Genomic DNA, 41,368 nt, shown 5'->3' with positions numbered 1-41,368 from the left:
GTGGCCGCGAAGCGCACCCTAGGTCTGTAAGATATCCACAAAACTGAAAAAGGATGTAAGGGATTTTGTCGAAAAATATTTTTTGGACACCCCTGAGGGGCCGAAAAGCCTTGATAAATCAACATTTCTAGAGGGAGGAAGAGTGAATGAGAGCAGACGGACGACATAACCGTGAGCTGCGCCCTGTACATATACAGCCGCATTATGTGAAACATGCCGAAGGGTCCGTGTTGATTGAAATCGGCGACACGAAAGTGATTTGCACGGCGACGGTGGAAGAAAAAGTGCCGCCGTTTATGCGCGGCGGCGGAAAAGGATGGATCACCGCCGAATATGGGATGTTGCCGCGGGCGACAGAGCAGCGGAATGCGAGGGAGGCAAGCAAAGGGAAAGTGTCGGGGAGGACGATGGAAATTCAACGCCTGATCGGCCGCGCGCTCCGCTCGGTCGTTGAATTGGAGCGGCTTGGCGAACGAACGGTTTGGATCGATTGCGACGTCATTCAGGCGGACGGCGGAACGCGCACCGCCTCGATCACCGGCGGCTACGTGGCGCTCGTGCTGGCGCTTTCCAAGTTCGTTGACGAAGGGAAGCTCGAGGCGCTTCCAATCCGCGATTTTCTTGCCGCTACGTCCGTTGGCATCGATCCGGAGCATGGCGTTGTGCTCGATTTGAATTACGATGAAGACGCGCGGGCAAAAGTCGATATGAACGTCGTCATGACCGGATCCGGCCAGTTTGTTGAAATTCAAGGGACCGGGGAAGAAGCGACTTTTTCTCGCGCCGAGCTCGATGAATTGCTTGAGGCGGCGCACATCGGCATTGAACAGCTGATCGCCGTGCAGCGCCGCGTTTTGGGCGATTGGGCGGCTCGCATCGGGACGAAGCAAGAAGCGAAGCAGGAGGAGGGGACAGAGTGAACAAGATTGTGATCGCGACGAAAAATGCCGGAAAAGTGCGCGAATTTGCCGCTTTGTTTGCGAAGCGGGGCATCGACGTCAAATCGCTGCTTGATTTTCCGGACGTTCCGGACGTCGAGGAGACGGGAAGCACGTTTGCCGAAAACGCCCGGTTAAAAGCGGAAGCCATATCTCACCGTTTCGGCTGCCCGGTGATCGCCGATGATTCGGGGCTGGTGGTCGATGCGCTCGGCGGCCGGCCGGGCGTCTATTCAGCCCGCTATGCCGGTGAAGACAAAAACGATGCGCGCAACATCGCGAAGCTGCTTCACGAGTTGGAAGGCGTGCCGATGGAACAGCGCACCGCCCGGTTTCATTGCGCACTGGCGGTCGCCATCCCCGGGCGGCCGACGGCCGTTGTGGAGGCGGCGTGCGAAGGGTACATCGCCGAAGCGCCGCGGGGAGAAGGCGGTTTTGGCTATGACCCCGTCTTTTATCTTCCGGAAAAGGGGAAGACGATGGCGGAACTCACCCCGGAAGAGAAAAATGAGATCAGCCACCGGGCGAAGGCGCTGGCCAAGCTTGACGAGCAATGGGATGACATCATGGGAGGGGAGGGACGGATGGAATGAAAGCGGTCGTTGTAAGCGACAGCCACGGGCTCAGCGGCGAACTCTCCGCCATTGTCGAGCGCCATCGCCATGAAGCCGATCTGTTTATTCATTGCGGCGATTCCGAGCTGTCGGCTCAAGCGGCCGAACTTGCTCCATTTGTCGTCGTGCGCGGCAACTGCGATTTCGCGGCGTTTCCGAATGAGCGGACCGAGGAGGCGGAAGGCCTTCGCTTTCTCATCACGCACGGCCATTTGTACGGCGTCAAAACGTCGCTGCTGCGCCTCTACTACCGGGCGAAAGAAACGAGCGCCCATGTCGTTTGTTTCGGCCATTCCCACCTGGCTGGGGCCGAGCAAATCGAGGGGGTGCTGTTCATCAATCCCGGCAGCATCGCCTTGCCGCGCGGGAGAAAAGAAAGAACGTACGCGGTGCTGACCGCTGCAAACGGCCGGGCGACAGTGGAATTTTACGACACAGCAGGGAAGCCGGTCCCAGGCTTGCAACAAACGTTTTCCATCTAGGCGGACAAAGCGTCCGTCTTTTTCGTTTTCCGGACGTTTTCAAGAGGCCGGCGGGTTTCTCGAGCCGGAGGCGTTGCGTTGCTTTTGCGAATGGGGAAACATAGCTTCTTCCCTCTTCACTGCTAGGCGAAGAAAAAATTTTTTTAAACGGCAAATCCTTGATTCTATCAAATTGTAAGCGTATACAAGCAGTTCGACGAATCGAAATTTTCAAAAAAAGTTATTGACGGCGCGGTCGTTTCGGATTATTATAATTTTCAAACAAAAGAAACGATTCAAACGCATCGCCGAGCCGTTTAAAGCAACCGTTGACTGATCAAGGAAGAGGGGAACCGAAGTGGGCGAACAATGGATCTTTTTAAACGGAGAATTTGTGACAAAAGAAAACGCCAAAATTTCCGTGTATGACCATGGATTTTTGTATGGGGACGGCGTATTTGAAGGCATTCGCGTCTACAGCGGCAACGTCTTCCGTCTTGAGGAGCACATAGATCGGCTGTACAATTCGGCCAAGTCAATTTTGCTCGACATTCCATATACGAAGGACGAAATGATCGGCCATGTGCTTGAAACCGTCCGCCGCAACGGCTATCAGGATGCATACATTCGCTTAGTCGTTTCGCGCGGGGTTGGCGATTTGGGCCTTGATCCGTACAAATGCAAAACGCCGCAAATCGTCATTATCGTGGAGCCGCTCGCGCTCTTTCCAAAACATTTATATGAAACCGGCATCGAAGTGGTGACAGTAGCGACGCGCCGCAACCGCTCTGATGTGCTGAGTCCGAAGGTCAAATCGCTCAACTATTTGAACAATGTTCTCGTGAAGATCGAAGCGCATTTGGCCAACGTGAGCGAGGCGCTGATCTTAAACGACCAAGGATATGTGGCCGAAGGTTCCGGCGACAACGTCTTCATCATTAAAAACGGCGTCATTTACACGCCTCCAGGGTATGTCGGGGCGCTGGAAGGCATCACGCGTCAGGCGATTATGGAAATTGCCGTTGATCTCGGCTATACGGTGAAAGAGGAGCCGTTCACCCGCCATGACGTGTATGTGGCAGATGAAGTGTTTTTAACCGGGACGGCAGCCGAAGTCATTTCCGTCATTAAAGTCGATGGCCGGACGATCGGCGACGGGACGCCGGGTCCGCATACGAAGCGGCTGCTTGAAGAATTCCGCCGCCGCGTAGTCGTCGAAGGAGTAAAGGTGTATCCGACGAACGCCAATGTCAGTTGAGCAAGAATGACAACCATATAGCGAGAAAGCGTTGACGAGGATAAGTAGTCAGCGGGGCCAACATCCACAGAGAGCCGGGGGAGCTGCGAACCGGTGATGTTGCCGCTTGATGAACTCACCTCCGAGCGCCGGCTTGAACGCAGATTCGCCAGTAGGGCCGGACGGGTGGGGATGTGCGCTTCACCCGTTACAAAAAACGAGCAGCCGGCTTCGGCTGGCTGCTCCTGAGGCGGCCGTCATGGCCGTGAAGAAGGGTGGTACCGCGGAAAGGAACCTTTTCGCCCCTTTGGCTGGAAATGCCAGTCATGGTGGGTGAAAAGGTTTTTTATATGAATCACAACCAACGGGGAGGATCGACGATGGCAAAGATGAACGTGGAGGAGCAGACGAAGACGAAGATGAGCGGGTCGATGATGTTGATCGAAGCGCTGAAGGCGGAGCAAGTCGAAGTCATTTTCGGCTATCCGGGCGGCGCGGTGCTTCCGCTTTACGATGAGCTGTATAAAGCCGGTGTGTTTCACGTCTTGACGCGGCACGAGCAGGGAGCCATTCATGCGGCGGAAGGGTACGCGCGCATTTCGGGAAAACCGGGGGTCGTCATCGCGACATCGGGGCCGGGAGCGACCAACATCGTCACCGGACTGACCGACGCCATGATGGATTCGTTGCCGCTCGTCGTGTTCACTGGGCAAGTAGCGACGAGCGTCATCGGCTCGGACGCCTTTCAGGAAGCCGATGTCGTCGGGATTACGATGCCGATTACGAAACACAACTACCAAGTGCGCGACATCAGTGAGCTGCCGAAAATCATCAAAGAGGCGTTCCACATCGCAACGACTGGACGACCGGGACCGGTGTTGATCGATATTCCGAAAGACATCACAACGGCCGAAGGGGAATTCGATTACGATGAAGAAGTTTGCTTGCCTGGGTATCAGCCGACGACACAGCCGAACCATTGGCAAATCCGCCGTCTTGTCGAGGCGGTCAGCCAGTCGAAGCGGCCGGTCATTTTAGCCGGCGCCGGCGTCTTGCACGCCGACGCGGCAAACGAATTGCGGCAGTACGCCGAGCAGCAAAACATTCCGGTCGTTCATACGCTTCTTGGCCTTGGCGGCTTCCCAGCAGACCATCCGCTTTTCTTGGGGATGGCGGGCATGCACGGGACGTACACGGCGAACATGGCGCTCTATGAGTGCGATTTGCTTATCAACATCGGCGCCCGTTTTGCCGACCGGGTCACTGGCAACTTGAAATACTTCGCGCCAAAGGCGACTGTCGCTCATATCGACATCGACCCGGCGGAAATCGGCAAAAACGTGCCGACCAAAATTCCGATTGTCAGCGACGCCAAAGCGGCGCTGCAGGAACTGATCGCCCAGCAAGGCAAACCGGCTGACAACGCGGCGTGGCTCGAACAGCTCAATGAGTGGAAGCGGCGCTTCCCGCTCCATTACGAGCCGGAAGCCGGGACGATCAAGCCGCAAAAGCTTATCGAAATGATTTACGAATTGACAAATGGCGAAGCGATCGTCACAACGGACGTCGGCCAGCACCAAATGTGGGCGGCGCAATATTACAAGTTCAATCGACCGAACCGGTGGGTGACGTCCGGGGGGCTCGGCACGATGGGCTTTGGGCTTCCGGCAGCGATCGGCGCCCAGCTGGCGGATCGGAGCGCGACCGTCGTTTCCATCGTCGGCGACGGCGGTTTCCAAATGACGCTTCAAGAGCTGTCGGTCATTCAAGAGCTGGGGTTGCCAATTAAAATCGTCATCGTCAACAACCAGGCGCTCGGCATGGTGCGGCAATGGCAGGAGCTGTTTTACGAAAAACGGTACTCCCATTCGCTCATCCCGAATCATCCGGATTTTGTAAAACTCGCTGAAGCATACGGCATACCGGGGCTGCGGGCGAAGACGGAGGCGGAAGCAGCTGAAGTGTTAAAACAAGCGTTTGCGATGGACGGCCCGGTGCTGTTGGATTTCCACGTCCGCGCCGACGAGAACGTGTATCCGATGGTGTCGCCTGGCAAAGGGCTTCATGAAATGGTGGGGGTGAAAGCGTGCGAAGAATGATCACGATGACGGTCAACAACCGCCCGGGCGTGTTAAACCGCATCACCGGGCTGTTTACGAAGCGGCATTACAATATCGAAAGCATCACCGTCGGGCATACGGAAATCGATGGAGTCTCGCGGATGACATTTGTCGTCAATGTCGACGACGAACGGACCGCGGAACAAATTATCAAACTGCTAAACAAGCAGATCGATGTATTGAAAGTCAATGACATCACGGATCAGGCGATCGTCGCCCGTGAGCTGGCGCTTGTGAAAGTGTCGGCTGCTCCGGCGATCCGCCAAGAAATCTACACGCTCATTGAGCCGTTCCGCGCCTCGATCGTCGACGTCAGCAAAGACAGCCTCGTCATTCAAGTCACCGGCGAGCCGGAAAAAGTCGAGGCGTTGATTGAGCTATTGCGCCCCTATGGCATCAAAGAAGTGGCGCGCACCGGTACGACCGCGTTCACCCGCGGGGCGCAAAAAGCGGCAGCCAACCAGAAAACGGCGTTTATCATTTAACGGCCGCTGTCTCCGTTGCAACGATCGTTGTCAAAACATTGTCGATACGAATAACCGCGCCTGTGCGCAATGAGGGCGCATGGCGGCCCATTTACACTACACGACAAAGGAGAGGGTAATCATGGCAAAAGTCTACTATAACGGGGATGCAAACGAACAATATTTGCAAGGGAAAACGGTCGCGATCATCGGCTACGGCTCACAAGGCCACGCCCATGCACAAAACTTGCGCGACAGCGGCGTCCGCGTCATTGTCGGGTTGCGCAAAGGGAAATCGTGGGAGCAGGCGGAACAGGACGGCTTTGAAGTATACTCGGTGCGCGAAGCGGCAAAACAAGCGGATATTGTGATGGTGTTGCTGCCGGATGAGAAACAGCCGGCTGTCTACAAGGAAGAGATTGAACCGGGGCTTGAACCGGGCAACGCGCTTGTGTTTGCGCACGGGTTTAACATTCATTTCAGCCAAATCGTCCCGCCGGAGCATGTCGATGTCTTCTTGGTGGCGCCGAAAGGACCAGGCCATCTCGTGCGTCGCACATATGCGGAAGGAGCCGGGGTGCCGGCGCTCATCGCCGTTTATCAAGATGTAACCGGACACGCGAAAGAAACGGCGCTCGCCTATGCGAAAGCGATTGGTGCTGCTCGAGCTGGGGTGTTGGAGACAACGTTCAAAGAAGAGACGGAAACCGACTTGTTCGGTGAACAAGCGGTGCTGTGCGGCGGGCTGACGGCGCTCATCAAGGCCGGGTTTGAAACGCTCGTTGAAGCCGGGTATCAGCCGGAAGTCGCCTATTTCGAGTGTTTGCATGAAATGAAGCTCATCGTTGATCTTCTTTATGAAGGCGGCTTGTCGTGGATGCGCTACTCGATTTCCGATACGGCGCAATGGGGCGACTTTATCACCGGTCCGCGCATCATTAACGACGCCGTGAAAGCGGAAATGAAAAAGGTGCTCGATGACATCCAAACCGGCAAATTCGCGAAAAGCTGGATTTTGGAAAACCAAGCAAACCGTCCGGAGTTCAACGCCATCAACCGGCGCGAGAACGAGCATTTAATCGAAGTCGTCGGACGCGAACTGCGGAGCATGATGCCGTTTGTGAAAGCAAAACAAAAAGAAGCGGTGGTGCCAGGTGCGAAACATTAAGTTTTTTGATACTACATTGCGCGATGGGGAACAGTCGGCCGGCGTCAATTTGAACTTGCAAGAAAAGTTGGAAATTGCCCGTCAGCTTGAACGGCTGCGGGTTGACATCATCGAGGCGGGCTTCCCCGCCTCGTCAAAAGGCGATTTTGAGGCGGTCAAACAAATTGCCGAAACGGTGAGAACATGCTCGGTCACCGGGCTGTCGCGCTCGGTCCGAAGCGACATTGATGCGGCGTGGGAGGCGTTAAAAGGCGGCGCGGAGCCGAGGCTCCACCTATTCATCGCCACCTCGCCGATCCATATGGTGCATAAATTGCGGATGACGCCGGAACAAGTGATTGAAGCGGCGGTTGAGGCAGTGAAATACGCGAAGCGCTTTTTCCCGATCGTCCAATGGTCGGCGGAAGATGCGTGCCGGAGCGAGCTGCCGTTTTTGGCGAAAATCGTCGCCGAAGTGATCAAAGCCGGCGCCTCGGTCATCAACATCCCGGATACGGTCGGCTATATTACGCCGAAAGAATACGGGGAAATTTTCCTCTATTTGCAAAACAATGTTCAGAATATTGAAAATGTTTCGCTCTCCGCTCATTGTCATGATGACTTGGGCATGGCGGTGGTGAACTCGTTGTCGGCCATTGAGCATGGGGCGACGCAGGTCGAGTGCACGATCAACGGCATCGGCGAGCGGGCCGGCAACGCGGCGCTTGAGGAGATCGCCGTCGCCCTTCACATTCGCAAAGATTATTATCAAGTGGAAACGCGCCTCAATTTGCAAGAAATTAAGCGCACAAGCAATCTTGTCAGCAAGCTGACCGGGGTCGTCGTTCCACCCAACAAAGCGGTCGTCGGCAAAAACGCGTTTGCGCATGAATCCGGCATCCATCAAGACGGCGTCTTAAAAGAAAAAACGACGTACGAAATCATTTCACCGGAGCTCGTCGGCGTGCCGTCGAATTCGATGGTGCTCGGCAAACATTCCGGCCGCCATGCGCTTCGCAACCGGGTTGAGGAGCTCGGCTACACGTTGTCCGATGAAGAGATCAATCAGCTGTTTGTCCGTTTTAAAGAACTGGCGGACAAAAAGAAGGATATTACCGACGACGATTTAATCGCGTTGATTTTCGAAGAGAAGTTCGACCACTTCAAAGATTTTTATCAATTGTCTTCCATTCAAGTGCAATACGGGACGAATCAAATTCCGACAGCGGTCGTGGTACTGAAAGACGGGAAGGGGAATGAAATCCAAGAAGCGGCGACCGGCTCCGGCAGCGTCGAGGCGCTGTACAATACGCTCGAGCGCTGCTTCCAAACGGAAGTGACACTGCTTGACTACCGGATTGAGTCGGTCGGCGGCGGCCGCGATGCGCTAGCGCAAGTGTTTGTGAAAGTGCGCGTGCGCGATGTTGAAACGAGCGGGCGCGGAACGGCGCAAGACGTGCTTGAGGCGTCGGCGAAAGCGTACATCAACGCCATGAACCGCGTGTTTATGATCGAAGCGATGCGTGCTGAAAACGAAAAGGTGGCAACATCATAAAACGGAGGGATTCAAACATGGGAAACTATCGGATTGCCGTCTTGCCGGGCGATGGCATCGGCAAGGAAGTGACGTCCGGAGCGGTCGAGGTTTTGAAAGCGGTCGGCATCCGGTTTGGCCACGAGTTTGCGTTTGAGTATGGATTGATTGGCGGAGTCGCGATCGATGAAGCCGGGACGCCGCTCCCAGAAGAGACGCTTCGCCTTTGCCAACAGAGCGATGCGGTGCTGCTCGGGGCGGTCGGCGGTCCGAAGTGGGACGACAACCCTCCGCATTTGCGCCCGGAAAAAGGATTGCTTGCCATTCGCAAGCAGCTCGACTTATATGCCAACTTGCGGCCGGTTGTTTGCTATGACAGTTTGGTTTCCGCTTCGCCGTTAAAACCGGATCTCGTGAAAGGCGTCGATTTTGTCATCGTCCGCGAGCTGACCGGCGGCATTTACTTCGGCCAGCCGAGCGGCCGCGTCGTGGAAAACGGGGAAGAAAGAGCGGTTGACACTCTCTTATATAAAAAGGAAGAAATCGAACGGATCGTGCGCATGGCGTTTATGCTTGCGCGCGGGAGGAAGAAAAAAGTGACGTCGGTCGACAAGGCGAACGTCCTGTCGTCAAGCCGATTATGGCGAGAAGTGGCCGAAGAGGTGGCGAAGGAATTTCCGGACGTCACGCTTGAGCATATGCTTGTTGACAATGCCGCGATGCAGCTCATCCGCGCGCCGAAGCAGTTTGATGTCATTGTGACAGAAAACATGTTTGGCGATATTTGAGCGACGAGGCCTCGATGCTGTCCGGTTCGCTCGGGATGCTGCCGTCAGCCAGCTTATCCGCTTCCGGGCCGAGTTTGTATGAGCCGGTTCACGGCTCGGCGCCTGATATTGCCGGTATGAACAAAGCCAATCCGATTGCCGCGATTTTGTCGGCCGCGATGATGCTTCGCCTGTCGTTCGGGCTCACCGCGGAAGCGGAGGCGGTAGAGCACGCGGTGTGGCAGGCGCTCGATCAAGGTTTGCGCACCGCCGACTTGGCGCCAAGCGGCGGCCGCATCGTATCCACGAACGAAATGGTCGAAGAAATCAAAGCGGCGGTGCTGGATTATACGACCATTGCTCAAATTAGGACCGTTTATACCTAAGACGTGCGAGGTGAAAACCAATGAAGCCGAAAACGATCATCGATAAAATTTGGGAAAACCACGTCGTCTACCGTGAGGAGGGCAAACCGGATTTATTGTACATCGATTTGCACTTAGTGCATGAAGTGACCTCGCCGCAAGCCTTTGAAGGATTGCGGCAAAAAGGGCGGAAGGTGCGGCGGCCGGATTTGACCTTTGCGACGATGGACCATAACGTGCCGACCGTTAACCGATTTGTGATTACCGACGAAGTGGCGCGCAACCAAATCGCTGCGCTTGAGCGCAACTGCCGCGAGTTCGGCATCCCACTGGCAGATTTGCATAGCGAAGAGCAAGGAATCGTGCACGTCATCGGTCCGGAGCTCGGCTTGACCCAACCGGGGAAAACGATCGTTTGCGGCGACAGCCATACGTCGACGCACGGGGCGTTTGGCGCGTTGGCGTTTGGCATCGGCACAAGCGAGGTCGAGCACGTGCTGGCGACGCAAACGCTTTGGCAGCATAAGCCGAAAACGCTGCAAATCTGCATCAACGGCCGCCTCGGCAAAGGGGTGACCGCCAAAGATGTCATCTTGGCCATGATCGGCCGCTATGGCGTTGGCGTCGGCACCGGCTATATTATTGAATTTACCGGTGAGGCGATCCGCCGCATGTCGATGGAAGAACGGATGACGATTTGCAACATGTCGATTGAAGCGGGGGCGAGAGCCGGGCTCATCAGCCCGGATGAAACGACATTCGCCTATTTGCGCGGCCGCAAATATGCGCCAAAAGGCGAAGCGTTTGAGCAAGCGGTCGAACGGTGGCGGGCGCTTGCAAGCGATGAGGGGGCGGAATACGACAAGACGATTGAAATCGACGCGTCGACGATCGCCCCGATGGTGACATGGGGTACAACCCCGGCGATGAGCACATCGGTCGATGGTGTCGTGCCGCATCCCGAGCAGTTTGAAAACAAAACAGAGCAAAACGCGGTGCGCCGGGCGCTTGAGTACATGGGGCTCAAGCCGGGCACGCTGATTGCGGATATTCCGGTGCAGCACGTCTTCATCGGTTCGTGCACCAACTCACGCCTCAGCGATTTGCGCGCGGCGGCGAGCATCGTGAAAGGGAAAAAAGTGGCTCCGGGTGTACGGGCGCTCGTCGTGCCTGGATCGCAGCAAGTGAAAAAACAAGCCGAGGCGGAAGGGTTGGCGCAAATTTTCATCGATGCCGGTTTTGAATGGCGTGATGCTGGATGCAGCGCCTGTTTGGGCATGAACCCGGACATCATTCCGGAAGGCGAGCACTGTGCGTCAACGTCGAACCGCAACTTTGAAGGGCGGCAAGGAAAAGGGGCGCGCACGCATCTCGTCAGCCCGGTGATGGCCGCGGCGGCTGCGATTTACGGACATTTTGTCGATGTGCGCCAGCTTGAAGCTGAGCTGGTCCGATGACGGGTGCTCCTTGATATGGCCGCCCCCGTTTTGGGGCTATCTTCTCAAAAGCGGCATAGAAACGAACGATACACGGGACGGAAGGGGAGAGACGGGATGAAGCCGTTTACGATTCACCGCGGGAAAACCGCCGGCATCGACCGGGCGAATATTGATACCGATCAAATCATTCCAAAGCAGTTTTTGAAACGGATTGAACGCACCGGCTTTGGCCAGTTTCTCTTTTACGATTGGCGGTATTTGAGCGACGGCACGCCAAATCCGGAGTTTGAGCTCAACCGCCCGGAAAACGAAGGGGCGACGATTTTAGTCGCCGATGAAAACTTCGGCTGCGGCTCATCGCGCGAACATGCGCCGTGGGCGCTCCAAGATTACGGATTTCGCGTCATCATTGCCCCATCGTTTGCCGATATTTTTTACAACAACTGCTTAAAAAACGGGCTGTTGCCGATCCGGCTGGATAAAGAGGATGTCCGCTACTTGCTGCGCCAAAGCGAGCGCGCAGACTATGAACTGACGGTTTCGCTTGAAGAACAGCGGGTATTTGACGATGAAGGATTTTCGCGTCCGTTTGACATCGACCCGTATCGAAAACAGCTGTTGCTAAAAGGATGGGACGAAATTGATTTGACGTTTGTGTACGAAGCGCATATCGCCGCCTACGAACGACGGCATTGTCCACGGCCGTAAGCGCCATGTGTTTCGGGAGGCAAGGAGAGATGGGCTGCTCTGCCAATCGGCGGGCGCAGCCTTTTTCGCGTTTGACGGCGCCTGCGTCCAGAGGCCGGCTGCTTTTTGGCAAACAAGCGGTTTGTGTTACCCAGCAAGGCGCGGGTTGTTTCGCTAGGGAAAACTTGTTACACTGATGGTAAATGCAAATGGGAGCGGGCGAAGATGACCGGGAAAAAAGGAAAAATCATCATGTTTCCGCAAACGAAAGAACGACTGATGGAAGAAGCGTTTGCGGCGCTTGAAGCGAAACGCTACAAAGAAGCGCTCCGCTTTTTGCGCGCTGCTGAACAGCTTGGCGACCACAGTTTTCCTGTTCGCCTTGGGCTGGCTGTCTGTTGCTATGAGCTTGGAGACTACGATGAGGCGGAGTGGCGCCTCGCCGCCTTACTTGACGAACAGCCGAACAACAGCGATCTGTTGCAAATGTATCTCGCTGTGCTGCTGCAAACGAATCGATACAGCAAGGCGGAAACGGTGATCCGCGCCGCCTTGCGCCATCCGTCGCTATCCGCTTCGTTGCGCGAACAGCTTCATCAGCTGCTCCGGTTTAGTGAAAAAATGAATGCCCGCACGCTTCCGCCCGCGGAGTGGAAGCGGGTGAGACGGCTGCTTGAGTCCGGGGACATTGCTGAGCAGCTGCAACTGATTAAACAACTGGAAAAAGAAGACATCGAGCCGGTGCTGCCGTTGCTCAAGCAATATTTACGCGCACCGGAAAAAAGCCCGATGGCGAAAACGATGCTCCTTCGCCTGTTGACAGGGAAGCAAGTCAACGAAACGGTGACGGTTGAGAAATTTGGCCGTTGCATGGAGGTCGTCCCGTCAGCGTTGGACGAACAGACGGAAACGGAATTTGCTTCATCGCTGCTGGGTCGGCTTGAACAGCAGCTCGCGGCGGAAAGCCCGAGTTTGTATGAAACGGCGGCGGACATTTGGCTTCGCTATGCATATGTGTTGTACCCGTTTCCGCCAGAGCCGGCGGATGCAGCGGCCTGGCTTGCTGCTCTCCATTGGATGGCGAGCCGGTTTTTAGGCTTGGATGCTGACGCGACCGCCTTGGCCGACCGCTACGGTGTGGAGGCGGCGGAGATGGAAACGCTTTGCCAAAATCTATACGAAATAGAGGAACTTTCCTCCCTCTAATGGCTAGTTCTCTGTTGAAACATGGCTGTTGTATGTTATAATATAGTGGCTGTGCTATGTATCTGTTTTCGCATACTTGTCTACATAATTGGGCATCATAAAAAGATATGGACAAGCGGAGTGCGCTATGGTCCGAGCAATGATTTCAGGTGGAGGGAACAAGGATGTCAGTCAAATGGGAAAAACTTGGAGGGAACGAAGGCGTATTGACCGTTGAGGTCGACGCCGAGCAAGTGAACAAAGGCTTGGATGCCGCATTTAAAAAAGTGGTGAAAAATATTGCGCTGCCGGGCTTCCGCAAAGGGAAAGTGCCGCGTGTCCTGTTTGAAAAACGGTTTGGCGTTGAGGCGCTCTATCAAGACGCGCTCGATATTTTGCTGCCAGAGGCGTATGCCAAAGCCGTCGAAGAGGCAGGCATCGAACCGGTGTCAATGCCGGAGATTGACATTGAGCAAATGGAAAAAGGCAAAAGCTTAATTTTCAAAGCGAAAGTGACCGTAAAGCCGGAAGTGAAGCTCGGTCAATACAAAGGGCTTGAAGTGGAAAAAATGGATACAACCGTGACGGACGAAGATGTCGAAAACGAATTGAAACGTTTGCAAGAAAATTACGCCGAACTTGTCGTGAAAGAAGACGGGACGGTGGAAAACGGCGATACGGTCGTCATCGATTTCGAAGGGGTTGTCGACGGCGAGCCGTTTGAAGGCGGCAAGGCGGAAAACTATTCGCTCGAAATCGGTTCAGGCACCTTTATCCCGGGGTTTGAAGAACAGCTTGTCGGTATGAAAGCCGGCGAAGAAAAAGAAATTCAAGTGACGTTCCCGGAAGAATACCACGCTGAGCAGCTGGCCGGCAAACCGGCGACGTTCAAAGTGAAAGTGCATGAAGTGAAAGCGAAGCAATTGCCGGCTTTGGATGACGAGTTTGCGAAAGACGTCGATGAAGAAGTTGAAACGCTTGACGAACTGAAAGCGAAAATCCGCGCCCGTCTGGAAGAAGCGAAAAAGAATGAAGCGGAAACGGCGTTGCGCAATGCGGTCGTCGAAAAAGCGGCTGCCAATGCGGAAATCGATATTCCGGCTGTCATGGTGCAAAACGAGACGGACCGGATGCTTCGCGAATTTGATCAACGACTGCAAATGCAAGGGCTGAACTTGCAGCTGTACTATCAATTCTCAGGTCAGGATGAAGCGGCGCTGCGTGAGCAAATGAAAGAAGACGCCGAAAAACGGGTGCGTGCGGCCTTGACGCTCGAAGCGATCGCCAAAGCAGAAAACATCGAGGTAACCGATGAAGAGGTGGAGGAAGAACTCCAAAAAATGGCGGAAGCCTACAACTTGAGCGTGGACAAGTTAAAAGAGCTGCTCGGCAGCTTGGATGGCGTCAAAGAAGATTTAAAATGGCGGAAAACGATCGATTTTCTTGTGGAGCACAGCACGGTTGCGGCATAATAATAAAGGTAGAAGGAACAAGGCGCGAGACGTTCGTGCCTTGTTCTTTATCTCAGTCATTGGCGCCTGGAGGTGATTTTTCAAACTTTTCTAATACATCACGGGTTTTTCATTCGCTTTTTTTGACGCATGTATGGTAAAATAGCGAATACATAAGTTTTTTGCAACATGGGATGGCGAGACATGATACATAACGCAGGTGCGATTTTGTTAGCAAGGGGTGAATGACATGTTTAAATTTAATGATGAAAAAGGGCAGCTAAAGTGTTCGTTTTGCGGCAAAACGCAAGACCAAGTGCGCAAGCTCGTCGCCGGCCCGGGCGTTTACATTTGTGATGAATGCATTGAATTGTGCACGGAGATCGTCGAGGAAGAGCTTGGAAACGAGGAAGAATTTGAATTTAAAGACGTGCCGAAGCCGATGGAGATCAGGGAAATTTTAGATGAATACGTCATCGGCCAAGATGACGCGAAAAAATCGCTCGCCGTTGCGGTTTACAACCATTATAAACGGATCAATTCCGGCAGCAAAATCGATGATATCGAGCTGTCGAAAAGCAACATTTTGATGATCGGGCCGACTGGGAGCGGGAAAACGCTGCTGGCGCAAACATTGGCGCGCATTTTAAACGTGCCGTTTGCCATCGCCGATGCGACATCGCTCACGGAGGCAGGCTATGTCGGCGAGGACGTCGAAAACATTTTGTTAAAGCTCATCCAAGCGGCGGATTATGATGTGGAACGGGCAGAAAAAGGCATTATTTATATCGATGAAATCGATAAAATCGCCCGTAAATCGGAAAACCCTTCCATCACCCGCGATGTTTCCGGTGAAGGGGTGCAACAGGCGCTGCTCAAAATTTTGGAGGGAACGATCGCCAGCGTTCCACCGCAGGGCGGTCGCAAACATCCGCATCAGGAGTTCATCCAAATCGACACAACGAACATTTTGTTCATTTGCGGCGGGGCGTTTGATGGCATCGAGCCGATCATTAAGCGCCGCCTCGGCAAAAAAGTGATCGGATTCGGTGCGGAAATGAACCAAGCCGATGTTGATGAGAAAAACTTGCTGTCGAAAGTGCTGCCGGAAGACTTGCTCAAGTTTGGGCTTATTCCGGAGTTCATCGGCCGTCTGCCGGTCATTACGACGCTTGAGCCGCTTGACGAACAGGCGTTGATCGATATTTTGACGAAGCCGAAAAACGCGATCGTGAAACAATACCAAAAAATGCTGGAGCTTGACGGCGTTGAACTCGAGTTTGAAGAAGCGGCGCTCCGGGAAATCGCGAAAAGAGCGATTGAGCGGAAAACGGGCGCGCGCGGCCTTCGCTCGATCATCGAAGGCATTATGCTCGATGTGATGTTTGAGCTGCCGTCGCGCGAAGATGTGCAAAAGTGCATCATCACGCTCGACACGGTGCGCGGCACAAAGCCGCCGACGCTGATCCGTCATGACGGCACCGTCATCGAGCTGGAACGGAAAACATCTGCCTGATGGGAAAACCGCCTTTTTTCGGCGGTTTCTTTTTTTGCCGCCCATGCCCTTGGCGCCGGTCGGCGCTTTTTTTGTTTATTCCCGCTCGTTCGCGGAGATACTATCATACTACATACCATCTAAAGGCAGGAGGATATCGGGGCATGGATTGGACGAACATCGTACTGGTCATCCAGCTGTTTTTCGGGGTCATCATCGGCCTTTATTTTTGGAATTTGCTAAGAGGGCAACGTGTGCAAAAAGTTTCGATTGATAAAGAGTCGCGCAAAGAGATGGAACAGCTCCGCAAGCTGCGTTCGATTTCGCTCAACGAGCCGCTGGCGGAAAAAGTGCGGCCGAAAAGTTTTGACGATATCGTCGGTCAGGAAGACGGCATCAAGGCGTTAAAAGCTGCTTTATGCGGCCCCAACCCGCAGCATGTCATCATTTACGGCCCCCCTGGCGTCGGCAAGACGGCAGCTGCTCGGCTCGTGCTTGAGGAAGCGAAAAAAAATCCGCTCTCCCCGTTTAAGAAAAATGCGGTGTTCGTGGAGCTTGACGCGACGACGGCGCGTTTTGACGAGCGCGGCATTGCCGATCCGCTCATCGGCTCGGTGCACGACCTGATTTACCAAGGGGCCGGGGCGATGGGGCAAGCCGGCATTCCCCAGCCGAAGCAAGGGGCGGTGACGAACGCCCACGGCGGCGTTTTATTCATCGACGAAATCGGCGAGCTTCATCCGATCCAAATGAACAAGCTGCTGAAAGTGCTTGAGGACCGGAAAGTATTTTTTGAAAGCGCCTATTACAGCAAAGAAAATCTGCAAATCCCAAGCCATATTCACGATATTTTCCAAAATGGACTGCCGGCTGATTTCCGTCTTGTCGGGGCGACGACGCGCACGCCGAACGAAATTCCTCCGGCCATTCGCTCTCGTTGCCTGGAAGTATTTTTCCGTGAATTGGACCAAGATGAGATCGCCCTCATCGCCAAAAAGGCGGCGGAAAAAATCCGCCTGAACGTGTCAGAAAGCGGCATTCGCCTGCTTGCCGCCTATGCGCGCAATGGGCGGGAGGCGGTGAACATGATGCAAATCGCCGCCGGTCTTGCCATTACGGAAAACCGCGACAAAATTTTGGATAAAGACATTGAATGGGTCATTCATTCAAGCCAAATGGCCCCACGCTATGAAAAGAAAATTGCGTCCGCCCCGGCGGTCGGCGTCGTCAATGGCCTTGCCGTGTACGGCCCGAACACCGGCGCGCTTCTTGAAATTGAAGTGACCGCCTTGCCGGCGAAAGGAAAAGGGACGATCAACGTCACGGGCATTATTGAGGAAGAGAGCATCGGCAGCGCCGAAAAATCGGTGCGCCGCAAAAGCATGGCGCGCGGTTCAGCAGAAAACGTCATCACCGTGCTGCGGGCGATGGGCGTGCCGGCCGACCGTTACGACATTCATGTCAACTTCCCGGGCGGGGTGCCGGTTGACGGCCCTTCAGCCGGGGTGGCGATTGCAGTCGGCATTTATTCCGCCATTTACCAGCTTCCAGTCGATCATACGGTCGCGATGACCGGAGAAATCAGCATCCGTGGCTGCGTGAAACCGGTCGGCGGCGTGTTCGCCAAAATCAAAGCGGCCAAACAAGCCGGGGCGAAAAAAGTCATCATCCCGATTGAGAATATGCAATCGTTGCTAGGCGAAGTCAGCGGCATTCAAATCATCGCCGTCCGCCGCCTCGAGGAAGTGCTCGTCCATGTGTTCGGCGAAGAGGCGCTCCGCCGCGGCTCCGCGCTGCTGCCAGCGGCTATGGACCGCTCGGAGAAAAAGCTCGTCTAGCCAAAGGAAACGGCGGCAAGGCGAACGATTGGCAACGAAAGCGGGCGATCCGCTCGCAACCGAGTCGGGCGGTTCGCCCGGCCTCTCTTTTATGTACGGCTTCGGCGCAAGCGGATCGTCGCTGAAGTCGGTTTTTCTTTGCATGCAGATGGAGCGCCGCGCGCTTTTTCGTTCGTCAAATTTTACAAACCCGGCTACCGTACTATACAATAAACGAATAGAAGCGAGAGATGGAGGTGTTCGGCGTGAACGGAAAGAAAAAGGAGACGGTCGTTCCGCTTTTGCCGCTGCGTGGGCTGCTCGTGTTTCCGACGATGGTGCTCCATTTGGATGTCGGGCGCGAGAAATCGGTCAAAGCGCTCGAACAAGCCATGGTTGAGGATCATATGATTTTGCTGACGTCGCAAAAAGACGTTGCCATCGACGAACCGGACATGGATGACTTATATAAAATGGGAACGATCGCGCGCGTCAAGCAACTTCTAAAACTCCCGAACGGCACGTTCCGCGTGCTTGTCGAAGGCGTCGCTCGGGCGCTCATTACGGAAGTGATCAGCGAGGAGCCGTACTTTCTCGTCAAAGTCGAAAAGTTTGCTGATCGGGCGGCGAAAGATTTAGAAGATGAGGCGCTCAAGCGGACGATGCTTGAATATTTCGAGCAGTACATAAACTTGTCCAAGCGGCTGTCGGTCGACATTTACGCCTCGATCGTCGACATCGATGAGCCGGGGCGAATGGCGGACATCATCGCCTCGCACTTGCCACTTAAGCTTGAGGAAAAACAGCGTATTTTAGAAACGATCGACGTGAAAGAGCGCCTCAATAAAATCATCCAAATTTTGCACAACGAAAAAGAAGTGCTCCAGCTTGAGAAAAAGATCAGCGCCCGCGTCAAGCAGTCGATGGAGCGGACGCAAAAAGAGTATTATTTGCGCGAGCAAATGAAGGCGATTCAAAAAGAGCTTGGCGAAAAAGAAGGAAAAACGGGCGAAGTCGAGGAGCTGAAAGAAAAAATCGAGGCGGCCGGCATGCCGGAGCATGTGAAACAAACGGCATTGAAGGAGCTTGACCGCTATGAAAAAATTCCGGCGACCTCAGCGGAAAGCACAGTCATTCGCAACTACCTCGATTGGCTCATCGCCTTGCCGTGGTCGAAAGAAACAGAAGACATCCACGACATTAAGCAGGCGGAAGCGATTTTAAACGAGGAGCATTACGGACTCGATAAAGTGAAAGAACGGGTGCTTGAATTTTTATCTGTCAAGCAGCTGACGAAATCGTTAAAAGGTCCGATTCTTTGCCTCGCCGGACCGCCGGGGGTCGGCAAAACGTCGCTCGCCCGCTCGATCGCCAAAGCGCTCGGCCGCCGCTTCGTCCGCGTTTCGCTCGGCGGCGTCCGCGACGAATCGGAAATTCGCGGCCATCGCCGCACGTATGTCGGCGCCATGCCGGGACGCATTATCCAAGGGATGAAAAAAGCAGGCACGATCAACCCCGTCTTCTTGCTTGATGAAATCGACAAAATGTCGAGCGATTTCCGTGGCGATCCATCGGCGGCCATGCTGGAGGTGCTTGACCCGGAGCAAAATCATACGTTCAGCGACCATTACATTGAAGAGCCGTACGATTTGTCGAAGGTAATGTTTATTGCGACTGCCAACTATTTGGCGGCGATTCCGCAGCCGCTCTTGGACCGGATGGAAGTGATCCACATACCAGGCTACACAGAAGTGGAGAAGCTGCATATCGCCAAGCGGCATTTGCTGCCGAAACAAATCACTGAGCACGGGCTGAAAAAGGCGGCGTTGCAAATTCGCGATGACGCGATGCTCGATATCATCCGCCATTATACGCGCGAAGCCGGGGTGCGGGAGCTTGAGCGGCAGCTCGCCGCTATCTGCCGAAAAGCGGCCCGCCTCATCGTTTCCGGCGAGAAAAAGCGGGTGGTGATCACAGAAAACAATCTTGAGGAATTTTTAGGGAAGCGAAAATACCGCTACGGCCGAGCGGAGGCGGAAGACCAAGTCGGCGTGGCGACCGGGCTGGCGTATACGGCGTTTGGCGGCGATACGCTCGCCATCGAAGTGTCGCTCGCGAAAGGAAACGGCAAACTTGTGTTGACCGGAAAACTCGGCGATGTGATGAAAGAATCGGCGCAGGCGGCGTTCAGTTATGTTCGATCGCGCGCTGAGGAACTCGGCATCGATCCGAAATTCCATGAAATGTACGATATCCATATCCATGTCCCGGAGGGTGCGGTGCCAAAAGACGGGCCGTCTGCAGGCATTACGATCGCCACCGCACTCATTTCCGCGCTGACGGGCAAGCCGGTGAGCCGCTTTGTTGGCATGACCGGCGAAATTACGCTGCGCGGCAGGGTGCTTGCGATCGGAGGCTTGAAAGAGAAAACGTTAAGTGCCCACCGCGCCGGGCTGAAAACGGTCATTTTGCCAAAAGACAATGAAAAAGATTTAGCGGACATTCCGGAAACGGTGAAGCGCGACTTGCGCTTTGTGCTCGTCTCCCATCTCGATGAGGTGCTGCCGCACGCGCTGGTGGGGTGGAAGCGATGAATGTGAAGAAAGCAGAGCTTGTGACCAGTGCCGTCAAGCCGGAACAATATCCGGACGGCGGACGGCCAGAGGTGGCGCTCGCCGGCCGTTCGAACGTCGGCAAATCATCATTCATCAACAAAATGATCAACCGGAAAAACTTGGCGCGCACCTCCTCAAAGCCAGGGAAAACGCAAACGTTGAATTTTTATTTGATTAACGACTCGTTTTACTTTGTGGACGTGCCAGGTTATGGTTTCGCCCGCGTGTCGAAGCAGGAGCGGCAAAAATGGGGGAACATGATGGAGACGTACTTTACGACGCGCGAGGTGCTTAAGGCGGCGGTCCTGCTCGTTGATTTGCGCCATCCGCCGACGAAAGACGATGTGATGATGTACGAGTTTTTGAAACATTACGAGATCCCGGTGATCGTCATCGCGACGAAAGCGGATAAAGTGCCGCGCGGCAAGCATCAAAAACACGCGAAAATCGCGCGCGAGACGCTGCGGATGGCTGACGGCGACCCGCTCATTTTGTTTTCCGCCGAGACCGGACAAGGGAAAGACGAAGCATGGGCGGCGCTTTTGCCGTTTGTGTCCTCATGATGAAAACACCAGCGATTCCGCTGGTGTTTTCACTTCCAAGGCTATTTTCGCCTAGTCCATAATAGATAGACGCCGATGGCGATGAGTCCGAGCGGCCAAAACTTCCAGACAGAGGAAAGTCCGGCTTGGACGAGGTGAAAGAACGGCTGGCCGCGCCCGGAAAACGTCAGCACGACAGCGAGAAGCAAGAAAAGTACGCCAAAGCCGGCCCCGCCTTTTTGTTTGCGGCTGCTGGCGAAAAAAGCGAACGCAATGAGGAAAAAAAACATGTTCACGCCGCGGGGCCAGGCCGAAAATGCACTCGCAAGGAGCAACTCAACGCCAAATCCGAGTAAAAGAAAGCCGGGGAAAAGGTAAGCATATTCACGCGCTGAATGCGCCTGGCCAAGCAAAGCCGCGCCGCAAATGGCAAGCAAGGCCGGCCACCCTTGGAAGAAATGGAAAAGGGGGGATTCCAACTGTCCGGCGAGAAAATACAGCCCGAGGCCGATGAACAAGATGCCGGCGAATACCGTTCGGGTTTTCATGATCGTCGCGTCCTCCGTTTCCCTTTTGGACATGTTTATGATAGAATGATCACTGTCTACAGTTTAGCATAGCTTTGGAGGCATGTTCACAATTTTTTTAAATCGAAACGATGGACAGTTGTGATATAATGATGGAAGGGATTCGGTCAATAAGGGGGATGGCATCGTGCAAATCGTAGTCGTTGGCGTCGACTATAAAACCGCCCCTGTAGAAATCCGCGAAAAGCTCGCGTTTGCAGAAGCGGAACTCGGTGCGGCGATGAAACAGCTCGCCGAGCAAAAAAGCGTACTCGAAAATGTGATCGTCTCGACGTGCAACCGGACGGAAGTTTATGCAGTGGTTGATCAACTGCATACCGGACGTTACTATATGAAAGCATTTTTAGCCGAATGGTTTGGCGTCAAAGTGGAAGCGATTGCTCCGTATTTGCGTGTGCTTGAAGGAGAAGCGGCCATAAAGCATTTGTTCCGCGTGGCGGCCGGCCTTGATTCGATGGTGCTTGGGGAAACGCAAATTTTAGGGCAAGTGAAAGACAGCTATTTGCTCGCTCAAGAGGTCGGGACGAGCGGCACGATTTTCAATCATCTGTTCAAGCAGGCGGTGACCTTTGCGAAGCGCGCCCACTCGGAAACGGGCATCGGCGCGCACGCTGTATCGGTCAGCTATGCGGCGGTTGAGCTGGCGAAGAAAATTTTCGGCCGCCTTGCCGGCAAGCACGTCTTGATTATCGGGGCCGGCAAAATGGGGACGCTGGCGGCGCAAAACTTGTACGGCAGTGGCGTCGGGAAGGTGACGGTTGTCAATCGGACGCTTGAAAAAGCGAAACAGCTTGCTAAGCAGTTTGCCGGCGAAGCGAAGCCGCTCGGCGAATTGTCATGCGCTTTGCTGGAAGCAGATATCGTCATCAGCTCGACGGGAGCCAAAGGCTATATTTTGACGAAGGAAATGGTGGCGCCGCTTGAGAAAATGCGCAAAGGCCGCCCGCTCTTTATGGTTGACATCGCGGTGCCGCGCGATTTGGATCCGGCGTTGGCTGATTTGGAAACGGTGTTTTTGTACGACATTGACGATTTGCAAGATGTGGTGGCGGCCAACTTGGCGGAACGGCAAAAGGCAGCGGCTCGCATTGAAACGATGATCGAAGCGGAACTTATGGCGTTTAGCCAATGGCTGCAGACGCTCGGCGTCGTGCCAGTCATTGCCGCATTGCGCGAAAAGGCGCTGGCCATTCAAGCAGAAACGATGAAAAGTTTGGAGCGGAAACTGCCGCATTTGTCGGAGCGCGACTGGAAAGTGTTGAATAAGCATACGAAAAGCATTATTAACCAGCTGCTCCGCGATCCGATTTTGCAGGCGAAGGAACTCGCCGCCGGCCCGAATGCCGAGGAGGCGCTTTTGCTGTTTATGAAAATTTTCAATATCGAAGATGCGGTGAAAGCCGAGCGGCATATAGAGCAGGCGAAATCCGTGCAATGCGATGAACAAGACGCGGAAGCGGTCCGTGCCGCCCGCCCATCATGGCAGCTGTAAGGTGGGATGGATGGTGGCGCTGTTGTATGAGTTGTCCATTTTGCTTTACATCGCTTCGATCCTATTCTATTTCATCGATTTTTTGCAACAAAACCGGAAGGCGAACGACATCGCCTTTTGGTTGCTTTCTATTGTGTGGCTTTTGCAGACAGTGACGTTTGTTTCTCGCATCATGGAGACGAAGCGCTTTCCGATTTTAACGATGTCGGAAGGGCTTTATTTTTACGCTTGGCTGCTCATTACGCTGTCGCTCGTCATCAATCGGCTGCTGCGCGTCGATTTCATCGTCTTTTTTACGAACGTGCTTGCTTTTTTTATTTTGGCCATTCATACGTTTGCACCGTCTTCGCAGTCGCCGGCTGTTGCGGAGCGGCTCGTCTCGGAGCTGCTGATCATCCACATCACCCTTTCGCTCGGAGCGTATGCGGCGTTTACGCTGTCGTTTCTGTTTTCGGTGCTTTACATGTTGCAGTACAGTTTGCTGAAAAAGAAAAAGTGGGGGGCGCGCCTTTGGCGCATGGCGGATTTGTCGCGGCTTGATTGTTTGTCGTATGTTTTAAACGCGCTCGGCTTGCCTATGTTGTTATTAGGGCTCATTCTTGGCGTGATTTGGGCGTATATTCAAATCGGCCATTTCCATTGGTATGATGCGAAAGTGCTTGGGTCGTTTGTCGTTCTTCTCGTCTATGGCGTCTATTTTTACAAGCGAGCCGTCCGGCAGATGCAAGGGAAGGCGATCGCGCTATGGAATATCGGTTCGTTTTTATTTTTGCTTGTCAACTTTTTCTTGTTTGGTAGTTTGTCAAAATTTCATTTCTGGTATTCGTAATCGAGGTGGAACGAGATGCGGAACATTGTCGTTGGCTCGCGGCGCAGCAAGCTTGCCTTGACCCAGACGAAGTGGGTGATCAACGAATTGAAACAGCTTGGGGCGCCGTTTACGTTTGAAGTGAAAGAAATCGTCACGAAAGGAGATCGGGTGCTTGATGTTACGCTCTCGAAAGTCGGGGGCAAAGGGTTGTTTGTGAAAGAGATTGAGCATGAATTGCTCGCCGGCGGCATCGATATGGCGGTCCATAGCATGAAAGATATGCCGGCTGTGCTGCCCGAAGGTTTAGTGATCGGTGCGGTTCCGCGCCGCGAAGATGCACGCGATGTGCTTGTCAGCAAAGGAAACCGGATGCTCTCCGACTTGCCGCCTGGGTCGGTCATTGGCACGAGCAGCTTGCGCCGTTCGGCGCAGCTGCTTGCCTATCGCCCGGATTTGACGATCAAATGGATTCGCGGCAATATTGACACAAGGTTGGCGAAGCTCGAAAGCGAAGAGTACGATGCGATCGTGTTAGCGGCGGCGGGTCTTGCGCGCATGGGTTGGGGCGATGACGTCATCAGCGACTATCTTCCTTTTGATGTCTGTGTTCCGGCGGTCGGCCAAGGGGCGCTGGCGGTCGAATGCCGGGAGGATGATGACGAATTGCGCCAATGGCTCAGCCGGTTAAACGACGAGCAAACCGAGCGGGCTGTTCGGGCGGAGCGCGCCTTTTTGCAGCAAATGGAAGGAGGCTGTCAAGTGCCGATTGCCGGCTACGCGGAAGTGAAGGAGGGGACGGTGCGTCTTACCGCGCTTGTCGCCTCCCCGGATGGCAAAGAAATGTATAAAGAAATCGTTACTGGCGCCGATCCGGAAGCGGTCGGCCGACAGGCGGCTGCTGTCTTGATCGAACAAGGGGCGAAAGCGCTCATCGAGCGGGTGAAACAGGAGTTGAGCCAATCATGACACACAGCGCGCTCGCCGGCAAAACGGTGCTCGTGACGCGCGGCAAAGAGCAGGCGGCATCGTTTTCTGCCAAGCTGCGCGCTGTCGGCGCCGTGCCGGTCGAGATCCCGCTCATTGCCATCCGACCGGCGGCGCCGGAAGAAATCGCTTCTATGGTTGAGCGACTTGGCGAATACCGTTGGCTCGTTTTCACAAGCGCGAACGCCGTCCGCTTCTTTTTTCCGCACGTTTCGTTGCCGCGGCCGCTGCCGGAGATGGCTGTCGTCGGTCGGAAAACAGCGGCGGCGCTCGCCGAGCATGGTCTTTCCCCGGCGCTTGTGCCGGATGATTACACCGCTGAACGGCTGGCTGACTTGCTCATGCCGCGCGTCAAACAAGGCGACCGGGTGCTGTTTGTCAAAGGCAATTTGGCGCGCCCGACCTTGCCTGAGGCGTTGCGAAACGCCGGCGCCGCGGTCGACGAGCTCACGGTGTATGAGACCGAGCCTGATGAAAACGGCCGGGAGCGGTTGTTGTCGCTGCTGCGCCGGCGGGAGCTTGATGCGGTCACCTTGATGAGCCCGTCGGCGGTTGACAGCCTTGTCCGCCTTCTCGACAAAGAAGTGGATGCCCTTCTTTCCGGTGTTGCGGTCGCCTGCATCGGACCGGTGACGAAAGAAGCGGCCGAGCGGGCGGGCATTCCGGTCCATATTTGTCCGACGGATTACACCACGGATGGTATAATCAAAGCGATGGAACAATATTTTTCCATGGAGGGACGATGAATGGCACTGTCATTTGACCGCCATCGCCGTTTGCGGCAAACGGCTGCGATTCGGGCGATGGTGCGTGAGACGCATCTTCGCGTCGAGGATCTCATTTATCCGCTGTTTGTGGTCGAGGGAAGCGGCATTAAGCGGGAAGTGCCGTCGATGCCAGGGGTTTACCATTTATCGCTTGACCGTTTATCTGAGGAAGTGGACGACATCGCCAAGCTTGGCATTCCCGCCGTCATGGTGTTTGGTGTGCCGAATGAAAAAGATGAAGTCGGTTCGCAGGCGTATTGCGAAACAGGGATTGTTCAGCGGGCGATCCGCCAAATCAAAGCTGAACACAAAGATCTAGTCGTCATTGCGGATACGTGTTTATGTGAATATACGAGCCACGGCCATTGCGGCGTCGTCGAAAACGAGCGCGTGCTGAACGACCCGTCGCTCGAGCTCCTCACCAAAACGGCGGTGAGCCAAGCGCAAGCCGGCGCCGACATCATCGCGCCGTCGAACATGATGGACGGCTTTGTCGCCGCCATTCGCCGTGGGCTTGATGAAGCAGGGTTTGAGTATGTGCCGATCATGTCGTATGCAATCAAATACGCTTCGGCATTTTACGGCCCGTTCCGTGATGCCGCCGACAGCGCGCCGCAGTTTGGCGACCGGAAGACGTACCAAATGGATCCGGCCAACCGCCTTGAGGCGTTTCGCGAGGCGGAGTCGGATGTCAAAGAAGGCGCTGATTTCTTGATGGTGAAGCCAGCGCTTGCCTACATGGATATTATCCGCGACGTCAAAAACCGTTTTCCGCTTCCGCTTGTCGCCTATAACGTGAGCGGCGAGTATGCGATGGTCAAAGCGGCGGCGCAAAACGGCTGGATCGATGAGAAGTCGGTCGTCATGGAAATGTTGACAGGGATGAAACGGGCGGGCGCAGATTTGATCATTACGTATTTTGCCAAAGATGTCGCCCGCTGGCTGGCTGAATAGAGAGGAGGGCGGAAGCATGCGAAGCTACGAACGGTCAAAAACCGCTTACGAAGAAGCGGTGAAATTGATGCCGGGCGGGGTGAACAGCCCGGTGCGCGCCTTCAAGTCGGTCGGGATGACGCCGATTTTCATGGCGCGCGGCCAAGGAGCGAAAATTTACGATATTGACGGCAATGAGTACATTGATTACGTACTGTCATGGGGTCCGCTCATTTTAGGGCATGCCAACCCGCAGGTCGTGGAAGCGTTGAAGCGCGTGGCGGAACAAGGCACAAGCTTTGGCGCTCCGACATTGCTTGAAAATGAGCTCGCCAAGCTCGTGATTGAGCGGGTGCCGTCGGTGGAAATCGTGCGGATGGTCAACTCCGGTACGGAGGCGACGATGAGCGCCCTCCGCTTAGCGCGCGGCTACACGAAGCGCAACAAAATTATCAAATTTGAAGGCAGCTACCACGGCCACGGCGATTCGCTGCTCATTAAAGCCGGATCCGGCGTGGCGACGCTCGGCCTGCCGGACAGCCCGGGCGTGCCGGAATCGGTCGCCCAGCATACCATCACGGTGCCGTACAACGATTTCGACAGCGTCCGCTATGCGTTTGAGCGGTTTGGCGAAGACATCGCCGCGGTGATCGTCGAACCGGTCGCCGGCAATATGGGCGTCGTTCCACCAGTGCCTGGCTTTTTGGAAGGGCTGCGCGAGGTGACGAAACAATACGGAGCCTTATTGATTTTCGACGAGGTCATGACCGGGTTCCGCGTCGATTACCACTGCGCCCAAGGGTATTATGGCATTGAGCCGGATTTGACGTGCCTTGGCAAAGTGATCGGCGGCGGCTTGCCGGTTGGGGCGTACGGGGGCAAAGCCGAGATCATGGAGCTTGTCGCGCCGAGCGGGCCGGTGTACCAAGCCGGCACGCTCTCCGGCAATCCGCTCGCCATGACGGCCGGGTACGAGACGCTCCGCCAGCTGACGCCGGAAACGTACGAAGAGCTTGGCCGCAAAGCGGCGCGCCTTGCGGATGGGCTTCATCAGGCAGCAGAGAAATACGATATCCCGCATACGATCAACCGCGCTGGGTCGATGATCGGCTTTTTCTTCACGAACGAGCCGGTGGTCAACTACGAGACAGCGAAAACGTCCGACTTGGAGCTGTTTGCCGCCTATTATCGGGAAATGGCGAATGAAGGCATTTTCCTGCCGCCGTCGCAATTTGAAGGGCTGTTTTTGTCGACGGCGCACAGTGATGATGATATTGAATATACGATTGCCGCTGCTGAGCGGGTGTTTGCCCGTCTGCGCGGATAAGGAAAGGGGCTGCCGACGGTCGGCAGCCCAATTTTTTATCATACCGCCTCGTTTCCGTTCATACAATGGATAATGTCATAGAAACTATTTGCCGAAGGGACGGAAGGAGGAGGCCCGGTTGGAGCAATCGTATTTGCGTTTTTCATTGGAAGAATCGGTCTGGTTTAAAAGAGGACAGGAAGTCGCCGAGTTTTTATCCATTTCTCTTGATCCGGTCATTTCCGTCGATGAGTACGACCAATATATTACGATCCGCGGCGCGCTTGAGTTGAGCGGCGAATTCCACCAAGCGGGCGAAGGGCAGGCTGAAGCGGATGACGACGTGTTTGAGCTGGCTGGTTATCGGTTCATTCAGCACATTTCGGTGCGCGAAGACGGGATCAGCGAACTGTCGCACCGCTTTCCAATCGATATTACGATTCCAAAAAACCGCATTCGTTCCCTTGAGGATGTGTACGTGACGGTTGAATCGTTTGATTATGATTTGGATGAAAACGGAAGATTGCTGATCACTGCCGACATTTCGATCAGCGGCATTAGTGAAGCGCCGCTTGACGATGATTTGCCGGACGATGAGGAGGACGATGAGCCGCTGTTTGCCCCGTTTGAATCAATCGCCCGCAAGGAAGCGGCCGGTGAGGAAACGTTTGCTTCCGTGGATGATCTCACCGATGAGGCGGATGAACAGCCGGCTTTTGCCGCCGACGAAACGACCGTTTCCGTCATGGAGCCGGCCGCCATGCGTCATGAAGAAACGGAGGCTGAGGAAGAAGAGGAGGCCAAAGAGCCGTTTTTGCCGCTTGAGACGGAAACGAAGGAGGTCAGCGCACAGACGGAGGAAGACATCGCTTCGCTGCTGCCGCCAACTGAGGCGAAGGTATCGATCGGGGCGGCGAAAAAGGCGGTTGAGGAAGAAGAAGAAACGAAAACAAAAAGCGAAAATGCGCTTTACTTGACGAAACTGTTTGCGAAAAGCGAGGAGAAAGAGTTTACGAAACTGAAAATTTGCATCGTCCAGCAAGGAGATTCATTGGACAAGATTGCCGAACGGTATGATGTGACCGTCTCGCAGCTTTTGCGCGCCAACGATTTGGAAGGCCCAGATGACGTGCACGAGGGGCAGCTGCTCTATATTCCGGCCATGGCGGGAAGCCGTTCTTTCGCCTGAAAGGGACGCTTTCCGTTTCTGATCAGTAAGGGGGCGTAACGAATGGCCGCACAGGCTGACCGATATGAGGCTGTGCTCGCCCAGTACGGTCTTCGTCCAGAGCGCATGGAGCAGCGAGGCAAAGCCGTCAAGGTATACACGAACCGCGGTGTTTTCGCCTTAAAGCCGCTTGAAAGCGAGCAAGAAGCCGCCGCCGTTTGGCAGTCTCTCCAGCATGGCGGCCCCCGTTGTCTCCCACTTTACCTGACGCGGCGGCGGTCGCTGTTTGCCACAGAAGGCGGCCGTCTTTATTATTTGCAAGCATGGCATGGCGGCGAATCAAAGGTGGAGAAGGATGCGGTGGACGCCTTTTTTCGCGAGCTCGCCCGCCTCCATCGCGCCACCGTCCGTACGATCGAGGTGAGTGAGGAAGAGGCGGCGGCGTACCGAAAGCAAAAAAAGGACGAATGGCAACGGGCGCGGATGGTTTGGGAAGAACGGATTGAGCGGTACGAAGCGGCGTGGTACATGTCTCCGTTTCAGCTCCAATGCTGCACCTATTTTCATGAGGTGATGCGCGCGTACTCGTTCGCTGAAGAACGGCTCGATGTGTGGGAAGAGACGCTCAAAGAGACGAAGCAATGGCGCATCGCCTGGGTGCACGGCAAAGCGCGCCTCTCCCACCATCTCCCGCCGTATTGGATCAGTTGGGAGCGGGCGCATTGGAATTCGCCGCTCTTTGATGTGATCGCCGCGCTCCGTTTTCACGTACAGACAATGCCGCCGCTTGGGCGCGAGTGGCTTGAAGGGATGGGGGAGTACGAGAAGGAGCTGCCGCTGTCCGACGGGGAGCGGGCGTTTTTATACAGCCATTTGGCGGAGCCGCGTGGGTTTGTCCGCTGTTTGGAGCGGTATGAGGCCGCTTCGCGGAACGAGCGGAACGAACGGGAATATGTGGCCGCGTTGCAGCGTCGTTATTTGGCGTTCAAAAATATGGAGGTGCTCGTTATGCACCTTGTCCAACGCGACGCCGCGCGGCAGCAGGAAGAAGCGGTGGACAACGAACCGCCGGTGGATGAAAGCAGCAATGGTTAAATCGATTTTGAATGCAGCCCAAACAAAATGGCGTCCCACTAAATCCATTCCAGATGGAGCGCCACGGCAATGAAAACGAAGATGGCCAATAAAATGACATCAAACGTCGTTGGCAGAAAAATAGTGCGGATCGCTTGAAAAATGGTGAGCGGGATGATCACTTGGGCGCAGACGGCGCGCACTTGCCGAAGCCACGGCGGCCATGAATACGGGTTGAATCGCCGCATCGGTGTTCCCTCCTTCCCGGGTTTACTATACAATATGAAACAACAAAATGTTTGTCACCAACCGCCGGCCAATGGAATAAATAAATAAAAACTTGGCAAAGATGATGGACAATGGTAGTATAATAATCGAATCATGACGACAAAAGCGAAGACGGGGAGGAGTACAGCGGTCCGCGCCTGCAGAGAGGGAAATCGGAAGCTGCGAGATTTCCTAGGATGACGGCTGCTGGAAGGTCGCCCTTGAGCTGCTTCTTTGAAAGGCGCTGCTGCCGAGTAGAGGAAGCCGGCATCATGCCGTTATGCCAATGAAGCGCTTAAGCTTCTAGAAGGCCGGTCAACCAAACTGATTGTGGGCTCGCCAGCCGATGTTTCACCGGTGGGTTGGCCGTGTTGCAGTTCTCTTCATCACCAGCCTTCTAGGCTTAAGAAAAAAGGTGGTACCGCGAAAGTAGCTCCTTTCGTCCTTTTTGGATGAAAGGGGCTTTTTTGCTTGCCGGCTGTGCGGCATTGCTTAGTGGGAAGCCGCCGTCGGCCGCATTGTCCATCATGTTGAAGGAGGGAAATGAAACATGGCACAGCACGAAGTGTCGATGCCGCCCAAATACGACCATCGCGCCGTTGAAGCCGGGCGCTACGAATGGTGGCTGAAAGGAAAATTTTTTGAAGCGACCGGTGATCCGAACAAACGACCGTTTACGATCGTCATCCCGCCGCCCAACGTCACCGGCAAATTGCACTTAGGGCATGCGTGGGATACGACGCTGCAAGACATCATTACGCGCATGAAGCGGATGCAAGGGTATGACGTCCTGTGGCTTCCGGGAATGGATCACGCCGGCATCGCCACCCAGGCGAAAGTCGAGGAAAAATTGCGCCAGCAAGGGCTGTCGCGCTACGATTTAGGCCGGGAAAAATTTTTAGAAGAAACGTGGAAGTGGAAGGAAGAATACGCCGGCCATATTCGCAGCCAATGGGCGAAGTTAGGGCTTGGGCTTGATTACACGCGCGAGCGGTTTACACTTGACGAAGGGCTTTCCAAAGCGGTGCGCGAAGTGTTCGTCTCGCTCTACCGGAAAGGGCTCATTTACCGCGGCGAATACATCATCAACTGGGATCCGGTGACGAAAACCGCGTTGTCGGACATTGAGGTTATTTATAAAGAAGTGAAAGGCGCGCTCTACCATATGCGCTATCCGATCGCCGACGGCTCCGGCTTCATCGAGGTGGCGACGACCCGTCCGGAGACGATGCTCGGCGATACGGCCGTTGCCGTGCATCCGGATGACGAGCGGTACAAGCACTTGATCGGCAAAATGGTGAAACTGCCGATCGTTGGCCGCGAAATTCCGATCATTGCCGACGAATATGTCGATATGGAGTTCGGATCCGGAGCGGTCAAAATTACGCCGGCGCACGACCCGAACGACTTTGAAATCGGCAATCGCCACAACTTGCCGCGCATTCTCGTCATGAACGAAGACGGCACGATGAATGAAAACGCCATGCAATACCAGGGGCTTGACCGGTTTGAATGCCGGAAGCAGATCGTCCGCGATTTGCAAGAACAAGGCGTTCTCTTTAAGATTGAAGAGCATGTTCACTCGGTCGGCCATAGCGAACGAAGCGGCGCAGTTATTGAACCGTATTTGTCGACGCAATGGTTCGTGAAAATGAAGCCGCTCGCCGAAGCCGCCATCAAGCTCCAGCAAACCGACGGCAAAGTGCAGTTCGTGCCGGAACGGTTTGAAAAAACGTATTTGCATTGGCTTGAAAACATCCGCGACTGGTGCATTTCACGCCAGCTTTGGTGGGGGCATCGCATCCCGGCATGGTACCATAAAGAAACGGGTGAAATTTACGTCGACCATGAACCGCCCAAAGACATCGAAAACTGGGAACAAGACCCCGATGTGCTCGACACATGGTTCAGCTCGGCGCTTTGGCCGTTCTCGACCATGGGCTGGCCGGATGTGGAATCGCCGGATTACAAGCGCTACTACCCGACCGATGTGCTGGTCACCGGTTATGACATCATTTTCTTCTGGGTGTCGCGCATGATTTTCCAAGGGCTCGAATTCACCGGCAAGCGCCCGTTCAAAGACGTGCTCATCCACGGCCTCGTCCGCGACGCCCAAGGGCGGAAAATGAGCAAGTCGCTCGGCAACGGCGTCGATCCGATGGATGTGATCGACCAGTACGGCGCCGATGCGCTCCGTTACTTCTTGGCGACCGGCAGCTCGCCGGGGCAAGACTTGCGCTTCAGCACAGAAAAAGTCGAAGCGACGTGGAATTTTGCTAACAAAATTTGGAACGCCTCGCGCTTTACCTTGATGAACATGGGCGGCATGACGTACGAGGAGCTTGATTTGAGCGGCGAAAAAACGGTCGCCGACCATTGGATTTTAACGCGTCTGAACGAAACGATCGAGACGGTGACGAAGCTCGCTGAGAAATACGAATTCGGCGAAGCGGGGCGTACGCTGTACAACTTTATTTGGGACGACTTGTGCGACTGGTACATTGAAATGGCGAAATTGCCGCTTTACGGCGACGACGAAGCGGCGAAAAAGACGACGCGCTCCGTGTTGGCGTATGTGCTCGACAACACGATGCGCCTGCTTCACCCGTTCATGCCGTTCATTACCGAGGAAATTTGGCAAAACTTGCCGCATGAAGGCGAATCGATCACCGTCGCTCCGTGGCCGCAAGTGCGCCCTGAGCTGTCCAACGAAGAAGCCGCGGAAGAAATGCGGATGCTCGTCGACATCATCCGCGCCGTCCGCAACGTCCGCGCCGAAGTGAACACGCCGCCGAGCAAGCCGATTGCGCTCTATATTAAGGTGAAAGATGAACAAGTGCGGGCGGTGCTCATGAAAAACCGCGCCTATCTTGAGCGGTTCTGCAACCCGAGCGAGCTCTTGATTGATACAAACGTTCCCGAGCCGGACAAAGCGATGACGGCGGTCGTCACCGGCGCCGAGCTCATCATGCCGCTTGAAGGATTGATCAATATTGAGGAAGAAATTAAGCGGCTTGAAAAAGAGCTTGACAAATGGAACAAAGAAGTCGAGCGCGTCGAAAAGAAACTGGCGAATGAAGGCTTTTTGGCGAAAGCGCCGGCTCATGTCGTCGAAGAAGAGCGGCGCAAGCGGCAAGATTACATCGAAAAACGCGAAGCCGTCAAGGCGCGCCTCGCCGAGCTCAAACGGTAGACAAACGATCTTGCGGTTGATTATGATGAAGACAAATCCGCTTTCTTGTGGATTCGTCTTTTTCGATGGATCATGATAGAAGGTTTGTCATATTCTGAGAAGAGGTTTGTTGTCAACATATACTCGCTTTCGCCACGCTTCTCGATGTGTGGCGCATCTGCCGCATGAAGCCTGCAGGGGGCGGCAAGACACCAATGGAAAAAGGAGGACGATGAACATGGTTCGAACGTATGAAGAAGCAGTCGCTTGGATTCACGGGCGGCTGCGGCTCGGCATAAAACCGGGATTGAAGCGGATGGAATGGATGATGGAACAACTCGGCCACCCGGAACGCCGCGTCCGCGCCGTCCATATCGGGGGAACGAACGGCAAAGGGTCAACGGTCGCCTATTTGCGCTCGATTTTGCAGGCGGCCGGCTATTCGGTCGGCACGTTCACCTCGCCGTATGTCGAGCAGTTTAACGAACGAATCAGCATAAACGGCCAACCGATTCGCGATGAAGAGATCGTCGAGCTCGTGCAAACGATCAAACCGCTTGCGGATGAATTGGAAAAAACAGAACTTGGCGGACCGACCGAGTTTGAAGTGATCACGGCGATGATGCTGTATTATTTCGGCAAACAAAACATTCAAGACATCGTGCTCGTCGAAGTCGGGCTTGGCGGCCGCTTGGACTCAACCAACATCATTTATCCGCTCGTTTCCGTCATTACAAACGTGAGCTACGATCATATGAACATCTTAGGCGATACGCTTGGGCAAATCGCGGCGGAGAAAGCGGGAATCATCAAATCGGGCGTACCGCTTGTGACAGCGGTCAACGAGCCCGAGGCGTGGGAGGTGATCGCCAAGACGGCGGCGGAGCGGAAAGCAAAAACATATCGTCTCGGCGTCGATTTCACCGTTTCCGACCGGCAGACGACGGTGGAAGGGGAGCGGTTTTCGCTTGTCACGCCGTTTGCCGAATATCGCGATTTGCGCATTCAAATGCCCGGCGCCCATCAAGTCGAAAACGCGGCGGTGGCGGTGATGGCGGCAGAGTTGTTGCGCCTTGGCTATTCGTTTTTGATCGATCCGGAGCATATCGCCGATGGGCTGACCACAGCCGCTTGGCCCGGCCGGTTTGAGCGGGTGAGCGGCAAACCGCTCATCATTCTCGACGGCGCCCATAACGAAGCCGGAATTCGCGCCCTTGTCGAGACGGTGCGCGCTCATTATCCCGACAAGCGCGTCCATGTCTTGTTCGCCGCGCTGACCGACAAGCCGCTGGAGCGGATGATTCAACGGCTTGATGAGCTCGCGGATACAATCACGTTTACCACGTTTGATTTTCCGCGCGCGGCAGCGGCGGAACAGTTGGCGGACCTTTCCACTCATCAACAAAAGGCAACTGTTCTTCAGTGGGAAAAATGGATTCGTGAGCAGGCCTCGCGGTTGACTGAGCGGGATCTGCTTTTGATTACAGGATCCTTGTACTTTATTTCTGAAGTAAAAAAAGGAATGGGATAAGAAAATTTTGCTATCAACTGCAATAGTAGAATGATATAATGTAAATAGGAATTTTGTCTCGAATGGGGAGAGGAAAATGGGGAAAAGGAAGCTTTTCCAATGGTTGATCGTAGCGATATGGGCATTTTTGCTCATGTTTGGCCCAGGAGGAAAGGGGGGAACGGTGCAAGCAGCCTCTCTGCCGTCGCTCCAGTTCCAATTTTCTTCGTCGCAGCCCGAGTATGTGAAACCCCCGAATGCTGATGCACAAGGGAGGCTCGATGTGACGCTCAACCCGCAAGGATCGGTGTCTACGATCATTCGTCCTCCGATCGACCTTGTGTTTATCATGGATATGTCGGGGTCGATGACGGCAATGAAGCTGCAAAGCGCCAAATCTGCTCTGCAGGCGGCAGTCAACTATTTTAAGTCCAATTACAATCAAAATGACCGATTTGCCCTTATTCCGTTTTCCGATGGGGTCCGGCAGGCGAGCGTCGTTCCATTTGGAAAATATTCCGATGTAGCGAGCCAGCTTGACGCCATTCTCAGCACGGGAAACAGTTTGACCGCCAGCGGGGGGACGAACTATTCAGCCGCTTTGTCACTTGCAAGATCATATTTTACCGATCCAACAAGGAAAAAGTACATCATTTTTTTGACTGACGGCATGCCGACGGTGTTGAATACAGTTGATACGATTACGTATCGGGAGGTCAAACCGAAATTTTTGGGCGGATATCAGTACACAGGGAATAGAGTAACCGATTCTCTTTCGGTCACATATGAATTGTACAGTGATGGGCGGACTGCTGGTATCCGTTTTACCGACAACAAAGGATATTCTCGCCAATTTTACAGCGATGGGCAAGATTATGTTAATGGATGGTGGGTGTCTTGGGATAACGGCTATTCGTTCACTTACAGCAGCATCGAAAGGAAAATCCGAGCCGATGCCACAGCGGTGGCGAAAACGCTCGGGATGAACAATATCACCCTTTACTCAATCGGCTTCGGCGACAATGATGAAGTCGATATGGACTATTTACGGTCGCTTTCAGCGACTGCCGGCGGCGAGGCGCGGCAAGGAACGACGCAAAATTTGACCGCTTTGTTCCAACAGTTTTCCCAGCTTGCCACCACGCCAGCGATCACAGGAACGATCCGCATCCCGCTTTCGTCGTTTGGCGGTAATGTCGCCGTTGCGGAAAACGGCCAAGTATGGCTGGATGAAAACAAGCAAAACGCGTATATTTCGTTTTCCATCCCATACCAAGTTGGTCAAGGCACTCCGGCGCCGGTGACGATTCCGATTCCCGTGTCATTTAAAGCAAAAGGGACATATACGTTCACTGCTGAACTGACGTATCGCGATGTGTATGGCCAGCCACAGCCGGCTGTGACGAAAACGGTGACCGTCACGGTCAAAGACGAAGCGCCGCCGTCGTTTACTGGAACGGTGAAGCTGCAAGGGCTGACCAATGATGTCACAAGCTTAATCAAACGGGGGGCAACCGATGGCGACGACAACCGCTTCCGGGCCACGTATTCGTTGTCGCTTGTCGGGTATGTCGGCAATGCGACCGGGACGATCAGCAATGTGAGCATTGTCCAAGAACTGCCCGATGGCATCTCCGTTGTTCCCGATGGCAAAGTCACAACCTATGTGGAGAATGGCAAGCGTTATGCCAAATGGTCTTTCACCAATCAAATGTTCGACTACAGCCAGCTGAATAAGCTCATGCTCTCCGCACAGTGGGTGATGCAGGCGGATTATGCGATGAACAATGTCCAATTGCCCCCTGCCATTGTGACGTTTACCGACAGCCGTTATGGGGTGAGGACTTCGACGCTCTCACCGCCGGCGGAACGGATCGGCATGACAGTTCGCTTGGATGATTTTCCGAACGTTTACTATGAAGGGAATGGAATGGGGACTATTACCAAACACGAATTTTCTGCTTTATCAGACGACATCGTCGGGCGGGCGGATCCTAATGCAAATGGATTATTGCCGTTGCCTGTCAAAGCGATGCAGTATGACCCAAATGATGACGGCGTGCTGCTTGTCACCTACAGCAATGGCCAAACGGTGTCGGTGTATATTAAACCGCATCTCGTGGTGACAACGCCAAAAGGCGCTGTAGCGAATGGTACGACGACGTACGAGGCGCCTACCGTCAAATTGGTGGGGCCGGTGGCCGGGGAAGGCGTGTCCTATCAGTATCAAATGATTCGAAATGGTTCGGCATCTGCTTGGACAGCGCTCAAGTCTCCGTATGAAATCGCCATTTCAAACGATGGGTCATACACAGTGAACGTGCAGTCGTCAGGAGGATTAACGAGAGGAACAGGTTTGGCGAGCGTTGTGTTTACGTATACAAAGTTGATCACCGAACTGAAACTCGGCTCGTATCAGGCGACGATGAACGTCGGGGATGTGCAGACCATTCCGGTGACAATCGTGCCAAGCGATGCGACGAACAAAACGTTGGTATGGTCGTCCAGCGATAATGCTGTGGCTGTTGTGCAAAACGGGGTCGTCACGGCGCTGAAACCAGGGACGGTTGCCATTACAGTGCGTTCTACAGACGGCGGGAATGCCTCTGCAACAGCGTCCATCCGTGTGATTGATCCGTACGTAGCGCTCACAGGCATGGCTTTCCGCAACCCGGTGATCTATATGAATCCAGGCGATCGGCTCGAAGTGGCGGAGCAGCTCCGCTTTATCCCGGAAAATGCGACGGATCAAACGCTCCGCTTGGTGACGTCGTCCGATAGGAGGTTTGTCGACATTATTCAACAAAACGGAAGATGGTATTTGCAGGCTGTGGATGTCGGGTATGCAACGGTTACGGCAACAGCGAACGCGAAGGCCCCAGATGGACGTGATATTCAAGCAGAGGTGATGGTCATCGTCCGCCCGTCGCCCACGAACAATAACGGCGGGAACAACGGCGGTCGATGGTAAAGGAAAAGGGGCTGACCCAAAGGCCGTCTGTCTTTAACATCTTTCCGAAAGAAGTCTCCCACTTTGAAACGAAGTGAAAGTGGGAGATGAATTTCGGTTGGCGTCAGCCAACGAATAGGATAGAATATGGTTAGAACGGACACCTTCGGAACGAAGGGAAGCGTAAAGGGTTCTTGTGTGTGGCTTACCGTTCGGCGAACACACACAAGTCGCTTGAAGCCCCCATCTCTAAGCGAAGCGTAGGTGGTGGGTAGTTCACGATAAGTACAACATATAGTGTTAAAGAAGCGGTCAGCACACATATATAGAGATAAAAGAGGGCGTCCCCCCTCCTATTGGGACGCCCTCTTTTTCATTTCACTTCTAGACGATCAACGACAAGCGAAAGACGGTTGACAAACGGGAGTCCAGTTCCTTGTTCAATCAGCACTTCGGGGCGATAACGGACGATTAGGCGTGAGGAGAGCGGATCGTTGATCGGCGTGAATTGCCCCGGCTCCCCATTATCCCCGTTCACCTGGCCGCGGAATGCGTTGACGACCAGCCCTTCGACATCGGCGTCAGGAGCGGTCGCTCCGTTCCCACGCGCGAACAGTCCGCCTTCAATATATAAATAAGAGCCAACAGCGTAAATGGTGGCGCTGCTGTCCGTATAAAAGTAGCCTTTCAAGTTTGGCGTCGGGGACGGGTTGTCAAACTCGTTGATGCGGGAAAGATCGAGCGTTCCTTTTGACAACAACACGACTCCTTTGCCGCTTTCAGCTCGCTCAACTCGGCTTTGATAAATTTTCGTTTTTCCCATGACGTAAATGCTGGCATCGAGTTTGACATTTCCAGTGATCGTCATATTGCCGAAAACGATGAAATTTCCGTATACGTTGATAAAATGGTTCGAATTCGTCGGGCCATTGAGCGTTAGATCCCCGTTGACGATGAGCCATTGGTTGACCTTGTTGGCGGCGTCCGTGCGAATGTCGACATCTCCAGTGAGCACGCCGCTTCCGTCTAAGTAAAGCGGTTTTTCTTTAGAACTTTGCTTGATGGCTTTTTCAATCGGCACGGTTGAATCGATGACAATCGGAGTCCATCGGTTGGACAACTCTACAGCCAAATAGCGTAACGCATTGGCTTTGTCGGTTGCTTCTTGAACGCGTTGTATGTCTTCCAGATACGAATCACTCGTTCGGGAAATATCTGACGCCTGCAATAGCTTGTCGGCAACTGTCAAATCGAAATCCACATCGATGAAGTCTTCGTTCTCCTGCTTGGTAGAAGGCGCCGGTTCGACAACATCTGTCGGCCAAAGGGGCGTCCAACTGCCTGACATAGAAAAACGGGTTTGACTCGCTGTCCAACAACTGGTTGTTTGACCGCATGCCATCAGTTGACCATCGCTTGTATACCAGACGGATGAAGAAGAAAGGCGCGGCATGCCGGCGTTGGGTGAAGCGACGGTCAATTGACCATTCTGTTTGACATAGTTGGTCGCGTTGCTCGCATAAGCGTCTTGCCCGGCGTAAACGTTTCCTTTCTCAACATAGACTCCACCGTTTAATACAACATCTTTGTTTGACCCGAGCGCATATTTGAGAAAACTTGGCGTGTTGGTGACAAAGATGAGCCGTTCGACAGTCCGCACCTGATGGCCGTCGGTGAATTGCTTCGATAAACGGAGGGCGCGCAAGAAGACCTGGTCTTTTGGAATATTGTACTGCTCGCTTTCGTCTGTCATGGTTACCCCATAGCGGGCGGTCAAACGACCCGCGATCGTGTTTTCCCTAGCCGATGGGCTGTCTGTTCCGAGAAACTGATCCCACTGATTAGGGGTAAAAATGCGATGATCAACAAAAAAATTGGGGGCGGATAATTGCGCTTTGAGATCCGCTAATGCTTCGTTGAGCTCTGTTTTCGCTTCGTGCAGCGACTGCACATCATCGACGCGCACGGTCGTGAATTGGGCGTGTTGAACGGCGGCCGTGACAATGGTCAAACCGAGCAAGAAAAAGATGGTGATGACTAGCAAGGTGGTTACTAAGCTGTATCCCTGCTCATTTTTGCGCATGCGGTTCCCTCCTATTCTAAAACCCGAATTCCGTCTTCAATGTGAACGGTTTTATCGAGATGACTCCATGATTTTCTGCATCTTGAATCGTTAAGGTCATTGTAAGCACTCCGCTTCGGCAAATGATTCCTTCCCTGCGTGCGCAACGGAAGGAAAAGGATGATGAAGAGCCATCAAGCAAAAGGCGGGTAGAGGTGATTGGCTCTCCATCCACTATCAATTTTCCGTTTTCGATGGAAATGGTCCGAACGCTCGGTTTTGTCGCCTGTCCGCGGGAAACAAGGCCGACTTGACTATTCGTCTCAAACTGTTCATTCTTCACGAACGCCAATTGGTGCAGAGGTTTGTTTTCTTGGTTCTGCCCGGCTTCAAGGCCATCCGGAGAGAATGCGTACAGTGCGTTCATAAGACGAGCTGCAGCATAATCCGCTTCGCTGCGCAGCTCGTTTTCAATGCCGATTCGTTCATAGACGCGAATGCCGGCGATAAACACAGTGTAGATGATGCCAATGATCACCATCGAAATCGTGATAGCGGCCAACAGTTCCACAAGCGACATGCCGTCTTGATTGTCAACGGATCGTTTCATCGGTGATCACTCCTTCGACCCATGTCATCTCACGATCTCTCCCTCCATAGCGGACGACGGCGTATATTTTCATCATATAGCGTCCAGCATCAGAAGAAACGACACGGGCCCGTTCTTTTTGAATGGCGCCTTTGAGCTGTTCAGGAAAAGATCGGAATTCACTTGAACGAAGAAATGAATCCCACGCTTGCTGGTCAGAGCGGATGACGTAGATTGTTGTTTCGTATGGAATGTCGTTCACTTTTGGGGAGAGCTGAGCGGTGCATGCTTCTTGCGCTGAGATTGTTCCGTTTTCAGTCCCCCCCGGAAACAGAAGATGCTGAAGTTCGGTCTGGCCGCAGCTGGCTTCGTCCATCTTTAGAAAAGAAGAATCGCTGTTCGTCATGTAATCGGCCAATGAGGCAAATCGTACATTTTTTTCAAAATATGACGCTGCCCCCCTTGCGAGATGAATGGCCACTGTCCGCCGCTCGTTGTCGGATGTGTAGTTCATAGCATTCGTAAAAAAGGAAAACAAACCAATCGCCACTGCCGACAGCAAAGCGATGGATAGGAGGGTTTCGAGGAGTGTAAACCCCCTTCTAGAATGGGAAGAAAAAAAATTCTTTTCCGCCATTTGTCACAACCTTCTTTCAAAATATGTAACTTTATTATACAATCCTGAATCCGTGATAAAGACGCGTTCAAAGCTGCCAAGAAAACTGGATCAATCAACAAAATATTGCACTCGGGGTTCTTCACCTAATAGGTGAACATTCGAAATGGAGTCGAAGTCTCGACACGATTGGGTTTCCCAG

General features: G+C 54.1%; 32 protein-coding genes, 1 pseudogene and 2 other annotated features. Of the genes and pseudogenes, 28 read left to right on the top strand and 5 right to left on the bottom strand.

Annotated elements, in window-relative coordinates:
- Positions 1-146: 146 nt before the first annotated feature.
- From rph to yihA, 17 genes and pseudogenes are all read left to right on the top strand, one after another.
- Complete coding sequence (gene rph, locus IKE44_RS05010; protein ID WP_033010643.1) at positions 147-920, top strand: ribonuclease PH; 774 nt, start codon at positions 147-149, stop codon at positions 918-920.
- Entirely contained in the window at positions 917-1,531 is a 615-nt protein-coding gene (locus IKE44_RS05005; RefSeq protein WP_033014340.1) for an XTP/dITP diphosphatase, read from the top strand. The genes rph and IKE44_RS05005 overlap by 4 nt, the downstream gene beginning before the upstream one ends.
- Positions 1,528-2,034, top strand: a complete 507-nt coding sequence (locus IKE44_RS05000; RefSeq protein ID WP_033014339.1) for a metallophosphoesterase family protein — start codon at positions 1,528-1,530, stop codon at positions 2,032-2,034. The genes IKE44_RS05005 and IKE44_RS05000 overlap by 4 nt, the downstream gene beginning before the upstream one ends.
- A 337-nt stretch (positions 2,035-2,371) precedes the next feature.
- Positions 2,372-3,271: a branched-chain-amino-acid transaminase gene (ilvE, locus tag IKE44_RS04995; protein WP_033010640.1), complete on the top strand. Its 900-nt coding sequence runs from the start codon at positions 2,372-2,374 to the stop codon at positions 3,269-3,271.
- Positions 3,272-3,293: 22 nt separating this feature from the next.
- Positions 3,294-3,560: a binding site (T-box leader), on the top strand.
- A gap of 70 nt (positions 3,561-3,630) precedes the next feature.
- Complete coding sequence (ilvB, locus tag IKE44_RS04990) at positions 3,631-5,349, top strand: acetolactate synthase large subunit (protein ID WP_033014347.1); 1,719 nt, start codon at positions 3,631-3,633, stop codon at positions 5,347-5,349.
- Positions 5,337-5,855: an acetolactate synthase small subunit gene (gene ilvN / locus IKE44_RS04985; RefSeq protein ID WP_033014338.1), complete on the top strand. Its 519-nt coding sequence runs from the start codon at positions 5,337-5,339 to the stop codon at positions 5,853-5,855. Before ilvB ends, ilvN begins: the two co-directional genes overlap by 13 nt.
- Before the next feature lie 121 nt (positions 5,856-5,976).
- Positions 5,977-7,002 (top strand): ketol-acid reductoisomerase, encoded by a 1,026-nt coding sequence (gene ilvC, locus IKE44_RS04980; RefSeq protein ID WP_033014337.1) that lies wholly within the window; start codon positions 5,977-5,979, stop codon positions 7,000-7,002.
- Positions 6,989-8,536, top strand: a complete 1,548-nt coding sequence (locus tag IKE44_RS04975) for a 2-isopropylmalate synthase (protein ID WP_033014336.1) — start codon at positions 6,989-6,991, stop codon at positions 8,534-8,536. Before ilvC ends, IKE44_RS04975 begins: the two co-directional genes overlap by 14 nt.
- Before the next feature lie 17 nt (positions 8,537-8,553).
- A pseudogene (leuB, locus tag IKE44_RS04970) lies at positions 8,554-9,668 on the top strand (3-isopropylmalate dehydrogenase).
- Between the two features lie 20 nt (positions 9,669-9,688).
- Positions 9,689-11,104: a 3-isopropylmalate dehydratase large subunit gene (leuC, locus tag IKE44_RS04965; RefSeq protein WP_287465196.1), complete on the top strand. Its 1,416-nt coding sequence runs from the start codon at positions 9,689-9,691 to the stop codon at positions 11,102-11,104.
- 96 nt (positions 11,105-11,200) lie between these two features.
- Entirely contained in the window at positions 11,201-11,794 is a 594-nt protein-coding gene (gene leuD, locus IKE44_RS04960; RefSeq protein ID WP_011232131.1) for a 3-isopropylmalate dehydratase small subunit, read from the top strand.
- Between the two features lie 204 nt (positions 11,795-11,998).
- On the top strand, positions 11,999-12,979 hold the full coding sequence (locus IKE44_RS04955) for a tetratricopeptide repeat protein (protein WP_033014331.1): 981 nt from the start codon (positions 11,999-12,001) through the stop codon (positions 12,977-12,979).
- A 164-nt stretch (positions 12,980-13,143) separates the two neighbouring features.
- Positions 13,144-14,430: a trigger factor gene (gene tig, locus IKE44_RS04950; protein WP_033014329.1), complete on the top strand. Its 1,287-nt coding sequence runs from the start codon at positions 13,144-13,146 to the stop codon at positions 14,428-14,430.
- A 229-nt stretch (positions 14,431-14,659) separates the two neighbouring features.
- Positions 14,660-15,925, top strand: a complete 1,266-nt coding sequence (gene clpX / locus IKE44_RS04945) for an ATP-dependent protease ATP-binding subunit ClpX (RefSeq protein WP_287465194.1) — start codon at positions 14,660-14,662, stop codon at positions 15,923-15,925.
- Between the two features lie 143 nt (positions 15,926-16,068).
- Positions 16,069-17,742, top strand: coding sequence for an ATP-dependent protease LonB (lonB, locus tag IKE44_RS04940; protein WP_287465193.1), 1,674 nt, complete (start codon positions 16,069-16,071; stop codon positions 17,740-17,742).
- A 230-nt stretch (positions 17,743-17,972) separates the two neighbouring features.
- Positions 17,973-20,315, top strand: a complete 2,343-nt coding sequence (gene lon / locus IKE44_RS04935) for an endopeptidase La (RefSeq protein WP_287465192.1) — start codon at positions 17,973-17,975, stop codon at positions 20,313-20,315.
- On the top strand, positions 20,312-20,899 hold the full coding sequence (gene yihA, locus IKE44_RS04930; RefSeq protein WP_033014325.1) for a ribosome biogenesis GTP-binding protein YihA/YsxC: 588 nt from the start codon (positions 20,312-20,314) through the stop codon (positions 20,897-20,899). The genes lon and yihA overlap by 4 nt, the downstream gene beginning before the upstream one ends.
- A gap of 41 nt (positions 20,900-20,940) precedes the next feature.
- Here yihA and IKE44_RS04925 read toward each other — a convergent pair whose 3' ends face one another.
- Positions 20,941-21,426 (bottom strand): LiaI-LiaF-like domain-containing protein, encoded by a 486-nt coding sequence (locus tag IKE44_RS04925; RefSeq protein WP_033014324.1) that lies wholly within the window; start codon positions 21,424-21,426, stop codon positions 20,941-20,943.
- A gap of 166 nt (positions 21,427-21,592) precedes the next feature.
- Here IKE44_RS04925 and hemA point away from each other — a divergent pair, with 166 nt between their 5' ends.
- The 8 genes from hemA to ysxE all read left to right on the top strand — a co-directional run bounded on the left by hemA (position 21,593) and on the right by ysxE (position 30,021).
- On the top strand, positions 21,593-22,957 hold the full coding sequence (gene hemA / locus IKE44_RS04920) for a glutamyl-tRNA reductase (protein WP_033014323.1): 1,365 nt from the start codon (positions 21,593-21,595) through the stop codon (positions 22,955-22,957).
- A gap of 10 nt (positions 22,958-22,967) precedes the next feature.
- Positions 22,968-23,786, top strand: a complete 819-nt coding sequence (locus IKE44_RS04915; RefSeq protein ID WP_033014322.1) for a cytochrome C assembly family protein — start codon at positions 22,968-22,970, stop codon at positions 23,784-23,786.
- Positions 23,787-23,801: 15 nt separating this feature from the next.
- On the top strand, positions 23,802-24,734 hold the full coding sequence (gene hemC, locus IKE44_RS04910) for a hydroxymethylbilane synthase (protein ID WP_033014321.1): 933 nt from the start codon (positions 23,802-23,804) through the stop codon (positions 24,732-24,734).
- Entirely contained in the window at positions 24,731-25,498 is a 768-nt protein-coding gene (locus IKE44_RS04905) for a uroporphyrinogen-III synthase (protein WP_020754244.1), read from the top strand. The genes hemC and IKE44_RS04905 overlap by 4 nt, the downstream gene beginning before the upstream one ends.
- The gene (hemB, locus tag IKE44_RS04900; RefSeq protein WP_011232119.1) at positions 25,499-26,473 is read left to right on the top strand and encodes a porphobilinogen synthase; all 975 of its coding nucleotides are present in this window, start codon (positions 25,499-25,501) and stop codon (positions 26,471-26,473) included.
- 16 nt (positions 26,474-26,489) lie between these two features.
- Positions 26,490-27,779, top strand: coding sequence for a glutamate-1-semialdehyde 2,1-aminomutase (gene hemL / locus IKE44_RS04895; protein ID WP_049624176.1), 1,290 nt, complete (start codon positions 26,490-26,492; stop codon positions 27,777-27,779).
- Positions 27,780-27,897: 118 nt separating this feature from the next.
- On the top strand, positions 27,898-28,947 hold the full coding sequence (spoVID, locus tag IKE44_RS04890; protein ID WP_049626523.1) for a stage VI sporulation protein D: 1,050 nt from the start codon (positions 27,898-27,900) through the stop codon (positions 28,945-28,947).
- Positions 28,948-28,989: 42 nt separating this feature from the next.
- Complete coding sequence (ysxE, locus tag IKE44_RS04885; protein ID WP_049624178.1) at positions 28,990-30,021, top strand: spore coat protein YsxE; 1,032 nt, start codon at positions 28,990-28,992, stop codon at positions 30,019-30,021.
- Between the two features lie 38 nt (positions 30,022-30,059).
- On the opposite strand, the gene IKE44_RS04880 is transcribed toward ysxE, so the two are convergent.
- Positions 30,060-30,248: a hypothetical protein gene (locus IKE44_RS04880; RefSeq protein WP_011232115.1), complete on the bottom strand. Its 189-nt coding sequence runs from the start codon at positions 30,246-30,248 to the stop codon at positions 30,060-30,062.
- A 139-nt stretch (positions 30,249-30,387) separates the two neighbouring features.
- Positions 30,388-30,717: a binding site (T-box leader), on the top strand.
- 100 nt (positions 30,718-30,817) lie between these two features.
- On the opposite strand from IKE44_RS04880, the gene IKE44_RS04875 reads away from it, so the two are divergent.
- The 3 genes from IKE44_RS04875 to IKE44_RS04865 all read left to right on the top strand — a co-directional run bounded on the left by IKE44_RS04875 (position 30,818) and on the right by IKE44_RS04865 (position 37,920).
- The gene (locus IKE44_RS04875; RefSeq protein WP_287465187.1) at positions 30,818-33,460 is read left to right on the top strand and encodes a valine--tRNA ligase; all 2,643 of its coding nucleotides are present in this window, start codon (positions 30,818-30,820) and stop codon (positions 33,458-33,460) included.
- A gap of 217 nt (positions 33,461-33,677) precedes the next feature.
- Positions 33,678-34,970 carry a bifunctional folylpolyglutamate synthase/dihydrofolate synthase gene (locus IKE44_RS04870; RefSeq protein ID WP_287465185.1) on the top strand — a complete coding sequence of 431 codons (1,293 nt, stop codon included), beginning with the start codon at positions 33,678-33,680 and terminating at the stop codon, positions 34,968-34,970.
- 76 nt (positions 34,971-35,046) lie between these two features.
- On the top strand, positions 35,047-37,920 hold the full coding sequence (locus tag IKE44_RS04865) for a VWA domain-containing protein (RefSeq protein ID WP_287465183.1): 2,874 nt from the start codon (positions 35,047-35,049) through the stop codon (positions 37,918-37,920).
- Positions 37,921-38,272: 352 nt separating this feature from the next.
- Here IKE44_RS04865 and IKE44_RS04860 read toward each other — a convergent pair whose 3' ends face one another.
- Genes IKE44_RS04860 through IKE44_RS04850 form a run of 3 tightly spaced genes read right to left on the bottom strand, consistent with a single transcriptional unit; the run spans position 38,273 to position 41,187 of the window.
- Positions 38,273-39,982 (bottom strand): hypothetical protein, encoded by a 1,710-nt coding sequence (locus IKE44_RS04860; protein ID WP_049624182.1) that lies wholly within the window; start codon positions 39,980-39,982, stop codon positions 38,273-38,275.
- Positions 39,983-39,998: 16 nt separating this feature from the next.
- Positions 39,999-40,571, bottom strand: a complete 573-nt coding sequence (locus IKE44_RS04855) for a PilW family protein (protein WP_287465181.1) — start codon at positions 40,569-40,571, stop codon at positions 39,999-40,001.
- Positions 40,555-41,187: a type IV pilus modification PilV family protein gene (locus IKE44_RS04850; protein WP_049624183.1), complete on the bottom strand. Its 633-nt coding sequence runs from the start codon at positions 41,185-41,187 to the stop codon at positions 40,555-40,557. Before IKE44_RS04850 ends, IKE44_RS04855 begins: the two co-directional genes overlap by 17 nt.
- Positions 41,188-41,368 lie beyond the last annotated feature (181 nt).

This window comes from Geobacillus sp., from assembly GCF_017515625.1.
GTDB lineage: Bacteria > Bacillota > Bacilli > Bacillales > Anoxybacillaceae > Geobacillus > Geobacillus stearothermophilus.
This window is presented reverse-complemented; position numbering and strand designations above follow the sequence as displayed.

What these genes read in the sequence shown, in the direction of transcription:
- IKE44_RS04925 (WP_033014324.1), bottom strand. Translation starts at nt 21,426, where the DNA reads ATGAAAACCCGAACGGTATTCGCCGGCATCTTGTTCATCGGCCTCGGG.
- IKE44_RS04955 (WP_033014331.1), top strand. Translation starts at nt 11,999, where the DNA reads ATGACCGGGAAAAAAGGAAAAATCATCATGTTTCCGCAAACGAAAGAA.
- clpX (WP_287465194.1), top strand. Translation starts at nt 14,660, where the DNA reads ATGTTTAAATTTAATGATGAAAAAGGGCAGCTAAAGTGTTCGTTTTGC.
- hemC (WP_033014321.1), top strand. Translation starts at nt 23,802, where the DNA reads ATGCGGAACATTGTCGTTGGCTCGCGGCGCAGCAAGCTTGCCTTGACC.
- lonB (WP_287465193.1), top strand. Translation starts at nt 16,069, where the DNA reads ATGGATTGGACGAACATCGTACTGGTCATCCAGCTGTTTTTCGGGGTC.
- IKE44_RS04850 (WP_049624183.1), bottom strand. Translation starts at nt 41,187, where the DNA reads ATGGCGGAAAAGAATTTTTTTTCTTCCCATTCTAGAAGGGGGTTTACA.
- ilvC (WP_033014337.1), top strand. Translation starts at nt 5,977, where the DNA reads ATGGCAAAAGTCTACTATAACGGGGATGCAAACGAACAATATTTGCAA.
- hemL (WP_049624176.1), top strand. Translation starts at nt 26,490, where the DNA reads ATGCGAAGCTACGAACGGTCAAAAACCGCTTACGAAGAAGCGGTGAAA.
- IKE44_RS04875 (WP_287465187.1), top strand. Translation starts at nt 30,818, where the DNA reads ATGGCACAGCACGAAGTGTCGATGCCGCCCAAATACGACCATCGCGCC.
- ysxE (WP_049624178.1), top strand. Translation starts at nt 28,990, where the DNA reads ATGGCCGCACAGGCTGACCGATATGAGGCTGTGCTCGCCCAGTACGGT.
- yihA (WP_033014325.1), top strand. Translation starts at nt 20,312, where the DNA reads ATGAATGTGAAGAAAGCAGAGCTTGTGACCAGTGCCGTCAAGCCGGAA.
- IKE44_RS04870 (WP_287465185.1), top strand. Translation starts at nt 33,678, where the DNA reads ATGGTTCGAACGTATGAAGAAGCAGTCGCTTGGATTCACGGGCGGCTG.
- hemB (WP_011232119.1), top strand. Translation starts at nt 25,499, where the DNA reads ATGGCACTGTCATTTGACCGCCATCGCCGTTTGCGGCAAACGGCTGCG.
- IKE44_RS04880 (WP_011232115.1), bottom strand. Translation starts at nt 30,248, where the DNA reads ATGCGGCGATTCAACCCGTATTCATGGCCGCCGTGGCTTCGGCAAGTG.
- IKE44_RS05000 (WP_033014339.1), top strand. Translation starts at nt 1,528, where the DNA reads ATGAAAGCGGTCGTTGTAAGCGACAGCCACGGGCTCAGCGGCGAACTC.
- IKE44_RS04855 (WP_287465181.1), bottom strand. Translation starts at nt 40,571, where the DNA reads ATGAAACGATCCGTTGACAATCAAGACGGCATGTCGCTTGTGGAACTG.
- rph (WP_033010643.1), top strand. Translation starts at nt 147, where the DNA reads ATGAGAGCAGACGGACGACATAACCGTGAGCTGCGCCCTGTACATATA.
- lon (WP_287465192.1), top strand. Translation starts at nt 17,973, where the DNA reads ATGGAGGTGTTCGGCGTGAACGGAAAGAAAAAGGAGACGGTCGTTCCG.
- ilvB (WP_033014347.1), top strand. Translation starts at nt 3,631, where the DNA reads ATGGCAAAGATGAACGTGGAGGAGCAGACGAAGACGAAGATGAGCGGG.
- IKE44_RS04905 (WP_020754244.1), top strand. Translation starts at nt 24,731, where the DNA reads ATGACACACAGCGCGCTCGCCGGCAAAACGGTGCTCGTGACGCGCGGC.
- tig (WP_033014329.1), top strand. Translation starts at nt 13,144, where the DNA reads ATGTCAGTCAAATGGGAAAAACTTGGAGGGAACGAAGGCGTATTGACC.
- IKE44_RS04860 (WP_049624182.1), bottom strand. Translation starts at nt 39,982, where the DNA reads ATGCGCAAAAATGAGCAGGGATACAGCTTAGTAACCACCTTGCTAGTC.
- leuC (WP_287465196.1), top strand. Translation starts at nt 9,689, where the DNA reads ATGAAGCCGAAAACGATCATCGATAAAATTTGGGAAAACCACGTCGTC.
- IKE44_RS04865 (WP_287465183.1), top strand. Translation starts at nt 35,047, where the DNA reads ATGGGGAAAAGGAAGCTTTTCCAATGGTTGATCGTAGCGATATGGGCA.
- leuD (WP_011232131.1), top strand. Translation starts at nt 11,201, where the DNA reads ATGAAGCCGTTTACGATTCACCGCGGGAAAACCGCCGGCATCGACCGG.
- IKE44_RS04915 (WP_033014322.1), top strand. Translation starts at nt 22,968, where the DNA reads ATGGTGGCGCTGTTGTATGAGTTGTCCATTTTGCTTTACATCGCTTCG.